The organism is Comamonas sp. w2-DMI, assembly GCF_040187735.1.
Classification (GTDB): Bacteria; Pseudomonadota; Gammaproteobacteria; order Burkholderiales; family Burkholderiaceae_C; genus Comamonas; species Comamonas terrae.
Genome location: NZ_JBANEL010000022.1, coordinates 1 through 56,238 on the forward strand (window position 1 = coordinate 1; position 56,238 = coordinate 56,238).

Consider the following 56,238-nt stretch of genomic DNA (forward strand, 5'->3'; position numbering starts at 1 on the left):
ACTTTGCGCCGATGATAGTGCGGGTTCCCGTGTGAAAGTAGGTCATCGTCAGGCTCTTACAGCGAAAACCCCGCAGTCCCCAAGGCTGCGGGGTTTTTTATTGCTGGGTTGAATATTCGCGAGCAGGAAAAGGATCAGGCATGCAATTGCAGGAGATGTTGTATACCCAGGGTTTTGGCATCCGCCGCGTGTGTTCGGGTCTGGTGCAGCAGGGTTGGGTGCAGCTGTGGAACGCACAAAGCAACGCATGGGAGCAGGTGCTCGATTCGACGCTGGAGATCGACACCGAAGGGCTGCGCTTCAAGGTACAGGGTGTGGAATGGGAATACCACGAACTTGGCTATGTACTGCTCCACAAGCCTGCAGGCACCGAGTGCTCCCAGAAGCCATCGGCCCATCCGAGCATTTACACCCTGCTGCCAGCGCCTTTGCGCCAGCGGCCCAACAAAGGGGCCATCCAGGGTGTGCAGGCAGTGGGCCGCCTGGATCAGGACACCACGGGCCTGCTCTTGCTCAGCGATGATGGCCAGTTCATCCACCGCATGTCCTCGCCGAAAAAGCATGTGTCCAAGGTGTACCGCGTGACCTGCAAGCATCCGGTGGACGACAAGCAGGTGCAGCGCCTGCTCGACGGCGTGGTGCTGGACGATGATCCCAAGCCGGTCAAGGCTGCAGCCTGCGAGCAGGTGGACAGCCATGTGCTGGACCTGACCTTGACCGAAGGCAAGTACCACCAGGTCAAGCGCATGCTGGCCGCCGTGGGCAACCGCGTGGAAGGCCTGCACCGCTGGAAGATGGGCGGTCTGGTCTTGCCCGTGGATCTGGCGCCGGGCCAGTGGCGTTGGCTGACGCCAGAAGAGCTGGCATTGCTCAAGCCCGGGAAATAAGAAAAGCCTCCTGAGGGAGGCTTTTTGCCGTGGCCGCTTTCTGCCATGGAAGGCGGTTCAGTCCTCGATGGATGCGCTCCAGCGGTCTCCCCAGGGATCGCGCATGCGCTCCATGTCGCGGCGGTCCCGCTTGGTGGGGCGGCCGGTATGCTGGGCGGCCAGGGCCGCGGCCGGCTCGGGGGCCAGGCGCCTTTGTTCGGCCAGCTGTTCGCGGTTGAGCCTGCTTTGTGCCGTTTCCTCATACAGCGTCTGCGCCACGGGAGCGGGCCCGCGCATGCCGCTCAGGCCGCGCACGATCACTTCCTTGGGAATGTTGCCCTGCTTGAGGGCAATCGTGTCGCCCGGATGTATTTCGCGGGCGGCCTTGGCATGGCTGCCATTGACCGTGACCCGGCCTCTGCCGATTTCCTCCACGGCCAGGCTGCGCGTCTTGTAAAAGCGCGCGCACCACAGCCACTTGTCCAGACGCATGGATTCCAGTTCGCTCATATGCGTATTTTGCGAGGCTTTGGTGGCTCAAGCCAAGTCGTCGGGCGCTGCTGCCTCACTGGTTTTTTCGACTGGAAACATCGGTAACCGTACCAGGGCCTGCAGGCCGCGGACCTGGCCGTCCACATCATGCAGATTGCTCAGAGCGATGCGGCCGCCCAGCGTCTGGACGATTTCCTGGCAGATGGCCAGCCCCAGACCCGAGCCGCTGCGCGCATTGCCGGCCGAAAAGGGCTGGAACAGGCGCTGAGCCAGCTCCTGGTCGATGCCGCTGCCGCTGTCGCGGATGCTCAGCATGGCATCCGGGCCCTGCGCCTGGACATGGATTTGCAGCTGGCCGCGCGGCGGCGTGTGGCGGATGGCGTTGTGCAGCAGGTTGCGCGTGAGTTCGCGCAGCATCCATTCGTGCGCGGGAACGGGGCATGGACGGGTGTCTATGGCGAAATCCATATCGTGCTCGGCGATCAGGGGCGACAGCTCCAGGGCGATGTCGCGCACGATCTCATCCAGCAACACCGGCGGCGTGGGCTGGGGTGCATTGCTGTCTTCCTGGCGCAGCTGCTCCACCTTGGCAAGGGCCAGCATCTGGTTGGCAACGCGCGTGGCGCGGTCGACCGTGGTGCCGATTTCCTCGAGTGCCTGCATGGGCGGGATGTCGCCGCGCTGGGCGGACTGCACCTGGGCCTTGAGTACCGCCAGCGGCGTGCGCAACTGGTGGGAGGCGTCGCGCACGAAGCGTTTCTGGTTGTCGAGCAGCCGCCGCAGCCGGCCCATGAGCTGGTTGGTGGCATCCAGCAGCGGCTGCACTTCACGGGGCGCCTGCGAGGCATCCAGGGGGCTCAGGTCGCCCTGGGAGCGCGCATGCAGGCTTTGGCTGAGCTGGCGCACAGGCTGTGTGGCGCGCTGGACCACGATGACGACGATGAGTGCCACCACCATGACCAGCAGGGCCTGGCGGATCAGGGTATCGCGCAGGATCTGCAGGGCCAGGGTCTCGCGCAGCTCCAGTGTCTCGGCCACCTGGATCACCGCCATGCCGCGGCCGCTGGAGCTGGCCACGGGCTGCAGCAGCACGGCCACGCGCACCGGATGGCCGCGGAACGTGTCGTTGTAGAAATCGACCAGCGCCGCATAGGGCGGGCGCTGCGGTATGTGGCCGTGCCACATGGGCAGTTCGTCGAAGCCCGAAATCAGCTCGCCGTCGAGCGTGGAGACGCGGTAGAACATGCGGCTCTGATTGTCGGCCTCGAAAGTCTCCAGCGCCGAATAGGGAACAATGGCCCGCAGCCTGGCGTTCTCGTCGTAGCCGGTGACGTCGATCTCCTCGCTGATGCTCTTGGCCGAAGCCAGCAGCGTGCGGTCGTAGGCCGTATGCAGCGTAGCCAATGTCTGCTGGTACAGGCTCCAGGCGTTGAGGGCGATCAGCAGGATGACCGGCAGCAGAATGCCCGTGAGCAGCAGCCGCCGCAGCGACCAGGGCGTGCGTCTGCGCCGCCCTGCCGAAGAGGCGTCGCCCGGGTCGCCCAGCCTTGTCATGCCGCGCTTTCCGTCTTGAGCAGGTAGCCCAGGCCGCGCAGCGTGACCAGCTGCAGGCCGGTGCCGGAGAGCTTTTTGCGCAGCCGGTAGGCCACCACTTCGATGGCTTCGTACTGCACGTCGACTTCGCCGGGAAAGACCAGGCTGAACAGCCTTTCCTTGGCGACCGCATGTCCGGGACGGGCCAGCAGCGCATGCATCATGGCCAGCTCGCGCGGAGTCAGCTCCATGATCTCGTTGTTCAGATACAGCGCACCGCTTTCCTTTTCGTAGCGCAGTGCGCCCATCTCCACGGCCTCCGAGGCCGGTTTGGGTGTGAAACTGTCATGGCTGCGCCGCAGCAGGGCGCGCAGCCGCGCCTCCAGTTCGTCCAGATCGAAGGGCTTGGCCAGATAGTCGTCGGCGCCGGCGTTCAGGCCCAGCACGCGGTCGCCCACGGTGCCGCGCGCCGTCAGCACCAGCACGGGGGTGCGCAGGCCCTGGGCGCGCACGCGCTCCAGCACCTGCAGGCCGTCCAGGCCGGGCAGGCTCAGGTCCAGCACCACGGCATCGGGCTCGCGCGTCAGCCAGTGGGCCAGGGCGCTGGGGCCGTCGGCGGCCACTTCCACATTCAGGCCGCGGCGCATCAGCGTGCGCTGCAGCGTGGTGCGCATGGCAGAGTCGTCTTCAACAAGCAGCAATTGCATGGCGCGCACGTTAGCACCGACTGATGCCGGCGTTCTCCGCGGGCCGGCATGCCCCCGTGAATCTAGGGAATGCCCTAGGTGTTTGGACAGCTGTTTGACAGGCAGGACCTTCATCATCGCCCCACCCATTACAAAAGGAGCAAACCATGCGTCGTGATACCTTTTTGAAGTCGCTGGCCGCCTTGGCGGCAGTTGGCAGCCTGCCGCTGTCGGCCCAGGCCGCGGCAGCCATCAAGATGATGCTGCCGGCCAACCCGGGCGGTGGCTGGGACACCACGGGCCGTGCCCTGGGCAAGGCCCTGCAGGATGCCGGCGTGGCGTCCTCGGTGACCTACGACAACAAGGGCGGCGCAGCCGGCGCGATCGGCCTGGCGCAGTTTGTGAACAGCAGCAAGGGCGATCCCAATGCCATGATGGTCATGGGTGCCGTGATGGTGGGCGGCATCATCACCGGCAAGCCGCCCGTGAACCTGAGCCAGGCCACGCCGCTGGCGCGCCTGACCAGCGAATACAACGTCTTCGTGCTGCCTGCCAATTCGCCCTACAAGAACATGGCCGAGGTGGTCGCCCAGCTCAAGAAGGACCCGGGCTCCATCAAATGGGGCGGCGGCTCGCGCGGCTCCACCGAACACATTGCGGCAGCCATGATCGCGCGTGAAGTCGGCGTGGACCCCGCCAAGATCAACTACGTGGCCTTCCGAGGGGGCGGCGAGGCGATCTCCGCCATCCTGGGCGGCAACGTGACCGTGGGCGGCAGCGGCTATTCGGAGTTTGCCGAGTACATCGCCAGCGGCAAGATGAAGCCCATCGGCGTCACCTCGGGCCAGCGCCTCAAGGGCCTGGACACGCCCACGCTCAAGGAGCAGGGCATCAACGTGGAAATCGGCAACTGGCGCGGCGTCTACGGCGCGCCCGGCATCAGCAAGGCCCAGCGTGACGAGCTGATCGCCATGATCGAAAAGGCCACCAAGAGCAAGGCCTGGGCCGAAGCCATGCAGAAGAACGACTGGACGGCCGCCTGGCTGGCCGGCGACGCCTTCGCCAAGTTCGTGGACGACGAGTTCGCAAGCCTGCGCGCCACCATGGTCAAGTCCGGCATGGTGTGATGAAGGCAGGCAGCCGGGCGCCCTGTCCGGCTGCTTTCGGCGAAGAAGGCGTCATGCCTGGGGCCATGCCTTGCCAGCCTTGGCTTGACCGTTTTTTTAGCCTCCGGTGCCATTGCAGGCACTCCGCCCCGAGTGCCGGCACCCCAATACATGCAATCTCATGTCTGAAACCTTCCAAAAACTGGCCGAGGCCGCAGAGACCGCCCAGGTTTCGGCCTATGCCGATCCGGACGAGCCCCAAAGCCCCAACGTGCCTTCCGCGATGGCGCAGACCATTGTGGGCGCCGGCGTGCTGCTGGTGGCCATAGGCCTGGCCGTGGGTGCGCTGCAGATTCCGGGCGACTCCGGCTACGGCGGCGTCGGCCCCAACTTCCTGCCCTGGCTGTGCGCCGCGGTGCTGGGCTTGTGCGGCACCATGCTGATCTGGGAAGCCCGCACCGGCGGCTTTCGCCATGCGGCCGATCCCGGCGGTCAGCCCAAGGCCGACATCCTGCCCTTTGTCTGGGTGTCCGCGGGCCTGCTGGTCAATGCCGCGCTGATCGCCAAGCTGGGCTTCATCTTCAGCTGCGCGCTGTGCTATGTGCTGGCCGTCCAGGGCCTGCGCCGCGCGGCCGGCCAGAGCCAGGCCGGTGCCATCGGCACCTGGGCCAAGGACGTCGTGACGGGCCTGCTGATCTCGGCTCCCGTGTTCTGGATGTTCACGCAATTCCTGGCGATCAACCTGCCGGGCCTGACTGAAACAGGGTGGCTGTAATGGATATCTTCAACGCACTTCTGGCCGGCTTTGCCACGGCCATCACCCCCGTCAACCTGCTGTGGGCGCTGGTGGGCTGCGCGCTGGGCACGGCCGTGGGCGTGCTGCCCGGCATCGGCCCCGCAGTGGCCGTGGCCATGCTGCTGCCGATCACTGCCAAGGTGGACGTGACGGCGTCCATGATCTTCTTCTCCGGCATCTACTACGGCGCCATGTATGGCGGCTCGACCACCTCCATCCTGCTCAACACCCCCGGCGAAACCGCCAGCATGGTGACGGCCATGGAGGGCAACAAGATGGCCAAGAGCGGCCGCGCCGGCGCGGCGCTGGCGACGGCGGCCATCGGCTCCTTCGTGGCCGGCACCTTCGCCACCGTGGTCGTGACGCTGTTCGCTCCCTACGTGGCCGACTTCGCCGTGAAGCTGGGCCCGCCTGAGTACTTCATGCTCATGGTGCTGGCCTTCACCACGGTGAGCGCGGTGCTGGGCCAGAGCTCGCTGCGCGGCATGACAGCGCTGTTCGTGGGCCTGGCCGCCGGCTGCGTGGGCATGGACCAGATCTCCGGCGCGGCCCGCTACACGGGCAACCAGATGGAGCTGCTGGACGGCATCGACATCGTGCTGGTGGCCGTGGGCCTGTTCGCCGTGGCCGAGGTGCTGTACGCCGCCCTCTATGAAGGCAAGGTGGAGGAGTCGCAGAACAAGCTGACCCGCGTCCACATGACCCGTCGCGACTGGAAGCGCTCCTGGCCCGCCTGGATCCGCGGCACCGTCATCGGCACGCCGTTCGGCTGCATTCCCGCCGGCGGCACCGAGATTCCGACCTTCCTGAGCTACGCGACCGAAAAGAAGCTGGCCAAGGGCGAGGACAAGGCCGAATTCGGCAAGCAGGGCGCCATCGAAGGCGTGGCCGGCCCCGAGTCCGCCAACAACGCCACGGTGACGGCGGCCCTGATCCCGCTGCTGACGCTGGGCATTCCCACCAGCAACACCACGGCCGTGCTGCTGGGCGCGTTCCAGAACTACGGCATCAACCCCGGCCCGCAGCTGTTCACCAGCTCCGCGGCCCTGGTATGGGCGCTGATCGCCTCGCTGTACATCGGCAACGTCATGCTGCTGGTGCTCAACCTGCCCATGGTGGGCCTGTGGGTCAAGCTGCTGAAGATTCCCCGTCCCCAGCTGTACGCCGGCATTCTGATCTTCGCCACCGTGGGGGCCTACGGCATGCGCCAGAGCGCGTTCGACCTGTTCCTGCTCTACGGCATCGGCGTGCTGGGCGTGATCATGCGCCGCTTCGACTTCCCCACCGCCCCCGTGGTGGTCGGCATGATCCTCGGCCCCCTGGCCGAAGCGCAGATGCGCAACGCGGTCTCCATCGGCGAAGGCAGCTGGTGGATCTTCCTGCAGCGCCCCATGTCGCTGACGCTGATCGTCATCGTGCTGGCCGTGCTCATCGTGCCGCGCGTGATCAAGCGCATGGCCGATGCCCGGCAGGCGCGCCTGGAGGGCGCGGCCGCCTGAGGCAATCCTTTGCTAGCCTACTGCGGATGAGCCACGCATGGCATCTGCGGGCACTCACACCCTCTGTCCAAAAGACAGAGGGTTTTTTTATGGGCCGCCCCGGGGCAGAACGTCTCCTGGACCATGCTGCACGGAGCGTGCAAGTGCCGGTGGAGCTTTCCGGCGGTCATCCTCTTGGGGTGAAATGGAATATCCCCCAGAATGCCTTGGAGTGCTTTATGTCAAAGCGCCAGTAGCTCTCTTTATCGGAGCGCCTCCCACCATGGCCCCACCCCTGCAAACCACCGAGACTCCATCCGCCGCCCAGGGCGCGGCCCTGCCGCTGGACGCCGAAGGCATCTACGCGCTGGCCGCGCGCTCCATGTTCCAGCTGTTCTCGTCCATCAGCCAGGGCATGTTCCTGGTCGACCAGACCGGGCGCATCGTCTGGGTCAACGAGGGCTACGAGCGCTTTCTGCCGCGGCTGGGCGTGGCATCGGTCCACGACTTCCTGGGCCACAAGGTCGAGGAGGTGATTCCCAACACCCAGATGCGCCGCGTGCTGGAAACCGGCCAGCCCGTGCTCATCGACCTGTTGACCAACCGGGCCGGCACCTTTGTCGTGAGCCGGTTGCCGCTGCATGACGGCGACGGCGTGCTGATCGGCGCCATCGGCATCGTGCTGTTCGACCAGCCCGAAACCACGCTGCAGCCGCTGATCAGCAAGTTCGCGCTGCTGCAGCGCGACCTGGATGAGGCCAAGCGGGAGCTGGCTGCCCAGCGCACCCGCAGCCTGCGTGCCTCGGTCGATGGCGCCCGGCGCGCCAAGTACAGCTTTGCCAGCTTCGTGGGCAGCAGCCCGGCGGCCGTGGAGGTCAAGCGCCAGGCGCGCCGCGCGGCCCAGTCCATGAGCCCTGTGCTGCTGCTGGGCGAGACCGGTACGGGCAAGGAGCTGCTGGCCCATGCCATCCACAGCGCCTCGGCCCGCGCCGGCGGCCCCTTCGTGAGCGTCAACATCGCCGCCATTCCCGAAGCGCTGCTGGAAGCCGAGTTCTTTGGCGTGGCGCCCGGCGCCTATACGGGTGCCGAGCGCAAGCCGCGCGACGGCAAGTTCAAGCTGGCCGACGGCGGCACGCTGTTCCTCGACGAGATCGGCGACATGCCGCCAAGCCTGCAGGCCAAGCTGCTGCGCGCTCTGCAGGAAAGCGAGATCGAGCCGCTGGGTTCCAACCAGATCGTGCGCTTCGATGTGCGCGTGGTGGCCGCCACCTCGCGCGATTTGCCGCAGATGGTGCGCGACGGGCTGTTCCGCGAAGACCTGTTCTACCGCCTGCATGTGCTGCCCATCCGCGTGCCGCCGCTGCGCGAGCGCCGCAGCGACATTCCGGCGCTGGTCGAAGTGCTGGGCGAGGACCTGGCGCTGCGCAGCGACATGCCCATGCCCGAACTGGGCGCCAGGGCACTGGAGCTGCTGGCCGCCCAGGAATGGCGCGGCAATATCCGCGAGCTGCGCAACGTGCTGGAGCAGGCCGCCATGCAATGCGACGACAGCCTGATCGGCCCCGAAGTGCTGCTGCAGGTGCTCAAATCCTCAGGGCTGGAGCCGGCCGACCTGTCGGCGCATGCGCGCTCCGCGCAAGCCGGTGCTTCAGGCGAAAAGGCGAGTGCGGATCGCCGGCTGCTGCGCCCGCTGGCCGAACAGATTGCCGAACTGGAGGGCCAGGCCATCCGCGCGGCGCTGGAGGTACACGCCGGCAACAAGCTGGCCACGGCCAAGGCGCTGGGCATTTCACGCGCCACTCTGTATGACCGCATGGCGGCGCTGAATCTGTAGGCTTTGTCTGTAATTCAGGCATTTGTCTGAAGTTCAGGCAATTCGATGTCTGAATTTCGGGCATCCAATGGGTGACCAAGCCGGCGTCGCAAGACATGGATGCCTTGGCATGAACCCTGCTAGACAATGCGCAGGCAGGCAAAGACCTGTACGAGATCTGAAGAACGAACCGGAGACAAACCCATGCTCAAGCACCCCCAGCGGCGCACCCTGATCCAGTTGGCTGCGCTGGCCGCGATGGCCATGACAGCGGCCGCCATGGCGCCCGCGGCGTTCGCGCAGTCCGAAATCCGCATTGCCCACGTCTACAGCAAGACCGGCCCTCTGGAAGCCTATGGCAAGCAGACCCAGGCCGGCCTGATGATGGGCCTGGGATATGCGACCGGCGGCACCATGACGGTGGCGGGCAGGAAGCTGGTGGTGATCGAGAAGGACGATCAGGGCAAGCCCGATCTGGGCAAGAGCCAGCTGGCCACCGCGTATTCGGACGACAAGGCTGATCTGGCCGTGGGCCCCAGCGCCTCGGGCGTGGCGCTGGCCATGCTGCCCGTGGCCGAGGAATACAAGAAGATCCTGATCGTGGAGCCCGCCGTGGCCGACTCGATCACGGGCGACAAGTGGAACAAGTACATCTTCCGCACGGGCCGCAATTCCAGCCAGGATGCGATCGGCAATGCCGTGGCCATCGACAAGCCCGGCGTGACCATTGCCACGCTGGCTCAGGACAATGCCTTCGGCCGCGACGGCGTCAAGGCTTTCAAGGAAGCCATCAAGAAGGGCAAGCTGGTGCACGAGGAGTACCTGCCCGCGGCCACGACCGACTTCACGGCCGGCGCCCAGCGCCTGATCGACAAGCTCAAGGACCAGCCGGGCAGGAAGATCATCTGGATCGTCTGGGCAGGCGCCGGCAATCCTTTCAAGATCGCCGACATGGACCTCAAGCGCTACGGCATCGAGATCGCCACGGGCGGCAACATCCTGCCTGCCATGGCCGCCTACAAGAACCTGCCGGGCATGGAAGGCGCGACCTATTACTACTACGGCATTCCCAAGAATCCGGTCAACGAGGCGCTGGTGTCCATGAACTACAAGCAGTTCAAGGCGCCGCCGGACTTCTTCACGGCGGGCGGCTTCTCGGCCGCCATGGCCATCGTCACGGCGCTCAAGAAGACCAATGGCGACACCAAGGCCAATGCGCTGATCAAGGCCATGGAAGGCATGAGCTTCGACACGCCCAAGGGACCGATGACCTTCCGCAAGCAGGACCACCAGGCCATGCAGAGCATGTACCACTTCAGGATCAAGAACGACCCGGCCTTTGCCTGGGGCGTGCCCGAGCTGGTGCGCGAGATCAAGCCTGAAGAAATGAACGTTCCCGTCCGGAACGGACGGTAACCACCCCCTGAGTCGCTTCGCGCCTTCCCCCTCTCTCTTCGGGAGGGGGACAACACCTTCGCTGCGGGGCGGCCCTTGCTCGGTGTTTCTCGCATGGGTCACGCCCATTTTTGAGACTGTTCACTTTTTGATAGCTGCATGCGCTTTTGTGTAGGGCGCTAGGGGCTGATTTTCCTATTTCTCATGCTGACCACTGACAAGCTCACCATTCGCTTTGGCGGCCATGTGGCGGTCAACGGCGTGACCTGCTCCTTCGAGCCGGGCACGCTGACGGCCATCGTCGGCCCCAACGGCGCGGGCAAGACCACCTACTTCAATCTGATCTCGGGGCAGTTGCGGGCCACGGAGGGCCGGGTGTCGCTGCAGGGCCGCGACCTCACGGGCCTGCCGCCTTCGGCGCGCACGCGCGCCGGCCTGGGGCGGGCCTTCCAGCTCACGAATCTGTTCCCGGCCCTGTCGGTGCTGGAGAACGTGCGCCTGGCCGTGCAGGCCACGCGCCAGGGTGCGCACCGGCGCGGCATGAACCTCTGGAGCATCTGGAGCGACCACGGCATGCTGCTGGCGCGTGCGCAGCAGATCCTGGAGCAGGTGGCGCTGTGGGCGCGGCGCGACGAACCGGTCTCGGCCCTGCCGCACGGCGACCAGCGCAAGCTCGAGGTGGCGCTGCTCATGGCGCTGGAGCCGCAGGTCTATATGTTCGACGAGCCCACGGCGGGCATGAGCCATGACGAGGCGCCGGTGATCCTCGACCTGATCCGCGAACTCAAGAAGGACCGCAGCAAGACCATTTTGCTGGTGGAGCACAAGATGGACGTGGTGCGCGAACTGGCCGACCGCATCATCGTGCTGACCAACGGCACGCTGGTGGCCGATGGGCTGCCGGCCGAGGTGATCGCTTCGCCCGTCGTGCAGCAAGCCTATCTGGGCAATGTCGCAGGCGCCGCCAAGGAGGCCGCATGAGCAACGCTTTGCTTGAACTCCAGGGCGTCCACACCCACATCGGCGCCTATCACATCCTCCACGGCGTGGATTTGGCCGTGCCGCGCGGCGAGGTCACCATGCTGCTGGGCCGCAATGGCGCGGGCAAGACCACCACGCTGCGCACCATCATGGGCCTGTGGCAGGCCAGCCAGGGCCGCATCCGTTTCGGCCAGCAGGACATCACGCGCCTGGCCACGCCGGCGATTGCCCGGCTCAACATCGCCTATGTGCCCGAGAACATGGGCATCTTCGCCGACCTCACGGTCAAGGAAAACCTGTTGCTGGCCGCACGCTCGGCCTCGAACGCCGCACGCATGGACCGCCGGCGCCTGGACTGGATCTGCGAGCTGTTCCCTGCCGTGCAGAAGTTCTGGGACCACCCGGCCGGCAAGCTCAGCGGCGGGCAAAAGCAGATGGTGGCCGTGGCGCGCGCCATCGTCGAGCCGCGCGACCTGCTCATCGTGGACGAGCCCAGCAAGGGGCTGGCTCCGGCCATCATCAACAACATGATCGACGCCTTTGCCCGGCTCAAGGCCAGCGGCGTGAGCATTTTGCTGGTGGAGCAGAACATCGACTTCGCCCGGCGCCTGGGCGACGGCGTGGCCGTGATGGACAACGGCCGCGTCGTGCATGCGGGCCGCATGGCCGATCTCGCGGCCGACGAGGAACTGCAGCAGTCGCTGCTGGGGCTGGCGCTATGAGGTCACAAAAATCAAAGCAAAAAGCAGCTCAAGCGCTTGCTGGTCAAGCGCTGGCAGCTATGGATATGAAAGTTGGCGCCGAGGTGAGGACATGATGCGCAAGGACCGCGATTACAAGCCGCTGCTGCTGGTGCCGATGCTGGCGCTGGCCACCCTGCCGCTGGTGGGATCGCCCAGCACCTGGCTCACGCTGACGGTGGCGGGCCTGGCCATGGGCATGATCATTTTCATCATCGCTTCGGGCCTGACGCTGGTGTTCGGCCTCATGGACGTGCTCAACTTCGGCCATGGCGTGTTCATTGCGCTGGGCGCCTTCGTCGCCACCAGCGTGCTCGGCGCCATGGGCGACTGGACGGGTTCGGCGCAGCTGTGGCGCAACCTGGTGGCCGTGCTGCCGGCCATGGTGGTGGCCATGCTGGTGGCGGGCGCCCTGGGCCTGGCCTTCGAGCGCTTCATCGTGCGGCCCGTCTACGGCCAGCACCTCAAGCAGATTCTCATCACCATGGGCGGCATGATCATCGGCGAGGAGTTGATCAAGGTCATCTGGGGGCCGCAGCAGATTCCGCTGCCGCTGCCCGAGGCCATGAAGGGCGCCTGGTTGCTGGGCGACGCGGCCGTGGAGAAATACCGGGTCTTTGCCGTGCTGGTGGGCGCCGCCGTGTTCGCGGTGCTGGCCTGGACGCTGGCACGCACCAAGATCGGCCTGCTGATCCGCGCCGGCGTGCAGGACCGCGAAATGGTCGAATCCCTGGGCTACCGCGTGCGCCGCCTGTTCGTGGCCGTGTTCGTCGCGGGCTCGGCCCTGGCCGGCCTGGGCGGCGTGATGTGGGGCCTGTACCAGCAGAACGTGGTGGCGCAGATGGGCGCCCAGGTCAATGTGCTGATCTTCATCGTCATCATCATCGGCGGCCTGGGCAGCACGGGCGGTGCGCTGATCGGTGCGCTGCTCGTCGGGCTGATGGCCAACTACACGGGCTTTCTGGTGCCCAAGGTGGCGCTGTTTTCCAATATCGCGCTCATGGTGGCCGTCTTGCTGTGGCGTCCCCAAGGCATCTATCCGGTCGCCAACCGCTGAGGGAGAACAGAATGCTCAACCGTTTGCTCTCCGGCGACCTGCCGCGCAGCCGCGTGCTGGCCGTGATGCTGCTGGCCATCTTCGCGGGCCTGGCCCTGGCGCCGTTTCTCTTTCCCGGCGTCAAGGCGCTCAATGTGGCGGCCAAGGTGCTGATCTTCGTGGTGCTGGTGGCCAGCTTCGACCTGCTGCTCGGCTATACCGGCATCGTGAGCTTTGCCCACACCATGTTTTTCGGCATAGGCGCCTATGGCGTGGCCATTGCCTCCACGCGCCTGGGCGCGGGCTGGGGCGCGCTGGCCGCGGGGCTGGGCGGCGCGCTCGCGGTCTCGCTGCTGCTGTCGCTGGCCGTGGGCCTGTTTTCGCTGCGCGTGCGGGCCATCTTCTTCGCCATGATCACGCTGGCCGTGGCCGCGGCCTTTCAGACCCTGGCCTCGCAGTTGTCGGACTGGACCGGGGGCGAGGACGGCCTGACCTTCAGAATGCCCGAATGGCTGTCGCCCAGCTTCGAGCCTTTCGAGAACGAGATCTTCGGCGTGACCATCGACGGCAAGATCCTCAGCTACTACCTGCTGTTCGTTCTCGCCGTGGCCCTGGTGCTGATGCTGCTGCGCATCGTCAATTCGCCGTTCGGCCGCGTGCTGCAGGCGATCCGCGAGAACGAATTCCGTGCCGAGGCCATCGGCTACCGCGTGGTGGTCTACCGCACCACCTCCAGTGTGCTGTCGGCCCTGTTCGCCTGCGTGGCGGGTGCCATGCTGGCCGTCTGGCTGCGCTACAACGGGCCCGATACCTCGCTCTCGTTCGAAATCATGATGGACTGCCTGCTCATCGTGGTGATCGGCGGCATGGGCACCGTCTACGGCGCGGTGGTCGGCTCGGTCGTGTTCCTGATCGCCCAGAGCTATCTGCAGGACCTGCTGCGCCTGGCCAGCGAGGCCGCCAGCAGCCTGCCCTGGCTGGCCGCGCTGCTCTCGCCCGACCGCTGGCTGCTGTGGCTGGGCCTGCTGTTCGTGCTGTCGGTCTACTACTTCCCGACCGGCGTGGTGGGCCGGCTGCGCGCGGCAGCGGCGCGCAAGGCCTGATCCCGAAGTTTCCATTCTTTCCCCGGCATCCCTTCTCTGACTGCTTTCACCACGACAGGAGACATGGTCCATGAAGAAGAACCCTGTGATTGCCTTGCCGCCCCTTCCCCTGGGGGCTCTTGCCGCGCTGGCGGCCGCCGTGCTGGCCGCCTGCGGGGGGAGCGACGGCGGAGAACGCAATGCGAAGCCCGGCTACCTGGGCGAGGTGCGGCAGCAGAGCTATGACGGCAGCAGCGACGACCTGCTGACTGCGGGCCTGGGCAGGAGCGGCCTGGCCGCCGCCACGGCGCCGGGCTTTGCCGATGCGCTCAGGCCCACGGCGGCCGAACTGCGCCGCCTGGCCATCCACACCAATTACCGCGCCATGCTGGACATGACGGCGGCGGGCGGCTACGGCACGTTCTACGGCCCCAATGTGGATGCGCAGGGCCGGGTGACGGCTGGCGAAGGCAAGATCGCCGGCACCGAGTACATCGCGTTCTCGGACGACGGCACGGGCCGCAAGAACGTCACGCTCATGGTGCAGGTGCCGGACAGCTTTGATCCCAAGAAGGCCTGCATCGTCACCGCCACGGCTTCTGGCTCGCGCGGCGTGTACGGCGCCATCTCCACGGGCGAATGGGGGCTCAAGCGCGGCTGCGCGGTGGCCTATTCCGACAAGGGCACGGGCGCCGCGCCGCACGACCTCATGGGCGACACCGTGCCGCTGATCGACGGCACGCGCAGCACGGCTGCCGCAGCGGGCAAGCAGGCGGCATTCAATGCGGGGCTCACGGCTGGCGAACTGGCCGCCTTCAACACCGCCACGCCCAACCGCCTTGCGTTCAAGCATGCGCACTCGGGCCAGAACCCAGAGAAGGACTGGGGCCGTACCACGCTGCAGGCCGTGGAGTTCGCCTACTACGTGCTCAACGAGCGCTATGGGGACCGCAACGTGCTGGGCGAGCGCCTGAAGACGCTCAAGCCCGGCAACACCATCGTCATCGCATCGAGCATCTCCAACGGCGGCGGCGCGGCGATTGCCGCGGCCGAGCAGGACACGCAGGGCCTCATCGACGGCGTGGCCGTGTCCGAGCCCGCGGTGGAGCTACCCGCCAGCCCCGGCGTGACCGTGCAGCGCGGCAGCGCGGCGCTGCCCGTGGTGGGCAAGACGCTGGTGGATTTCACGACCTATGCCAACCTCTACCAACCCTGCGCTTCGCTGGCGGCATCGGTCAGCGGCTCGCCCTATGCGGCGGCGTTCGCCGCGGGATTTGCGAGTGCTGCGCTGCCGATTGCGCCCAACCGCTGCGCGGCGCTCAGGACCGCCGGTTTGCTGAGCGCCACGACCACGGCGGCCCAGGCCGAGGAAGCCTTGCAGAAGCTGCGCGACTATGGCTGGGAGCCCGAGTCCGGCGAGCTGCATGCCTCGCTGGCCGCCTTCGAGGTGGTGCCCGCCGTGTCGGTCACTTTTGCCAATTCGCTCTCGCGCGCCAGCGTGAAGGACAGCCTCTGCGGCTACAGCTATGCGGCAGCAAGCGCTTCCGGCGCCGTGACGCCGCTGGCGCCAGAGGCGCTGGCCAGCATGTTCTCCACGGGCAACGGCGTTCCGCCATCGAGCGGCGTGCAGCTCATCAACAACAACGGCAAGTTCGGCGCCGCGCGCGACTTCCTCTCCGTCTCGGTGAACTCGGGCGTGGCGGACTGGAATACGCCGGGCGCGTTGTGCCTGCGCAATCTGGTCACCGGCAGCGATGCCGCCGCCAGGGCGCTGCAGGCCGGTGTCGACGAGACGCGGCGCAACGGCAATCTGCGCGGCAAGCCGGCCATCATCGTCCACGGCCGCGCGGATGCGCTGCTGCCCGTGAACCACACGACGCGGCCTTATGTGGCGCTCAACCGGAAAGTGGAGGGGGCCGCCAGCAAGCTCAGCTATGTGGAGGTCACGAATGCCCAGCACTTCGACAGCTTCATCGGACTGCCCGCCGTGCTGCCGGGCTACGACACGCGCTACATCCCGCTGCATGTCTACCTGAACCGCGCGCTCGATGCCATGTACGACCATCTGGCCAACGGCAAGGCGCTTCCGCCCAGCCAGGTGGTGCGTACCGTGCCGCGCGGCGGCATGCCGGGGCAGGCACCGGCCTTGCAGCCGGCCAACCTGCCGGCGATAGCCGGCACGCCGGCGGCGGCCGACAGGATAGAGGTCGGTGCCGGCGCCATCCGCGTGCCGGATTGAGCTGCACGAGCGGCCGGCCGCCGTGGCCGGCTGGATGAAAAATCTGATAGCTGAAAGCGCTTGATGCAAAAGCGTTTGAAGCCTTTTTATACCTGACACTGCCATGCCTGACCCTTGCACTTCCGCAGCTCCCACACCGCTTTCCAGCTATGCGAACTGCGCCAGCTACGAGATCCACTACATGGACTGGCAGCCGGCCGGCGAGCCCGTGGCCACGGTGATCGCCTGGCACGGCCTGGCCCGCACGGGCCGCGACATGGATGCGCTGGCGCAGTTCCTGGCCGGCCAGGGCTATCGCGTGATCTGCCCCGACACGCTGGGCCGGGGCCTGAGCCAGTGGAGCCGGGCGCCGCAAGAGGAATACAACCTGCGCTTTTACGCGCGGCTGGCGCGCGAGCTGATGGATGCGCTGGGGCTGGAGCAGGTGCACTGGGTGGGCACCTCCATGGGCGGTGCCATCGGCACGGTCTGCGCCTCGGGCCTGTTCGAGCCAGCGCTCAGGCAGCGCATCCTCACGCTCACGCTCAACGACAACGCGCCCGAGCTGGCCGATGCAGCGCTGGCGCGCATCAGGGCCTACGCGGGCCAGCCGCCGGTTTTTGCCACCGTGGCCGAACTGGAGGCTTTTTTCCGCACGGCCTACAAACCCTATGGCTGGCTCAGCGAGGCCGAGTGGCGCAAGCTCACCGAGACCAGCACGCGCCGCACCGACGACGGCCGCGTGACACCGCACTACGACCCGGCCATGATCCAGCAGTTCACCGCGCACGACAACGACTACCTGATCTGGGAGCACTACGATGCGCTGGCGCTGCCCGTGCTGCTGCTGCGCGGCGTGGATTCGGACCTGGTGCTCAGGCCCGTGGCCGAGCGCATGCAGCAGCGCGGGCCCGGCGCCCAGGGGCTGCTGACCTGGCTGGAGATCGAAGGCTGCGGCCATGCGCCGGCCCTGAATGTGCCGGCGCACTTCGACGCCGTGCTGGGGCACTTGCGTCAGTGATCGTGGTGCAGGTAGGCGGCCTGCCGGGGCAGCCGCATGCTGACGAAGAAGGCCAGCACCATCATGGCCGTCACATACCAGAAGAAAGCATGCTCGTGGCCCAGGGTCTTGAGCCCCAGCGCCACGTATTCGGCCGATCCGCCGAAGATCGCGTTGGCAATCGCGTAGGCCAGGCCCACACCCAGGGCCCGCACTTCGGGCGGGAACATCTCGGCCTTCACAATGCCGGACACCGAGGTATAGAAGCTCACGATCAGCATGCCTGCGGTGATCAGCAAAAAGGCCGGCAACGGGCTTTGCACATGCTGGAGCGCCGTCAGGATGGGGACGGTGAACAGGGCGCCCAGGCCACCGAACAGCATCATGTTGGTGCGCCGGCCGATGCGGTCCGACAGCATGCCGAACAGCGGCTGCACGCACATGAAGACCAGCAGCGCAAAGGTCATCACGTGGCTGGCGGTCTTGATGGGCAGATGCACCGTGTTGACCAGGTACTTCTGCATATAGGTCGAGAAGGTGTAGAAGATCAGCGAGCCGCCGGCCGTGTATCCCAGGACCGTGAGGAACGCAGCCTTGTGGTTGCGCAGCAGGCCGCCGATGGTGCCGGCCTCGGCGGTTTTCCTGGCGGCCTCGGTCTGCGTCTCGTGCAGCGTGCGGCGCAGCAGCAACGCGACCACGGCCGCGACGGCGCCGCAGACGAACGGAATGCGCCAGCCCCAGGCCTTGAGTTCGGCCTCCGTCAACAGGGCCTCGAGAATGACGATGACCAGCACGGCCAGCAGCTGCCCCCCGATCAGGGTCACGTACTGGAACGAGGAGAAAAAGCCGCGCTGGCCGCGCAGCGCGACCTCGCTCATGTAGGTGGCCGTGGTGCCGTATTCGCCGCCCACGGACAGGCCCTGGAACAGCCGGCATATCAGCAGCAGGAACGGTGCCCAGGCGCCGATCTGGTCGTAGGTGGGCAGGGCGGCAATCACCAGGGAGCCTGCGCACATCATGGTCACCGAGATCAGCAGCGAGGTCTTGCGGCCCAGCCGGTCGCCGATGCGGCCGAACAGCCAGCCGCCGATGGGCCGCATCAGAAAGCCCGCCGCGAACACGCCCGCGGTGTTGAGCAGCTGGGCCGTGGGATCGGACTTCGGAAAGAACGAAGGCGCGAAATACAGCGCGGCGAATGCGTAGACATAGAAGTCGAACCACTCGACCAGATTGCCCGACGAGGCCGCCATGATGGCGAAGACCCGGTGCCGCTTTTCCTCGGGCGTATAGCTGCGCGGTGCTGCAGCGTCCTGCGCTGCAGGGGTGGACGTGCGGTGGTATGACTCTTGCATGGACTGCCTTTCCTGTCAGAACGTGCGGACGCTCTCCACGCAGCCGCCGGGGTTCGGGCTGCGGTGGGGCAGCCGCACACAGGCAAGAAGCCTTGCGGGCGACTTCGCACACCATCCCGCTCCGTAAAGCCGCTGCCGCGGCGCCAGGGGACGCCGATACGTTCCAAATGCGTGTATGCGCTGCGGGCCTGGCTGGCCAAACCGGCGGCCGGTCAGGACCCTGACCGGTTCATATTGCACCTGCGCCGCCTGCCGCGGCTGTCGGTCGATTGCCTGTCAGCGCATCGGAGCTGCAAGGACTTTTCCGGCGCGATTCAACCCTGGCGCAGCAGGGGTGCGGCGGCGGCGCTAGCATGGCGCGCATGCGGCGACGGTGGCTGCAGTCAGCCTGGAGTTGAGGCCATGGGTTTTCTGGTGGATCTGATTCGGGAATACGGCCTGGGCATCGTGTTCCTCAATGTGTTCGTGGAACAGCTGGGGGCGCCGGTGCCGGCCTATCCCGTGCTGGTAGTCACGGGCGCGCTCGAAGGTGCAAGCGGTGCGCGTCTGGGCTGGCTCACAGCCCTGGCCGTGGCCGCGGCGCTGCTGGCCGACGTGATCTGGTACCAGGCGGGCAAGGCCTATGGCCATCGCGTGCTGGGCCGCATCTGCCGCATTTCGCTGTCGCCCGATGCCTGCATCCGCCAGACCGAGTCGGTCTACGGCCGCTGGGGCGCCAAGTCGCTGCTGGTGGCCAAGTTCGTGCCGGGCTTTGCCTCCATCGCCAGCGCGCTGGCCGGCGTGGTCGGCACGCCGCTGCGTACCTTCGTGCTGTTCGACATGCTGGGCGCGCTGATCTGGGTAGGCTCGGCCGTCTTCCTGGGATCGCTGTTCGCCTCGACCGTGGAGAGCCTGCTCGATGTGCTCACGGCCCTGGGCAAATGGGGCCTGCTGCTTCTGCTCGTGGCCTTTGCCGTCTTCGTGGCGCGCAAATGGTGGCAGCGCCACCGCGTGATCCGCTCGCTCAAGATGCCGCGCATGTCGGTGGCCGAGCTGGCCGGCCTGCATGCCCAGGGCGTGCGCCCCACGGTGATCGACGTGCGCGAGTCCATCCTCTACGACCGTGGCCACATTCCCGGCGCCCGGCCCTGGCAGCGCAGCCAGGAAGAGGGCCGGGTTGCCTACGAGGCGCTGCTGCCGCGCGAGCAGCATGCGCATGGGATGGTGGTCTATTGCGACTGCCCGAATGAAATCTCGGCGGCGCGCGTGGCCAGGCAGCTAATGCGCGCCGGCTTCACCAATGTCCGTCCCCTGGTGGGCGGATTGTCGGCCTGGGAGGCCGCCGGCTTCGATGTGGAAAAGGCCGGCAACGAGGCCGAGCCCGCGCCGGAGGCGGCTGCGGCCTCCGGGATTTCCGAGACCATGACGCCGTCCTGACCGGCGGCCTGGCAAAGGCTTTCTGGTTTATTTGCCCGCGGGCATGGAGCAGTGCCCGCCCTGGGCCGCCTGGCCCGAACCCGCTGCGATCAGCGGCGCCTCGAAGCGCAGATCCACGGGCGGCGACTGCCAGAAGTCCCAGGCCAGGAAAAGAACCAGCACGGCCCAGAAGACGGGGCGCAAAGTATTTTGTTGTGTCATCCGAATCTCCGGGGGCTCAGAACCCAAAATGGCGGCGGATGCGCAGGCCGAAAATCGTGCCCATGAAGGCCATGGGCACCCAGATCCAGCCGTGGACGGAGCCCGTGGAAATGCCCGAGAACATGGCACCCACGTTGCAGCCGAAGGCCAGGCGCGAGCTGTAGCCCAGCACCAGGCCGGCCGCCAGCGCCACTGCCCACTGCGTGCCGGTCAGCGCCTTGGCGGCGGCGGGCTTGCCCGCGGCAATCCACAGCGCGCCGCCCAGGATGCCGATGTTGGTGATGCTGGTCACATCCAGCAGCACGGTTTCGTGCAGGCGCGCGGCATTGCCGGGCTGGCTCCAGAACCAGTTGCCGGCCAGGTCCACGGCGCCCGTGGCGTTGGCCACCTTGGCGGCCCAGAGGCCGAAGCCGTAGACCACGCCCCAGGGCTGGCCCGCGATGACGAGGTTGAGCGTGGCGAAGACGGCCAGCAGCACGGCGCCGACCAGCCATTTGCGTACCAGCAGCGGCCTGGGTGCGCGGCCCAGTGCCGCATTGGCGCGCCTGGCATACCAGGCCACGCCCACTGCCACCACGGCCAGCGCCGCCAGCGTGGCACCCAGGGCCGGTGCCCAGCCCCATTCGGTTACCAGGCCCACGGGCGTGGTATGGCCCAGGTCCAGCCACCATCCCAGGTGCAGGCTGCCCAGAAAGCTGCCGATCGAAAACATGGGCAGGATGGCCGTGTTCATGGGAATGCCCATGCCGGCCTTGTACAGCGTGCCGCTGCCGCAGCCGTCGGCTATCTGCATGCACAGGCCGAAGACAAATGCGCCGACCAGCAGGCTGATGCTGGGTGGACCCAGCGCCGCGGTCAGTTCGGGAAAGTGGCCCAGCAGCGGCATGGCCATGGCGGCGGCCAGGGCCAGCAGCAGCAACTGGCCGAAGATGCCGCTGGCGTCCTTTTCCTCGACCAGCATGCGCCAGCCGGTGGTGAAGCCGAAGCGCTGGCCGGCCAGCACGGCGCCCAGGCCGATGCCGACGAGGAACAGCGCAGCCTGGCGCACCGAGACGCTCCAGAGCAGCCAGCCAAAGAAAACGGCCAGTACGGCCGAAATGGGAAGTCGTTTCATGTTTGGGGTATCACATTGAAGGCGTCCTCCCCCTTCAAGGGGAAGGCGCGCAGCGCCTCAGGGGTTATTTGAAGTTTTTGTCCCACCACTTTTGTGCGTCGTAGGCGAGGGACTGGGCGCGGCCCGGTTGGTTGGCCATGCGCGGTGCCTCCTTGGACTGGGTCCAGTCCACCATGGAGCCTGCATAGAGCTTGACATTGGGCAGGCCGGCCATCTCCGACAGGCCGAACCAGTCGGTGGCCGCCCAGTGGCCGGTGTTGCAGAAGGCCACCGTGTCCTGGCCCTGCTGGCGCTGGAGCTTGCCGGCGATTTCCCTGGCCTTGGCGGCATCCACGAATTGCGAGGTGCCGGGCACGAACCACTGGTTGAAATCGAGCTGCTGGGCGCCGGGCAGCGTGCCCGAGAGCTTGGCGGCAGGCGCGCGCACCTTGCCCTGGTAGAAGGCGTCGGGGCGCGAATCGACCAGGGCCGCATTCGACAGGTCCAGGTGCCGGCCCACATCCTGGCGCGTGGCCAGCCACTGGGCATCGAACGTGGGTGCGTAGCTGCTGGGCGCGACCTTCACGGCCGCCTGACTCACCGGCTTGCCGGCCGATTCCCAGGCCTTCATGCCGCCGTTGACGATGGACAGCTCTTTCAGGCCCAGGCTCTTGAGCGTCCAGTACACGCGCGCCATGGCGCCGAAGTCCGTGGCATCGGCGCCGCTGGAGACCACCACGGCATGGGTGGCAGGCGTCAGGCCCAGCGACTGGACCAGCGCGACCAGCTTGGCCTGGTCGGGCAGCTCGCCGGGATTGCTGGCCGGGCCGCGCCATTTGCCGTAGGGCGCATTGACGGCCTGGGCGATATGACCGGCCTCGAAGGCCTTGGAGTCGCGGATGTCGATCACGCGGGTGTCGGCCTGCTGCAGCAGCGGCTGCAGCTGCTCGGGCGTGAGCAGGGGCTGGGCGGCCAGCGCCCAGGTACTGGTGGAAAGGCCCAGGCCCATGGCCAGTGCGTAAGTGAGAGAGGCGTTTTTCATGGCAGGAGTCGGCAGAACCGGTCTTCGGCAGGCGTGGCTACGCCCAAGGCCTCTATTGTCCGGCTTTGGGCGGACCGGCCCAAGCAGGGAGAATTTGCCTGCTTGTCGCTTGTGGTAATGCGCGAGATGTGCGGCAGACGGCTGCTGCCTGTGCCTGGGTCCGGGCCTTATCGCGCTTTAGCGGTGGATGGCCAAGCGCTGCATGCCATCAGGTCAAAGCTCGTGCACCAGCAGCGAAAAACGGTGCAGCGATGCATAGCCTTGCCCACGCCGGGTGCATTCGCGCAGCAGGCCCTCGTGCGCAAAGCCGGCTGTTGCCAGAAGCCGCATCGAGGCCAGGTTCTCGGGCTCCACATAGGCCACGACGCTGTGCAGCTTCAGCTTTTCAAAAGCCCTGGGCAGCCACTGGCGCAATGCCTGCCGCATCAGGCCCTTGCCCCAATGGCGGGGCAGCAGCCAGTAGCCCAGCTCGGCACTGTCGCCGTCATCGTCACGGTCATAGATGCCTATGGCGCCCAGCACCTGCTCTTGCGCGCAGGTGGCCTGCCACCAGCCTGTGCCTTGCGCAGCCTGCTCCTGGTACCAGGCCAGCTGTTCGCGGGCTATGGCCTGGGCATCGGTCTGCTCTGTCTCCAGGCCGTAAAACTGCGTGACCCTGGCATCGCCCATGGCCTGGGCCACCACGGGCAGATCGGCGGCGCGGAAATCACGGAACTGCAGGCAATGGCCGATGCGCATACAGCCGACCAGGCTTATTGAGCGGCGCCGGCCGATTGGGACCGCCGGCTGCGTTCCTGCAACTGGGCCGCATCCTCGCGCTGCGTGGGCCATCCCTGCAGATGCTGCTGGGCAATCCGGCTCAGGGCCGTGATCCAGGGCGCATCGTCGTTGAGGCAGGCGATGTATTCGAACTGCTGGCCGCCTGCATGCAGGAAGGCCTCACGCGCTTCCTGGTTGATTTCCTCCAGGGTTTCCAGGCAGTCGCTGGTGAAGCCCGGGCACACCACGTCCACGCGCCTGGTGCCCTGCTGGGCCAGGGCGATCAGCGAAGGCTCGGTATAGGGCTCCAGCCATTTGGCCTTGCCGAAGCGGGACTGGAAGGTCACGAGATACTGGTTGTCGCCGAGCCGCAGCCGCTGGGCCAGCAGCCGCGCCGTCTTGTGCGATTCGCAGTGGTAGGGGTCGCCCAGGCGCAGCGTGCGCTCGGGCACGCCGTGAAAGCTCATGACCAGCTTCTCGCCGCGGCCGTTGTCGCGCCAGTGCGCCTCGACGCGCTGGGCCAGCGCCTCGATATAGCCTGCATCGTCGTGATAGCGGTTCACGAAGCGCAGCTCGGGGATGTGGCGCTGGGTTCTGGCCCAGTCGTAGACCGCGTCGAACACGCTGGCCGTGGTGGTCCCCGAATACTGGGGGTACAGCGGCAGGATCAGGATGCGGTTCGCGCCTTCGGCCTTGAGGGCATCGAGCTGGGACGCTATCGAAGGCTTGCCGTAGCGCATGGCATGGCGCACCAGCACATTGTGGCCGGCCTCGCCCAGCCAGCCGCGCAGCAGCGTGGCCTGGCGCTGGGTCCAGTGCAGCAGCGGCGAGCCGTCCTTCTCGTGCCAGACGGTGGCGTACTTGGCCGCCGACCTGGCCGGCCGCGTGCGCAGGATGATGCCGTGCAGAATCGGCCACCAGGCCAGTCTGGGAATCTCCACCACCCGGTCGTCGCCGAGGAATTCGGCCAGATAGGGCCGCACGGCCGCGGCCGTGGGCGCCTCGGGCGTGCCCAGGTTGCACAGCAGCACCGCGGTGCGGGCAGATTGGTCGTGGCGGAAGCCGGGTTCGGGCGCAAAGCGTGAAGACATGGCTGCGATTGTGGCAGCTTGGGATAGGCGCAGTCGTCTGGAGGCGATCGCCGGGCGGCTATTCTTGGCGCATGCAACCCCAAATGACAACCGATATGGCCGTGGAAACCTTGCGGCAGCTGCGACGCAGCGGGCGGATACGGGCCATCAGCCTGGACCTCGATGACACGCTGTGGCCCATCTGGCCGACGATTGCCAAGGCCGAAGCCGTTTTGCTGGACTGGCTGGCGGAGCATGCACCGGGCACGGCCGCGCATCTCGGCGACACGGCCAGGGTGCGGGCCCTGCGGCATGAGATCGTGGCGCTGCGCCCCGACCTGCGTGCCGACCTCAGCGGCCTGCGCCGCGAATCCATACGCCTGGCCTTGACGCGTGCCGGCGACGACCCGGCGCTGGCCGAGCCTGCGTTCGACGAATTCTTTGCCGCCCGCCAGCGTGTGGAGCTGTTCGACGATGCGCTGCCTGCCCTGCAATTCCTGTCGCAGCGCTGGCCGGTGGTGGCTTTGTCCAACGGCAACGCCAATGTGCATGTGGTCGGGATCGGCCAGCACTTTCGCGCCTCCCTGTCGGCCAGCGACGCGGGCATGGCCAAGCCCGACGTGCGTTTTTTCCATGCCGCGGCCGAAGCGGCCGGCGTGGCGCCCGAGCACGTGCTGCATATTGGCGACGACGCGGCTCTGGATGCGCTGGGCGCCATGGATGCGGGTATGCACGCGGTCTGGCTCAACCGCGGCGGGGTAGCATGGCCGCACGAGGGGCGCGAGCCCCATATCACGGTGGCCAGCCTTTCGCAGTTGTGCCAGGGGCTGGCTGACAGTTGATCGCAAGATCGCCAGCCTAGCCCTTGCACAGCCTATGCCCGCCTGTCTGACCACCCGCCTTTTCACTCCTCCGCCCCTGGCTCCCGTGCACGCAATCGGCTGGAGCCGTTCCTTCTTCTGGCTGAAACAGGCCTTGCGGGACATGGCAAGGGCGCCGTGGATCAGCATGGCGCATGGAGGGGGCTTGGCCCTGATCGGCTGGGCCATACTGGCGCTGGGGCACAATCGCTTCTGGCTGATGGCCGGCGCGCTGTCGGGTTTCCTGGTGGTGGGGCCCGTGGTGGCGACCAGCCTGTATGCACTCAGCCGGGCGCAGGAGCGCGGCGAGAGGGCTGATGCCTCGCTGGTCCGCAGAACCTGGATGCAGTGGCAAAGCGGCCGCGCCACGGCGCAGGCCGGCTACTGGTGCATGGTGCGCTTCGGCCTGCTGCTGGCGCTGGCGGCCACTGGCTGGGTTGCCGTATCGGCTTCGCTGATCGTGGTCATGTCGCCCGTGCCTGTGGCAACGCCGGCGGACTTCCTGGCGCATGTAGTGCTGGCGCAGGATGGCGGACTGTTCCTGGAATGGATGGCGCTGGGCAGTTTTCTGGCCGCGCCCATTTTTGCGTCCAGTGTGGTGGCCATGCCGCTGATGCTGGACCGGCGCGTGAGCATGCGCCAGGCCGTGCTGACCAGCTGGTTGGCGGTGATTGCCAATCCGGGGCCTCTGGCCCTGTGGGCGGCGTTGATTGTTTTGTTAACCTTGCTGGGCCTCGGCAGCTATTTGCTGGGGCTGGTGGTTGTGATGCCTTTGCTGGGGCATGCGAGCTGGCATGCCTATCGTGATCTGGTGGATGCATCGGCCTTTCCCGCGCGGGATGCCGATGACCGGGCCCTTGCCCCGGGCGGCCGGTGAGAGGGCGGGCGGCAGCGGACCGAAGCCGCTGCCCGTTCAGGCAAGCACCCGGCCCGCAGGGTATGCGTAGGATGGCTTGCCGTGATATTCGGGTTCACAGAAGAACAAATTGCCCATTTCTTCCTCACCTATGGCGTGGGGGCCTTCATCATCTTCATGGTGTTCATCATCCTGCAGCTGGCGCGCCAGTCCAAGGCAGGGAAGTTCGGCACCTTCGTGATCTTCCTGGGCCTGGGCGTGGGCTTTGTCGGCTACCTGGCCAAGATCATTATTCAATGGTGGATAGAAAGCCACTGACCCGCGGCCCTTGGCGCGGCCTCCCTCAGAGACATCGAGCAAGGACCGCCCGCAGCGAAGATGAAGTCCCCCATCAGGGGAAGCTGCATAGCCGCTCAGGGGGTTAACCAGGTTTCACCTGGGCCCGCTGGAGCACCTTCTGCCAGCGGGTCTGCTCGGTGGCGATGAATTGCGCGAACTGCTCGGGCGTGCTGCCGATGGGCTCGGCCGCGTCGCCCTGCAGGCGCTTGAGCGCATCGGGCGCCTTGACGGCCCTGGCGCATTCGGCGGCCAGCTTGTCCACATGCGGGCGCGGCAGCGACGAGGGGGCGAGCATGCCGTACCACTGGGTCATCTCGAAACCGGGAAAGCCCTGTTCGGCCACCGTCGGCACATCGGGCAGCTGGGGCAGGCGCTTGGCCGAGCCGGTGGCGATGCAGCGTACCTTGCCGGCCTTGATGAAGGGCAGCAGCGCCGCCGCGCCGACCGATGCCGCGTCGAGGCGGCCCGAGAGCAGGTCCGTCATCATCGGGCCGGTGCCGCGATAGGGTACGTGCAGCATGAAGATGTCGGCCGTCATCTTCAGGTATTCGAAAGCCAGATGGCCCGCGCTGCCGTTGCCGGCCGAGCCGTAGCTGAGCTTGGCCGGGTTCTTCTTGGCGTAGGCCACGAGTTCGGCGATGTTCTTGACCGGAAGGTCCGGATGCACCACGTACAGGCTGGGAATCTTGGCCAGCAGGCTGACGGGCACGAAGTCCTTCTTGGGGTCGTAGGGCAGCTTGTCGAAGATGTAGGGGTTGACCGCCAGCGTGCCGATATGGCCCAGGATGACGGTGGACTGGTCGTCGGCCCGCGCCACTTCCTGCATGGCGATATTGCCGGCGGCGCCGGGCTTGTTGTCCACGAACACGTTCTGGCCCAGGGTCTTGGACAGCTCCGCAGCCGTGGAGCGCGCCACGATTTCCGAGCTGCCGCCCGGTGCGAATGGCACGACGAAGCGGATGGGGCGGGTGGGCCAGGCGGCGTCGGCGGCCTGTGCGCGCGTGCCGATCAGGCTGCCGCAGGCCAGGGCGCCGGCTCCGGCAAGCAGGTGCCGGCGGGAAAGGGATAGCAGCGCGCTGGTCGGCACGTCGAATGTCTTGGCCATGGAGTCTCCGGTTGTTTTCTGATGGGTATGGCAGGTCTGCGCATGGTGCGCAGCCTGGCTGTCAATTGGCTGTCAAATGGCCTGCTGACGGGCCGATGCCACATCAGGTTTTCCCGGGGCTGCCCGGCGGCGTCTGTGTGCCGGCTAGCTGCCGCGCAGCCTGGATGCCGCTGCGCACCGCGCCTTCCAGCGTGGCCGGATAGGGGCCGTCGACATAGTCGCCGCAGGCCCACAGGCCGTGGCCCAGCTCCATGCCGGGGCGCTGCAGGCCGGGCGTGCAGGCAAAGGTGGCGCGCTTTTCGACGACGGTCCGGACAGGCCGGATGTCCTGCCAGCCCAGCTGTTCGCGCGCCTGCTGCAGCACCTGCTGCTGCAGTGTCGCGCGCTCCGTGCGGCAGTCGCTGACGACAAAGGCCATCAGGCCTGGCCGGGCCGGATCATGCGCCTGCGCAGGCATCAGGTGGCGGCGGTCGAAAACGAACTGCGCAGGCTGCCCGGGGCCGGGGCGCAGGGCCAGCCAGGGCAGCCCGGAAGGCAGCCGTTGGCCGGTATGGGCATAGACGGTGGCAATGGCCGTGTGTTCCAGCGCCTGCGCGGCCTGCGCCCAGCGCCGGTAACGCAGGCCTTCGCGTGCGGGCAGGCGCTCGTCCCCGGCGGCGGTCAGCGCCAGCCGGGCCGCTTCCTGCGGGGGGCAGGCCAGCAGCACGGCATCGAAGTGCGCGGGTTCGGCAAGTGCCGTGGATTGCACCGGCGCGTGCACCGCCCACTGCCGGCCCGGCGGAGCCAGCTGCTGCACGCGGCGGCCCGTATGCACGGAATGGCCGATCGCCTGCAGCCATCGTGCGGCGGGCTCCGGGAACAGCGCACCGAGGCTGACGCGCGGCACCAGGAAGTTCGAGCCGCCGCTGCCGGCAAACAGGGCGTCCTGCAGCACGCGCAGGAACACGCTGCCGCTGGCCCGGGCCGTGGGCAGGTTGAGGGCCGAGACGCACAGCGGCTCCATGAATTCGTCGAGCAGGCGCTGCGGCAGGCCGTGGCAAAGCTCGGCCACGGTGGCTGTCGGTGCGCAGCGAAATCCCTGCACGCGCCAGCGCAGCGCGCGCGCCAGAAGGGCCAGGCGTTCGCGCAGCGTCCAGCCGCGGGCGCCGGCAATGCCGAAAAGCGCATCCAGCGGCGCGGGCAGAGGGGGGAAGGCCAGGCCGCTGCCGTCGGCATGGCGCATGGCCAGGGGGTGGCGCAGCAGGCCCTCCGTTTCGGAGATGCCGACCGATCGCATCAGGCGCAGGCATTCGGCATAGGCGCCTATCAGAATGTGCTGGCCGTTGTCGGCCTCGAGGGCACCAGGCAGCTCCAGCGTGCGGGCGCGCCCGCCCAGATGGCGGCCGGCTTCGAAGACGCAGGGATCATGGCCGTCCTGTGCCAGCTGCACGGCGGCGGCCATGCCGGCCCAGCCGGCGCCGACGATGGCGACTTTCATGAAGCAGGTGCGTGCATGCGCTCTCTACATCCGGCCCAGCGCCTGCATTTTCCAGGCCAGCCAGAGCTTGCGCATGGGCGGCAGGCTGATGCGCTGGTGCAGCACCTGGAAATTCTCCGCCTCGATCTCGCGCAGCAGCGTGCGGTAGATGCTGGCCATCATCAGGCCGGGCTTCTGGGTGCGGCGGTCGGCGCCGGGCAGCAGGGCCAGGGCCTTGTCGTACAGGCCATGGGCGCGCTCGGCCTGGAAGCGCATCAGCGCCGTGAAGCGCTCCGAATATTCGCGCTTGTTGATTTCGTGCGCCTTCACGTCGAACTGCTGCAGCTCGCTGATGGGCAGGTAGATGCGGCCGCGCAGCGCGTCCTCGCCCACGTCGCGGATGATGTTGGTCAGCTGCAGCGCCTGGCCCAGCGTGTGGGCGTAGGCGGTGGTGCGCTCGTCCTGCTGGCCGAAGATGCGGGCCGCGACCTCGCCCACGATGCCAGCCACCAGGTGGCAGTAGCGCTGCAGGCCGGCAAAGTCCAGGTAGCGGGTCTGCTCCAGGTCCATCTGGCAGCCTTCGATGACGGCCTGCAGGTGGCGCTCCTCGATGCCGTAGGTGGCGGCATGCGGCATCAGCGCCTTCATGACCGGGTGCGTGGGCTGGCCTGCAAAGGCCTGGTGCACTTCGTTGCGCCACCAGGCCAGCTTGGTGGCGGCCACGCCGGGATCGGAGACTTCGTCCACCACATCGTCCACTTCGCGGCAGAACGCATAAAAGGCCGTGATGGCGGCGCGGCGCTCCTTGGGCAGGAAGAGGAAGGCGTAGTAGAAGCTGCTGCCCGAGGCGGCGGCCTTGTCTTGGACGTACTGATCCGGATTCATAGGGGTGGCATTGTCCCATGCCGGCCCGCGCTCGGCGCCGGCACGGGGCTATTGAATACGATAGCTGCCAGCGCCTGCAGCTACTTCATTTCAAAGGCATTTCGTACTGCATATCAATGGGCAAGGGTGCAGACAGCTATGCTTTTCATATCTGCCGGACAAGATGCCCTGCTCAGTTCCGGGGCTTCATCCGCCAGGCTCGCCACAGCATGCGCGGCAGATCGCCTTTGCGCAGCTGCACGCGCCGGTAGAGGTTGGCGCCCTGCAGGCGGTCGAGCTTGTCCAGAATGGCCAACCCGCCTTGCACTACCAGGCGCAGTTCCCAGCCGGCCCGGCCGGGCAGCCGGTGCACCAGGGGCGCGCCCTGCCGCATCAGGGCGCGGGCCCGGGCAGCCAGCGCGGCCAGCAGTGCCCGCACGGGCGCGGTCAGCGCGGCGCGCTCGGGGCGCAGGTCCGCGCGGGCCAGGCCGTGGGCGTGCAGGTCGGCATCCGTCACGTAGTGGCGGCCGCGCGGCAGGTCTTCGCTGAGGTCCTGCCAGAAGTTGATCAGCTGCAGCGCCGTGCAGATCACGTCGCTTTGCGCCAGCGCCTGCGCGTCGTGCACGCCGTACAGGTGCAGCAGCAGGCGGCCTATCGGGTTGGCCGAGCGGCGGCAGTAGTCCAGCAACTGCTCCGTGTCGGCATAGGCGGCCTGGCTGGCGGTCATGCGCACGTCTTGCTCGAAGGCGTCCAGCAGGTCGTCGAGCAGGTCCATGGGCAGGGCATGGGCCCGGACCTGCGCGGCCAGCGGCGCAAGGACCTGGGGCCAGGCCGTGCGGGTCAGCATTTCGTCCTGCCGGGGCGTGCCCAGCTGCCGCAGGTCCGCGCGCAGGCGCTGCAGCGCGGCCAGGCGCTCGGCATGCGGCGCATCGCCTTCGTCGGCCAGATCGTCGGCCGTGCGCGCGAAGTGATAGATGGCCGCGATGGGCGGACGCAGCGCAGGAGGGCACAGCCAGGAGGCGACGGGAAAGTTCTCGTAATGCGTGACGGCCGCCGGCCGGGCGGATGCCGCAGCAGACGAGGTCGCGGAAGGGGCGGGAGGATCGCGTTGGACGTTCACGCCCGCTATTGTGGCGGTCATTGGCGAACGCTCGTGCACAATCTGCGCCATGGCTTCAACCAACCCTCTCATTTTCCGCCTGCCCCTCGCGAAGAAGGGCCTGCGCTCCCGCGTTCTGCATGCTGGCGCCCTGTCTGCAGTGGCCGCCGCCGTGCTGCTGTCGGCCTGCTCCAGCAAGGAGGCTGCGCCCGAGCCGGTGCGCTCGGTCAAGCTGCTCACGGTGGGCGAAGGGCAGATCCAGTCGCAGCTCGAATATTCGGGCGATGTGCGCGCCCGCGTGGAGTCGCGCCTGGGCTTTCGTGTCGCGGGCAAGATCGTCAAGCGCGAGGTGGAGCTGGGCCAGCATGTGAAGGCCGGCCAGGTGCTGGCGCGCCTGGATGCGCGCGACTACCAGCTCAGCGCCGATGCGGCGCGCGCCCAGGTGGCCTCGGCCACCACGCAGCGCGATCTGGCGGCGGCCGATGTCAAGCGCTTTGGCGCGCTGCGCGCCCAGAACTTCATCAGCGCGGCCGAGATGGAGCGCCGCGAAGCCAGCCTCAAGGCCGCCCAGGCCACGCTGGACCAGGCCAAGGCCCAGCTGGCCGCCCAGTCCAACCAGGAAAACTACACGCTGCTGGTGGCCGATGCGGACGGCATCGTCACCAGCGTCAATGCCGAGCCCGGCCAGGTGGTGGCTGCGGGCACGCCGGTCATGGGCATTGCCCAGGACGGCGCGCGCGATGCCGTGTTCAGCGTGCCCGAGGACAAGCGCGCGGCCGTCCGGATCGGCCAGGGCGTGCGCATCACGCCCTGGGCCGGCGAACAGCCGCCGCTGGAGGGCCAGGTGCGCGAGGTGGCTGCCAGTGCCGATCCGGCCACGCGCACCTACCAGGTCAAGGTGGCGCTGCCGGGGCAGGCGGCCTTGCCGCTGGGTGCGACCATCCGCGCCCAGCCGCAGGGCATGAATGCTGCCGGCCAGGCGGCCATCAAGCTGCCGACCACGGCCTTGCGCCAAGAAGGGGGCGGCGGCCAGGGCACGGCGGTATGGGTGTTCGATGCGGCCAGCAGCACCGTCAGGCTGCAGCCCGTGCAGATTGCCACGGCCGACGGCAACGAGGCCGTGATCGCGTCGGGCCTGGCGCCCGGCATGCAGGTGGTGGCGACCGGCGTGCATGTGCTCACGCCGGGGCAGAAGGTCACGGTCTACCGCGACAAATATGCAAAGAATTCTGCGCAAACCAAGGAAGGGCATGCGCCTGATGCTCCTGAAACCGTAGGGGCTGGCGGGGCGAAGGCCGCGGAGGGCAGCCGGTGAGCGCGCCGCGCAAGGCTGCGCCGGGGGCGCATTTCAATCTTTCGCGCTGGGCGCTGGACCATGTGGCGCTGACGCGCTATTTCATGGTCGTGATCATGGTGCTGGGCTTTGCGGCTTATTTCCAGCTGGGGCAGGACGAGGATCCGCCGTTCACTTTCCGCGCCATGGTGATCCGCTCCTACTGGCCGGGCGCCACGGCCGAGCAGATGGCCCAGCAGGTGACGGACAAGATAGAGCGCACGCTGCAGGAAGTGCCGTACGCGGACAAGATCAGCAGCTACTCCAAGCCCGGAGAGTCGCAGGTCATCTTCCAGCTCAAGGACAACTCCCCGCCGGGGCAGGTGCCGCAGCTGTGGTACACGGTGCGCAAGAAGGTGGGCGACATGCGCTACACCTTGCCGCAAGGCGTGCAGGGGCCGTTCTTCAACGACGATTTCGGCGACGTCTATGGCGTGATCTACGCGCTGCAGGCCGACGGCTTCAGCTATGCGGAGCTCAAGACCATGGCCGACGACGTGCGCCAGCGCCTGCTGCGCGTGCCCGACGTGGCCAAGGTGGACCTGTTCGGCGTGCAGGACGAGAAGGTGTACGTGGAGATCTCGCCCCAGCGCATGTCGCAGCTGGGGCTGAACCTCAACCAGGTGCTGGACCAGCTCAACCAGCAGAACGCCGTGGCCAGCGCGGGTGTGGTCCAGGCCCCGCAGGACACGCTGCAGCTGCGGGTGAATGGCCAGTTCGCCGACATGGAGCAGCTGCGCGCCATGCCGATACGCGGCCCCTCGGGCAGCATGCTGCGGCTGGGCGATATCGCCACCATCGTGCGCGGCTATGCCGATCCGGCCAATGTGAAGGTGCGCTTCCAGGGGCAGAACGCCATCGCGCTGGGCGTTTCCATGATCAAGGGCGGGGACATCATCCGCCTGGGCAAGGCCCTGCATGAGGCTTCGGCCCAGATCGGCAAGAGCCTGCCGGCCGGCGTGACGCTGACCAATATGCAGGACCAGCCCAAGGCCGTGGCCGATTCCGTGGGCGAGTTCGTGCACGTGCTGATCGAGGCCGTGGTCGTGGTGCTGGCCGTCAGCTTCATCAGCCTGGGCTTTCACAAGCGCGAAGGGCGGCAGCCCTGGTACAGGCGCTGGTACATCGATCCGCGCCCGGGCCTGGTGGTGGGCATCACGATTCCGCTGGTGCTGGCGGCCACCTTCCTGGCCATGTGGTACTGGAGCATCGGCCTGCACAAGGTCTCGCTGGGCTCGCTCATCATCGCCCTGGGCCTGCTGGTGGACGATGCCATCATTTCCGTGGAGATGATGGTGCGCAAGATGGAAGAGGGCTACGAGAAATACCGCGCGGCCACCTTTGCCTACGAGATCACGGCCAAGCCCATGCTGACCGGCACGCTGATCACGGCCGCCGGCTTTCTGCCCATCGGCATGGCCAAGTCCATGACGGGCGAGTACACCTTTGCCATCTTCGCGGTGACGGTGATCGCGCTGGTGCTCAGCTGGTTCGCCTCGGTGTACTTCGTGCCCTATCTGGGCCTGCTGCTGCTCAAGCGCCCGCCCCATGCGGCCACCCTGCCGCCCGAGGTGGCGTCGGGCGAGGTCCGGGCCGAGGACGCCGGCATCAACACAGCGGCCGGCGAGCATGAAGTGTTCGACAGCCCGTTCTACAACCGCTTCCGCCGCATGGTGGACTGGTGCGTGCAGCACCGCTGGCTCACCATCGCCGCCACGGTACTGGTGTTCGTGCTGGGGCTGGCGGGCATGGGCAAGGTGCAGCAGCAGTTCTTCCCGGACTCCAGCCGTCCCGAGGTGCTGGTGGACATCTGGTTCCCCGAAGGCACGGCGCTGCAGGCCAACGAGGCGGTGACGCGCCGCGTGGAGGAGCGCTTCATGCGGCTGGACGGCGTGGAATCGGTCAGCGAATGGATTGGCTCGGGTGTGCCGCGTTTCTATCTGCCGCTGGACCAGGTGTTTCCGCAGAACAATGTCTCGCAGTTCATCCTGGTCGCCAAGAGCCTGCCCGAGCGCGAGATGCTGCGCAAGCTGCTGCCGGCGCTCATGGCCGAAGAGTTCCCCGAGGTGCGCGCCCGCGTCAAGCTGCTGCCCAACGGGCCGCCGGTGCCGTATCCGGTGCAGTTCCGGGTGATGGGCAGCGACCCCGCCAAGCTGCGCACCTATGCGGACGAGGTCAAGAAGGTCATGATGGAAAACGCCGACATGCGCGGCGTCAACGACAACTGGAACGAGTCCATCAAGGTGGTGCGCCTGCAGATCGACCAGGACAAGGCCCGCGCCCTGGGCGTGACCAGCAAGTCCATCGCCGATGCGACCAGCATGAATTTCAGCGGCACCACCGTGGGCCAGTACCGCGAGGGCGACAAGCTGATCGACATCGTCATGCGGCCGCCCGGGAACGAGCGCGACATGATTTCCGACATCGCCAACACCTATGTCACCACGGGCACGGGCCAGTCCATTCCGCTCACGCAGATCGCCAAGCCCGCCATGGCCTGGGAGCCCGGCGTGATGTGGCGCGAAAAGCGCGACTTCGCCATCACCGTGCAGGGCGACGTGCGCGAAGGCTTGCAGGGCGCCACCGTCACCAACGAACTGCTGCCGAGGCTGCGCGAGATCGAGTCCGCATGGCATGCGGCCGGCGACACGGGCTACCGCATCGAGGTGGCCGGCGCGGTGGAGGAAAGCTCCAAGGGATCGGGCGCCATCGTGGCCGGCGTGCCGGTGCTGCTGTTCATTGTCTTCACGCTGCTCATGCTGCAGCTGCGCAGCGTGAGCCGCTCGCTGCTGGTGTTCATCACCGGGCCGCTGGGCATTCCCGGCGTGGCGGCAGCCCTGCTGCTGCTGGGGCGCCCGTTCGGCTTCGTGGCCCTGCTGGGTGTGGTGGCACTGATGGGCATGATCCAGCGCAACTCTGTGATCCTCATCGACCAGATCGAAGCCGGCCGGGCCCAGGGCCTGGCGGCCTGGGATGCGATCGTCGAGGCGGCCGTGCACCGCCTGCGCCCCATCGTGCTCACGGCCGCGGCCGCCGTGCTGGCCATGATCCCGCTGTCGCGCAGCGTGTTCTGGGCCCCATGGCCGTGGCCATCATGGGCGGTCTGATCGTCGCCACCGCGCTGACGCTGCTGGCGCTGCCGGCCATGTATGCCGCAGTCTTTCGCATCAAGCGCGAGAATGCCTAGAGGCAGATTGGCCAGAGAGGTAAAAAATTGCGGCTAGAATCTGCATCTTGACCGCAGTAGACGCTTTTTTGCGCTCTCTGCTGGACCGCGCGGGTGGCGAAATTGGTAGACGCACCAGGTTTAGGTCCTGACGGTGGCAACACCGTGCCGGTTCGAGTCCGGCTCCGCGCACCAAGAAATTCCCGCCACGGCGACCCAGCCCGTATCCCCTGAAAGATACGGGCTTTTTTCATGCCTGGCCATGCACGGTTCCGGCGCGTGAAGGGGCAAGGCATTGCCAGCATTCCCTGGCCCCTTGCGGGCAAACCCGGTTGCGGGCTCGGGATAGGGGCGGTTGGCGCCTCGTTATAATGGTCGGCTTCGCCTGTATCCATTCACGACCGCCTGGCGCCAGACGCCACAGCCGCCGGATGCAGGCTCCGGAAAATCCAAGGTGCCGCAGTTCGCAAGATTCTTTGTCTGTGCGCACCGTGACTTTGCGCAATTACGGTGCGGGTTGCAGCAGCAGCCTGCACGGTCCACATCCCTCATAGGAAAAATCATGGCCGTTAACGTCGAAACTCTTGAAAAGCTCGAGCGCAAGATCACGCTGAGCGTGCCCCTGTCCTCCATCCAGTCCGAAGTCGATGCCCGCCTCAAGAAGGTGGCCCGCACCGTGAAGATGGACGGCTTCCGTCCCGGCAAGGTGCCCATGAGCGTGGTGGCTCAGCGCTACGGCTATTCCGTCCAGTACGAAGTGCTGAACGACAAGGTGGGTGAAGCGTTTGCCGCCGCCGTGAACGAAGCCAACCTGCGCGTGGCCGGCCAGCCCAAGATCACCGAGAAGGAAGGCGCGCCCGAGGGCGAAGCCCAGTTCGACGCCGTGTTCGAAGTGATGCCCGAAGTCAAGATCGGCGACCTGGCAACGGCCGAAGTCGAGAAGCTGACCGCCGAAGTGGACGATGCCGCCATCGACAAGACCGTGGACATCCTGCGCAAGCAGCGCCGCACTTTCACCGAGCGTGCTGCAGCCGAGGCTGCCGTGGACGGCGACCGCGTGACCGTGGACTTCGAAGGCAAGATCGACGGCGAGCCCTTTGCCGGCGGCAAGGCCGAAGATTTCCAGTTTCTGGTCGGCGAAGGCCAGATGCTCAAGGAATTCGAAGACGCCGTGCGCGGCATGAAGGCTGGCGAATCCAAGACCTTCCCCCTGGCTTTCCCCGCTGACTACCACGGCAAGGACGTGGCCGGCAAGACCGCCGACTTCCTGGTGACGGTCAAGAAGGTCGAAGCGCCCCAGCTGCCCGAAGTCAACGAAGAGTTCGTCAAGACCCTGGGCGTGGAAGGCGGCTCTGTAGAAGCCCTGCGCGAAGACATCAAGAAGAACCTGGAGCGCGAAGTCAAGTTCCGCGTCCAGGGCCGCAACAAGCAGGCCGTGATGGATGCCCTGGTGTCCAAGGCCGAGCTGGAACTGCCCAAGGCTTCGGTTCAGGCAGAAGTGGCCCGCCTGCTGGAAGGCGCCCGTGCCGAACTGCAGCAGCGCGGCATCAAGGACGCCGCCCAGGCCGAGATCCCCGAAGACATCTTCCTGCCTCAAGCCGAGCGCCGCGTGCGCCTGGGCTTGGTCGTGGCCGAGCTGGTCAAGACCAACAACCTGCAGGCCACGCCCGAGCAGATCAAGGCCCATGTGGAAGAGCTGGCCTCCAGCTATGAAAAGCCCGAGGACGTGGTGCGCTGGTACTTCGGCGACCGCAACCGCCTGGCCGAGGTGGAAGCCGTCGTGATCGAAAACAACGTGACCGACTTCGTGCTGGGCAAGGCCAAGGTGACCGACAAGGCCGTGTCCTTCGACGAACTGATGGGCCAGGCCTGATAGCTTGGACCCTGTCGTGCCTGCCGCCTGGCGGCAGGTGAACAAGACATGACGGGCGGGGCTTGTGCTTTTACGCGCAAGCCCCATTTTCTTTTGGAACGTGTTTACGATCTTGTCGCTGCTGCGTTGGGATGCAATCGGGGTGAGAGCGAAGAAACCGCCCGGTTTCACCCCGATCCTTAGGAGTAGCGCCTTTGCGGGTGGTCTGCGGTGTTGCGAATCTTGCCAATAGCGAGCTAGTGGCTGCGAGCCACGCCTGGCATCCCCTCCCGCGAAGTTGCTGGCGCAGCGTCGAGAAGATCGTGAATACGTTCTGGATTGCGGCTACAGTAGGCGCATAGCACTGGAGAAGATATGAGCGCATTGGAAACGTTGGATCTGGGCATGGTGCCCATGGTCATTGAACAGTCGGGTCGCGGCGAGCGCTCCTACGACATTTACTCGCGCCTGCTCAAGGAGCGCGTGATTTTCCTGGTCGGGGAAGTGAACGACCAGACGGCCAACCTGGTGGTTGCCCAGCTGCTGTTCCTCGAAAGCGAAAATCCCGACAAGGATATTTCCTTCTACATCAACTCCCCCGGCGGCAGCGTGTCGGCGGGCATGGCGATCTTCGACACCATGAACTTCATCAAGCCGGACGTCTCGACGCTGTGCACGGGCATGGCTGCCAGCATGGGCGCCTTCCTGCTGGCTGCCGGCGCCAAGGGCAAGCGCTATGCGCTGCCCAATGCCCAGGTCATGATCCACCAGCCGCTGGGCGGTGCGCGTGGCCAGGCCACCGAGATCGAGATCCACGCCCGCGAGATCCTCAAGACGCGCGAGCGCCTGAACAAGATCCTGGCCGAGCGCACAGGCCAGCCCCTGGAGAAGATCCGGCACGATACCGAGCGCGACTATTTCCTGTCGGCAGAGGAGGCCAAGGACTACGGTCTGGTTGACCAGGTCATCAGCAAGCGTGCCTGAGCAGGGCCGGCCGCCAGGCCGGCTCTGTCCTGGCCGTGAATACGCTCTATGACCCTGATGCGGTCAATGGCGGCGTTTGCCCTTGAAGGGAAACGCCGCTTTGTCTTTGGTTATCATCTTTTTTCGTTTTTTTGCAACGAGGCACTGCCCCCATGGCCGATAAAAAAGGCTCTTCCACCGAAAAGAATCTGTATTGCACCTTCTGTGGCAAAAGCCAGCATGAGGTCAAGAAGCTGATTGCAGGTCCATCCGTTTTCATCTGCGACGAATGCATTGACTTGTGCAATGAGATCATTCGCGACGAACAGCCGGCCGCAGATGCCAAGGAAGGCCGCAGCGATCTGCCCACGCCTGCCGAAATCAAGACCAATCTCGATAACTACGTGATCGGCCAGGAGCAGGCCAAGCGCACGCTGGCCGTGGCGGTCTACAACCACTACAAGCGCCTGCGCTACAAGGACAAGGCTGGCAAGGACGAAGTGGAGCTGGCAAAGAGCAATATCCTGCTGATCGGCCCCACGGGCTCGGGCAAGACGCTGCTGGCCCAGACGCTGGCACGCCAGCTCAACGTGCCCTTTGTGATGGCCGATGCGACCACGCTGACCGAAGCCGGCTATGTGGGCGAGGACGTCGAGAACATCATCCAGAAGCTGCTGCAAAGCTGCGAGTACGACGTGGAGCGCGCGCAGCGCGGCATCGTCTACATCGACGAGATCGACAAGATTTCGCGCAAGTCCGACAACCCCAGCATCACGCGCGACGTCTCGGGCGAAGGCGTGCAGCAGGCCCTGCTCAAGCTCATCGAAGGCACCATGGCCAGCGTGCCGCCCCAGGGCGGACGCAAGCACCCGAACCAGGACTTCCTGCAGATCGACACGACCAACATCCTGTTCATCTGCGGTGGTGCATTCGCGGGCCTGGAAAAGGTGATCGAGAACCGTACCGAGGCCTCGGGCATCGGTTTCGGCGCTGCGGTCAAAAGCAAGAAGCAGCGTTCGATCTCGGAAGTGTTCCAGGAAATCGAGCCCGAAGACCTGATCAAGTTCGGCATCATTCCCGAGCTGGTGGGCCGCATGCCCGTGGTGACGGCGCTTGCCGAACTGGGCGAGGACGCGCTGGTGCAGATCCTGACCGAACCCAAGAATGCGCTGGTCAAGCAGTACAGCAAGCTGCTGGCCATGGAAGGCGTGGAGCTGGAAATCCGCCCCGCGGCCCTCAAGGCGATTGCCCGCAAGGCGCTGGCGCGCAAGACCGGCGCTCGCGGCCTGCGCTCCATCCTGGAGCAATCCCTGATTGGTACCATGTTCGAGCTGCCCAATGCGGAGAACGTGGAAAAAGTCGTGGTGGAGGAAGCCACCATCGAGGACGGCAAGGCCCCGCTGCTGGTTTACCGGGAAGCTGCAAAAAAAGCCTGATGGAGCACAGGCAATGTGGCGCCGGACGCAAGAGGCGGCCGGCATCGTGCCTTACGGGCCTTCCAAGGCCCATATCCCTGAGGCGGGAAAAACAATTTCTGTCTCAGGGTTGAAATACACCGGTAGGCGGACCATCTTCCGCAAAGAAACCGAGGATACCTATGTCTGGACAAACCCCTTTGCCTTCCACACCGCTAGACCTGCCACTGCTGCCGCTGCGCGATGTGGTGGTGTTCCCGCACATGGTGATTCCGCTGTTCGTGGGTCGCGCCAAGAGCATCAAGGCTTTGGAGCTGGCCATGGAAGGGGATCGCCGCATCATGCTGGTGGCGCAGAAGACCGCTTCCAAGGATGAGCCGGCCGCCGAAGACATGTTCGATGTGGGGTGCGTCTCCACCATCCTGCAGATGCTCAAGCTGCCCGACGGCACCGTGAAGGTGCTGGTGGAAGGCCAGCAGCGTGCCCTGGTCAAGAACGTGAACGACGAGGAGTCGCACTTCACCTCGTCCGTGGTGCCTGTGGAGCCTGACGAAGAGGCCAGCAAGCCCAGCGAGATCGAAGCCCTGCGCCGCGCCGTGACGCAGCAGTTCGACCAGTACGTCAAGCTCAACAAGAAGATTCCGCAGGAAATCCTGACCTCGATCGCCAGCATCGACGATGCCGGACGACTGGCGGACACGATTGCCGCGCACCTGCCGCTCAAGCTCGAGAACAAGCAGGCCGTGCTCGACTTGGTGGACATCAAGGAGCGCCTCGAGAACCTGTTCGAGCAGCTCGACCGCGAGGTGGATATCCTCAACGTCGACAAGCGCATCCGCGGCCGCGTCAAGCGCCAGATGGAAAAGAATCAGCGCGACTTCTATCTGAACGAGCAGGTCAAGGCCATCCAGAAGGAACTGGGCGAAGGCGAGGACGGGGCCGACATCGAGGAGATCGAAAAGAAGATCAAGTCGGCCCGCATGCCGGCCGAGGCGCGCAAGAAGGCCGAAGCCGAGCTCAAGAAGCTCAAGCTGATGTCGCCCATGTCGGCCGAGGCCACGGTGGTGCGCAACTACATCGACGTGCTCACCGGCCTGCCCTGGAGCAAGAAGACCAAGATCAAGCACGACTTGGCCAATGCCGAGGCTGTGCTCAACGAGGACCACTTCGGTCTGGAAAAGGTCAAGGACCGCATTCTCGAATATCTTGCCGTGCAGCAGCGCGTGGACAAGGTCAAGGCGCCGATCCTGTGCCTGGTCGGTCCTCCGGGCGTGGGCAAGACCTCGCTGGGCCAGTCCATCGCCAAGGCCACCGGTCGCAAGTACGTGCGCATGGCGCTGGGCGGCATGCGCGACGAGGCCGAGATCCGCGGCCACCGCCGCACCTATATCGGTGCCATGCCGGGCAAGGTGCTGCAGAGCCTGGAGAAGGTCGGCACCCGCAACCCGCTGTTCCTGCTCGACGAGATCGACAAGCTGGGCATGGATTTTCGCGGCGACCCGTCCAGTGCATTGCTGGAGGTGCTGGATCCCGAGCAGAACCATACCTTCGGCGACCACTACGTCGAGGTGGACTTCGACCTGTCCGACGTGATGTTCGTGGCCACGTCGAACTCGATGAATATTCCTTCGGCCCTGCTGGACCGCATGGAAGTGATCCGCCTCTCGGGCTACACCGAAGACGAGAAGGCCAATATCGCGATGCGCTATCTGCTGCCCAAGCAGATCACCAATAACGGCGTGCGCGACGGCGAGCTGGAAGTCACCGAGTCGGCCATCCGCGACATCGTGCGCTACTACACGCGCGAAGCCGGCGTGCGTTCTCTGGAGCGCGAACTCTCCAAGATCTGCCGCAAGGTGGTCAAGGGTCTGCAGCTGGGCAAGCTCCAGCCCAAGGTCGTGGTTTCCGCCGAGAACCTCAACGAATACCTGGGGGTGCGCAAGTACAACTATGGCCATGCCGAACGCAACAACCAGGTCGGTCAGGTCGTGGGCCTGGCCTGGACCGAGGTGGGTGGCGATCTGCTGACCATCGAAGCCGCCACCATGCCCGGCAAGGGTGTGATCACGCGCACCGGTTCGCTGGGCGACGTGATGAAGGAGTCGGTGGAGGCCGCCCGTACCGTGGTGCGCAGCCGTGCGCGTCTGCTGGGCATCAAGGACGAGGCCTTCGAGAAGAAGGACATCCACGTGCACGTGCCCGATGGCGCGACGCCCAAGGACGGCCCGAGCGCCGGTGCCGCCATGACGACGGCCTTCGTTTCCGCTCTGACGGGCATTCCCGTGCGAGCCGATGTGGCCATGACGGGCGAGATCACCCTGCGTGGCGAAGTGACGGCCATCGGCGGCCTCAAGGAAAAGCTGCTGGCGGCCCTGCGTGGCGGCATCAAGACCGTGCTGATCCCCGAGGAAAACGTCAAGGACCTGCAGGAGATTCCGGACAACGTGAAGAGCGGCCTGGAGATCGTGCCCGTCAAGTGGATCGATCAGGTACTCAAGGTGGCGCTGGAGCATGTGCCAGAGCCCCTGGCCGAGGAACCGGTAGCAGCCGTTGCGGCCACCGATGCCAAGCCGTCCGAAACTGCGGTCAAGCATTGAGTTTGAAAAAATTGTGGCGTTTTTCCTGAACCCTTCAAGAACTGCGCTACAATTCATTCCATCGCAGCAAACAACGTTGTACAATGTTGGGCTTCGGTAGATAAGCGGGAATAGCTCAGTTGGTAGAGCGCAACCTTGCCAAGGTTGAGGTCGACGGTTCGAGACCGTTTTCCCGCTCCAGATTTTCAGAATCTGCCGCAAGGCGGATTCGATTCAGGTGGCGGTGGTCGCTTGAAAATGCGGGAATAGCTCAGTTGGTAGAGCGCAACCTTGCCAAGGTTGAGGTCGACGGTTCGAGACCGTTTTCCCGCTCCAGGTTTTAGTGATCTTGGCGCGATAGCAAAGCGGTTATGCCCCGGATTGCAAATCCGGTTAGACCAGTTCGACTCTGGTTCGCGCCTCCAGATTTTTTGCGGGAATAGCTCAGTTGGTAGAGCGCAACCTTGCCAAGGTTGAGGTCGACGGTTCGAGACCGTTTTCCCGCTCCAAGTTATGATCTACAGACTTCCACTGACGTCTGTAAGTCGTTGAAAAGAGGGGCTTCGGCCCCTTTTTTCATTCCAGCGAGTGCCACGGAAATCCACCTACAGCCAGCGTTTTTGAGGCGCCAATTGAGGCACAAGAATGCGGGTGGGTCGGCTACCGGATAGTTGCTGGGGCTGAGCGGGGACCAAGACGAGCATAGGGCCTAAGTCATAACTTAGGAGCCTCGAAATGGCACTCTCTGATCTGACCGTCCGGCAGGCAAAGACCACCGGCAAGCGCTACACCATCTCCGACAACGACTGCTTGGGTCTGTTGGTCTCTGCCGCAGGCGGCAAGTCGTGGCTATTCCGCTACTACTGGCTGGGCAAGCAGAAGCGCATGTCCTTGGGCGGGTATCCCGCCCTCAGCCTGCGCGAGGCCCGCGTCGAGCGGGACAAGGCCCAGGCCCTACTCGCCAGGGGGATCGATCCCCAGGTCGAGCGCGACCGGAGGCGTCACGCGGCCAAACTGGCAGGTGAGCATACCTTCAAGAACGTCTTCGATGCCTGGGTAGAGCATCGCCGCAAAGAACTCAAGGAAGGGCGCCAAAGTACGATGTCGCAGATCCTGCGCATCTTCAACAAGGACGTGCTGCCCACCTTGGGAAAGATGTCGATCTACGACATTCGCCGACCTCAACTTCTGGGCGTCCTGGCGGCGATCGAGAAGCGCAAGGCGTTCACGACCGCCGAGAAGGTTCGTACCTGGTTCAACCAGTTGTTCCGCTATGCCCTGGTCATCGCCGAGGGGCTGGAGGTCAACCCGGCCGCCGACCTGGACGTGGTTGCCGAGCCCAAGCCCCCGGTGACCCACAACCCCTACCTGCACCTACCCGAGCTGCCCGAGTTCCTTCAGAAGCTCCGGCTTTACAACCCCCGGGGCTGGCAGACCCAGCTTGGCGTCCGGCTGCTGTTCCTGACTGGGGTGCGCACGGGCGAGCTGCGGCTGGCCGAGCCTGAGCAATTCGATCTCGACCGCGGCTTGTGGATCATCCCGCCGCAGGTCGTTAAGCAGCTCCAGGACGAAATGCGCAAGGCCGGCAAGCGGCCGCAGGACGTGCCACCTTATATCGTGCCTCTGTCGCTGCAGGCCATCGAGATCGTGCGTTATCTCCTGGGTGTGATGCGGCCGGCGCAGAAATACCTGCTGTCGCATCGGAGCGAACTCAAGAAGCGCATCAGCGAGAACACCCTCAACAAGGCCGTGCAGCTCATGGGGTATGAAGGACGCCTGACCGGCCACGGTATCCGCGGCACCATCTCGACAGCACTCAACGAGATCGGGTACCCGAAGATTTGGGTGGACGCGCAGCTTTCGCACTCAGATCCGAACAAGGTGAGTTCGGCCTACAACCACGCCAAGTACGTGGAGCCGCGCCGCCGGATGATGCAGGACTGGGCTGATCGCCTCGATTTGCTCGAACAGGGCGAATTGGAAGCCGCGAGCGCGCACCTGACCATCCGTATCGATGGGGTGCCGGCGATGGCAGAAGTGGAGGAAGCGGTGGGCGCGGTTCCCTCGGTGGCCGAGCCCGCTATCCCTGGTGTGCCGCCAGTAGTGGCCACACCGATCGTCGTGACCCCGAACAACGGTGGAGGCACGTTCCGACGACTGTCGCAGGTGCCGCCACCCCCTATGCATGCCCCGGAGCCGGAAGTGTCCGCCATCCAGCGCGAGCGCGCGGAAATGCTGGCCATCTACGAGTCGCCGAACAATCTGCCGGTCCCGCTGTTCGGCAAGCTGGCCGGGAAGTCCAAGGACCAGATCAACCGCGAGTTGAAAGCGGGCAAGCTACTGTCCATCAGCCTGGGCAACCGGGGGCAGCGGGTTCCCGATTGGCAGTTGCTGCCGCTCAAGCACAGGCTGGCCCAGGCGCTCATGAACCAGTGCCCGCACGCGGATTCGTGGGACCTGTACCGCATGCTGACCCAGCCGAACCCCGACCTGGGTGATCGCGCGGCCATTGATGCGGTCACGCCGAGCAACGTGCCCGCGATCATCCGGGTCATCATGGGCGACTACCAGCAGCATGCGGACATGCCCGAGGCCGTTGCACCGCGCCCCGTCCCCGAGGATGTGCGTCAGAGCATTCGTCGGCTGGTGGATAGCGCAGTGGTGCTTGAGGGAGTCTAGGCCTCGCGCTTCAACCTATGGCCGGGGCGAGATGACCCCGGTCAGCGAGGCACCCGTTGCGCAGTGTCTGTCTTGGCAACTTCCAGTGCTCTACGCTCGAACCGCTCGAAAACGGAGTCTGTCTGAGCGTGGGGGCGCTGCAGGTATGTCACGATCTCATAGGGGCCATCGGCAAGCGGTCGCATGGCGATCCCCCATTCATGACTGTGCTCGATGCGCGACCGGGCTGAGACCCCGACACCGTAGCCGGCCGCAACCCATAGCGCCACCATCTCGAATGAGGTCACCCGCTGGACGTTCTGCTGGTCCAGCGGCATGAGGGAGGCCAGCTTCTCATCCAGCAGAGGGCAATCCTCGGCTTGCCAGCGATAGATGGGGTAGTCCTGGAGGTCGGCGATGGTGATCTTTGCTTGGTCAAGCAAGTGGAACCGCGTTGGCATGGCAACGACCATGTTCTCGATCCACAACGGTTGGGTCTTGAGGGCCGGGTCGCTGGAGCCATGAAGCGACATCCCTGCGTCGTAGCGGCCGTCACGAAGTCCCTCAAGCAGAACGTCACCTGCAACCTCAAAAAACGTGAGGGCGACGTCTGGCTCTTCCGCGCGCTGTCGCGCGAGAAGCGCAGAAAGGTGTGGTGACGGTACGCCCGGTGCTACTGCAAGCCTAATACAAGGGGGCGGGCTGGTGGCGTCGCGCATATGGGCCCCCAAAAGGAAAGTTGATCAAGAAAACGAATCGACATGATACCAATGAGTTAAATATAACGTGGTTAAATTATGGTGACTGCCCGACGCTTCTGCCAATGCAGAAGCGTAGTGTTCAACGAGGCCGTCCCCCAGGCACAACCAGATATGAAGCCGAGCCAGCCCTGGCTTTCGGCAAGGCTGTGCGCGCGTTTCGTATGGATCAAGGTATTGCTCAGGAGGAACTGGCTGCGTTGGCCGGCATTGAGCGTTCGCACATGGGCAAGATCGAGCGTGGAGAACACTTGCCATCATTGGCCATGATTCTGAAAGTGGCTACGGCACTCAAAATGAGCGGCACCGAGCTAATGGCCGCAACGGAAAGCAACCTTCATGCTGGCACTAAAGCGTAAGCCGATGCTGAGCCTGGGATGATTTCTATCCGTCTGCCTGAGCGCGTAGGCGGGTAATGAAACGCTCCAGCACAGGGCACAAGATGTCACCGTGGGGCCGAAGCAGGTAGGTGGTAATCACGGCCGAGTCCACAGCCAGAGGACGAGCGACTACATCTGCACGTCGGCTGACTGCAAGCCTAGCTGCCGTGGTGAAGCCGAGCCCGTATCCAGCGCCGACCAAGGTAAGCATCATGTCCAGCGAGGATGCGTGCTCGATGACGTTCGGTTCTCGCTCCAATGGCCGCAGCAGTCGTGTCAGTTCGCGGCAATAGCCTTCGCACACCTGCGGATCACACAGCACGAGCGGGTAAGAGGCAAGTTCGGGAAGTGGCACCGCCTTGTGCGCGAGCAACGGATGGCGTGCGGGCACCGCCAGTAGCAGCGGGTCATGCCATATCGGCTCTACAGAAATATCTTCACCGACCTCTGCAGTGTGGGCAAACCCGATTGTGAAGTCACCTGATCGCAGCCCGCGCAACTGCTCTGCCAAAGGGACTTCTGCCAGTCGAATCTCAATCTCGGGTTCCTCCTCGCGACAGTGAGCCAGAAATACAGATAGGCGCTGGTCAACAGTGCCATCCGATACGGCGATGCGTAAACTGCCATGCAATCCTGCCGCGATAGCCTTGACGTTCTCTCGTGCCTGCTCCAGAGTGGAAAACACTCTTCGCACGTCCTGAAGGAAAGCCGCCCCGGCTGCGGTGAGGCGCGTTCCTCTCCGATCCCTGTCGAAAAGGACTGCCCCCAACTCATCCTCAAGTTCCTTGATAGTTCGGGACAGTGGTGGCTGTTCGATGTGCAGGCGCTGGGCCGCCCTGGTGAAGTGGAGTTCCTCCGCCAAGGCCAGAAAGCAGCGAAGATGGCGTAATTCCATTAGCCGTTCTTCCTCCCGAAATACAGTAGGTTCCTGTAGTGGTTCTGCTGCTTCGATGCCCTTGCCATAGATTCTCCAAATATCAGAGTTTCAAGAAGAGCCGAAACGCTGGGTTGCTGCTTCCATCCAAGACGGAATCCACGCACGCGGCCGTCTGCGATCGCGTGCGCGAAGCATTAGGCGTACACGGGGAAGCGGCGGCACAGCGTCACGACCTTGTCGCGCACCTGCTGCGTGACCTCGTCGCCTGTGCCGTTTTCCAGCCCGTCGAGCACATCGCATAGCCACCCGGCAAGCTCCTCACACTCAGGAACACCGAAACCGCGAGTAGTCACTGCGGGAGTGCCGATGCGCACGCCCGAGGTCACGAAAGGCGAGCGCGGGTCGTTGGGAACCGAGTTCTTGTTTGCCGTCATGTAGGCATTGCTCAGGGCCGCATCCGCATCCTTGCCGGTGTAGGGCTTGTCGGACAGGTCGATCAACATCAGGTGGTTGTCGGTGCCGCCCGACACGATCTTGTAGCCGCGCTGCTGGAGCACCGCAGCCATGGCTCGGGCGTTGGTCACGACCTGCTTCTGGTAGGTTTTGAACGCAGGAGACAACGCTTCCTTGAACGCCACCGCCTTCGCGGCGATGACGTGCATCAGCGGGCCGCCCTGGATGCCAGGGAACACGGCGGAGTTGAGCTTCTTGTAGAAGTCCTCGCTCTGTCCTTTGGCCAGGATGAGGCCGCCGCGCGGCCCGCGCAGCGTCTTGTGGGTGGTGCTGGTCACCACATGGGCATGGGGCAGCGGATTCGGGTACTCGCCTGCGGCCACCAGGCCGGCCACATGCGCCATGTCCACCCAGAAGATCGCGCCAACTTTGTCGGCGATGGCACGCATGCGTGCCCAGTCCTTGTGCCGCGAATACGCCGAGAAGCCACCGATCAGCATCTTGGGCCGGGTCTCCAGCGCGATGCGCTCCATTTCGTCGTAGTCGATGAGGCCCGTTTCGGGGTCCAGACCATAGGGCACGATCTTGTAGTGCCGGCCGGAGAAATTGGAAGGATTCCCGTGGGTCAGGTGTCCGCCCTGAGCCAGGTTCATCCCCATCACGGTATCGCCCGGGTTGGTCAGCGACAGGTACACCGCAGCGTTGGCCTGCGCACCGGCGTGAGGCTGTACGTTGGCATAGTCGCAGTCGAATAGTTGCTTTGCCCGCTCGATCGCCAGCCTTTCGGCGACGTCCACATTCTCGCAACCACTGTAGTAGCGCTTGTCGGGATAGCCTTCGGCGTATTTGTTGGTGAACACCGAATCCTGAATCGCCATCACCAACGGGCTGGCGTAGTTCTCCGAGGCGATCAGCTCGACGTGGTCTTCCTGGCGTCGTTCTTCGTTCTGGACGGCTTGATCCAGTTCAGGATCGAATTGGGCGAGAGTCAGGGATGAGTCATACATGGCAATACTCCTATGGTTTGGCGTTCTTGGCTTTAGGGCTGGACGTCTGCTCGGGAACGTCCAGTTCCAGTTGTCTGCGGACAGAGCGGATCAGGTCGCTGGCGGCCGCCAAGGCATCCGCCGCCGGCTTGCCTTCCAGGCTTTCGATCAGCCAGGAGCCGATCACGACGGCATCGGCGACCTGGGCGATCTGGCGTGCGGTGTGGGCATCACGGATACCGAAGCCGACACCGACAGGAATCCGCACGTGCTGGCGAATCCGCGCCAGCGTTGCCTTGACCTGGTCGATGTCCAGGGTCTTGGCTCCCGTGACACCCTTGATGGACACGCAATACACATAGCCGCTCGCACGTTCGGCGACTTGCCGAATGCGCCGCTCGGTCGAGGTTTGTGCCAACAGGAAAATCAAGTCGATGCCGTGCTGGCGCAGTTGTGCGCTAAGGTCGCCCGCCACTTCCGGCGGGTAATCCACCACAAGCACGCCATCGACACCTGCGGCAGCGGCATCTGCGGCGAAGGCGCCTGGTTGGCGGATCTGGTCGTAGCGTTCGATGGGATTGGCGTATCCCATCAGGACCACAGGCGTGGTGGTATCGGACTGGCGGAACTGCCGCACCTGTTCAAGCACCTGCGGCATCCCGACGCCCTGTTGCAAGGCGCGTTCGGAGGCTGCCTGGATCGTTGGGCCATCCGCAGACGGGTCGGAGAACGGCACGCCCAGTTCGATGACGTCGGCGCCGGCCTCGACCAGCACGTGCATCAACGCGGGGGTGATGTCCGCATAGGGATAGCCGGCCGTGGCATAGGGAATGAGGGCCTTGCGTCCCTCCCGCTGCAGACGCTTGAAGGTGGCCTGGAGCCTGCTCATCGTTTGTCTCTCCCGGTTTGGGCCATCACCGTGTCCATGTCCTTGTCACCGCGTCCTGACAGGTTCACCAGGATGACCTGCTCCTTCGGCAGCGTTGCCGCGAGCTTGACTGCGTGGGCAACGGCGTGGCTGGCCTCCAGCGCGGGAATGATTCCCTCCACACGGCTCAGCAGGTGGAAGGCATGCAGGGCTTCATCGTCGGTGGCACCGACGTATTCGACGCGGCCGATCTCATGGAGCCAGGCATGTTCCGGCCCGACACCGGGGTAGTCGAGGCCGGCGCTGATGCTGTGGGTGTGTTGCACCTGTCCGTGATCGTCCTGCAGAACGAGGGACCGGCTGCCGTGCAGCACGCCTGCGCTGCCGCGCTGGATCGACGCGGCGTGCTGGCCGGTCTCCAAACCGAGGCCCGCCGCTTCGACACCGACCAGGCGCACGGCCTCGTGCTCGATGTAGGGGTGAAAAATGCCGATGGCGTTGCTGCCGCCGCCGACGCAGGCGACCACCACGTCAGGGTGTTCCTTCGCCATGCCAAGGCGCTTGAACAGCGCCGGCATCTGCAACAGGCACTCCTTGCCGATCACCGTCTGGAAATCCCGCACCATCGTCGGGTACGGGTGCATGCCAGCCACCGAGCCAATCAGGTAGAAGGTGTCATCGACGTTGGTGACCCAATCGCGGATCGCGTCGTTCATGGCGTCCTTCAGAGTGCGGCTGCCACTCTCGACCGGCACCACGGTCGCGCCCAGCAGCTCCATGCGCTGGACGTTGGGGCTTTGCCGGCGGATATCCTCACTGCCCATGTAGATCACGCATTCCAGGCCATAGCGCGCGCAGATCGTTGCAGTGGCAACACCGTGCTGGCCCGCACCTGTCTCGGCGATGATGCGTCGCTTGCCCATGCGCTGGGCGAGCATGGCTTGCCCGATGACGTTGTTGATCTTGTGCGCGCCGGTGTGGTTGAGGTCTTCCCGTTTGAGAAAGATGCGCGCACCGCCCGTTTGCTCACTGAGACGCCGGGCGAAGTACACCGGAGAGGGACGGCCAACGTAGTCAGCCAGTTCCTCCTGAAACCCGACGACAAAATGAGGGTCATCGCGGTAGAACAGATAGGCCTGCTGCAGTTCTTCCACCGCTTGAGCCAGCGTCTCGCTGATGAAGCTCCCCCCGTAGCGGCCGAAGAATCCGTCGGCGTCCGGTTGGTTGTAGATCGACTCAGTTTTCATGATGTCGCCTCCATGTGTCCGGTCATCGCAGCCGTGCCCGCACACGTGGTCGCTTCTGGCGACAGGAGAGCCGCAACGCGCGCGACGATGTCGTCAATCTGCGCTTCGTCGCAGATCAGGGCAGGCAGCAGCCGGATGGTGGAGTTCCGGGTCACCGTGATAAGCAGGCGCTGCTCGTTCAAGGCACGGCCGACCAGCTCTTTGCAGTCCCGGTTCAGTTCGATTCCCACCATCAGGCCCAGGCCCCGGATCGTGACAACCTCGGGGTGGCCGGCCAGCGCGTCACGCAGACCGGAAAGCAAGCGATCTCCCAGGGTCGCGGCCCGCTTGGGCAAGTCGTCCCGCGCCATGATGTCGAGTACAGTGCAACCCACGCGGCAGGCCAGCGGATTGCCGCCGAAGGTCGTGCCGTGCTGGCCGGGCGACAGCAGGTCGGCCACTTCTCCGCGTGCCAGGCAGGCGCCGATGGGAAAGCCATTGCCCAGTGCTTTGGCCACCGTCATGACGTCGGGGACAATGCCGGTGTGCTGGTGCGCGAACCACGCGCCGGTGCGGCCCATGCCGCACTGGATTTCATCGAGCATGAGTAGCCACCCCTGCTGATCGCACAGCGTGCGCAAGGCCCGCAGGTACGCCGCGTCGGCAACGCGAATGCCGCCTTCGCCCTGCACGGGTTCGATCAGTACCGCCACGATGTCGGACGACTGCTCGGCCATCCGGCGCACCGCGTCGATATCGTTGAAGGGCACGCGCAGAAACCCGGGCAGCAACGGCTCGAAGCCCTGCTGTTTGGCTGGGTTGTCGGTCGCGGTGAGCGTGGCGATGGTGCGGCCATGGAAGGCGTTCTCCATCACCAGGATCTGCGGCTGGGCCACTTGCTTGTGGTGGCCGTACAGCCGTGCCAGCTTCAACGCAGCTTCGTTCGCTTCCGCACCGGAATTGCAGAAGAAACCCTTCTCCATCCCCGTCAGTGCGCACAGACGCTCGCCCAGTTGCTCCTGCCAGTCAATGCGAAACACGTTGGAGGTGTGCAGCAGCGTGCCCGCCTGCTCGGCGATGACCTGGGCGATTTCCGTGTTCGCATGCCCGAGGCTGGTCACGGCGACGCCGGCAATGGCATCCAGGTATTCGACGCCCTGCTGGTCCCAGAGGCGCGCGCCGCTCCCCCGCGTGAAGGAGACGGGTTGGCGGGCATAGGCCCGCATCAAGTAGGAGGGGTTGGTCATGATCGTTCCTTGGGCTCGGCGAAAGCGCACGTCAGGTGCCCGAAGTCCGCCGTGATGTCGTGGATGAAGATTTCCTCTGGCTCCGGCTCGAAAGACCATCGCGGGAGCACAAGCTCCTTGGCTTGTGCCAGCTCGGTAATACGCAAGGCGCGAACGACATGCTCACAGGCCATTGCAGCGGCGGCTTCCAACGCCACTCCGTTTAGCCAGTGCCCGCTCAAGCAGGCGCTGAACAGGTCGCCCGTACCGGCCAGTGCAACAGCGACACGCGGATGCCTGATCAAATGCACTTGCCGTTCGGTCACCACGACGATCCACATCTCATCCGGCGTCCAGGCATCTGGAACTGCGCTGGTCACGGCGACCCATTCGGTACGCCCGGTAAGCAAAGACCTTGCTGCGGACACCACGCCCTTGAGGTCGTCCGCAGGCATGCCCGTCAGGCAGGCCAGTTCAAAAGCGTTGGGCGTCAAACCGTTTGCCAGTGCGGTGAACCCGCCTCTGTAAACGTCAGCGATCCCGTCGGCGCTGTAGATCCCATGCTCCTGATCGCCGATCACCGGGTCGATGACAACGCGCAGGTGGGGCCGATTCGCGAGCAAGGTCTCGATCCAGGCACGCAGCGCTACCGCCTGGCCGGCGTTTCCGAGATACCCCACTTGGACGGCACGCAGCGCATTCAACGCACCACGCGCGCTCAAGTCCTGCAAGTAGCCGTCGAACCACTCGACAGGGAGTGCGCCGCCGTGGATCGAGGGATAGCTCGGGATGTTGCTCAGTACCACGGTCGGCACGGCAGCCACGGTCAGGCCAAGGGCTTCCAGCGTGGGCACGGCAGCATTGTTTCCAACGCGCCCATAGACCACCTGCGATTGCACTGAAACAACGTCGATCTTGAGCGGCTGTCTGTCCTCGGAAAATGACGCTGCCCTCATGGCCGGCCTCGTTGGGGATCTGGTTCAACCGCATCAAGCCAACGAGAGAGCACCGCGGAAGCCGCTGCCGGCAACTGGGCCTGCAGCGCATGGGCTCGGGCGCGAAGTCCGAGCACGTCGATCCCCGATTGCGCGAGTTCACAGCTATGGCCGACCAGCCAGCGTTCGATCCGCCGCGCATCGGCTTCCAGATGGAACTGAAGCCCGAGGACATGATGCCCAAGGGCAAATGCCTGGTTGGAGCAGACGTCCGTAGCCGCCAGGCGCACTGCACCCGTCGGGATGTCGAACTGGTCGCCGTGCCAGTGCAGCACAGGTACATCGCCGAGCGCTCCCAGCGGGGAGTCCTGTCCTTCCGCTGTCAGGTTCAAGGGGGCATAGCCGATTTCCTTGATGCCCATTGGGGCGACATGAGCGCCCAGTGCGCGGGCGATCAACTGCGCCCCCAGGCAAATACCCAACAGCGCTTTCCGGCTCTCCAGCCGCTTGTGTAACAAGTTCAACTCGTCGGCGATGAACGGGTAAAGCGCCTCATCGAAGGCACCGATCGGGCCGCCGAGCACGACCAGCAAATCCGGGGTCACGACATCGAGCGTGCGCAGGTCATCGACCGCGGCATCCACATAGCGGATGGCGTAGCCCCGGGCTTCAAGCAAGGGCTCCAGCGTACCCAGGTCCTCGAAGCAGACGTGGCGAATGGCGATGGCGGTCTTCATGACGGCGGTTCCTCAGCGGTTGAACCCGCAGGCCAGTAGTGGCTGTCAGGGGTACTGCGGGCACCAAAAATGGCCTGGCCGACGCGCACGACGGTGGCGCCTTCCTCGATGGCGATCTCGAAGTCACCGGACATGCCCATGGACAGTTCTTCCAGCCCAATGCCCGCTGGTGCGCATTCGCGCAACTGATCGCGCAGGTTTCGCAGCAGGACGAAGCACTGCCGCACCCGCTCGGCTTCGCTGGAGAACAACGCCAGCGTCATCAAGCCCCGCACACGCAAGGCTGTGAATGCCGGCAGTTCTTTGACGAACGACAACACCTCTTGCGGCTGCAACCCGTACTTGCTGGCCTCGCCGGAGGTATTGACCTGAACGAAGACGTCCAGCGAACGCCCTTCGGCCTGCAGGCGGCGGTCCAACGCTTCAGCGACACGCAGGCTGTCGAGCGCCTGGAACTCCGTCGCAAAGGCGGCTACCAGTTTGGCCTTGTTGGTCTGCAGGTGGCCGATGACCGACCACTGAAGATCCGCCAGGTCTGCCATGGCAGTCCACTTGCGGTGGGCTTCCTGCACCTTGTTCTCGCCGAGCTGGCGGCAACCGGCGGCGTAGGCCAAGCGGATGTGCGCCTCATCAAAGGTCTTGCTGACAGGCAGCAGACGCACATTCGCCGGGTCGCGGCCGGCGCGGCGGGAGGCTGCGTCGATGCGTTCGCGCACCTTCACCAGATTCCGGCGGAAGTCCTCGACTGTGGTTGCCTGCGGGTACAGGCCGTGCTGGTCGTGACTGGTCTGCGTGACAGCCGAGGCTTGCATCAGTTGGCCGCTCCTTTGCTCGCTGCCGGTACAGCAGTGGGGGCCGCCTCGATCTGCGGCTTGGGACGCGACCACCGACCATTGAGCACGGCGTAGGCCACCAGGCCGATCAGCAGACCCCAGAAGGCACCGCCAATGCCCAGCATCTTGATGTTGGCCGCAGCGGCCAGGAAGGTGATCAGCGAGGCTTCCCGGGTCTTGGCATCGGCCATGGCGCTGGCCAGGCTGCCGCCGATGGTGCCCAGCAGTGCGAGGCCCGCCAGTGTGGTGATGAACGTCGCCGGGAACGCCATGAAGACGGCAGCCAGCGTCACGCCGAACACGCCGACGAGGATGTAGAACACGCCCGCTGCGATACCGGCGATCCAGCGTTTGGACGGATCTTCATGTGCCTCGCGCCCCGTGCAGATGGCCGCCGTGATCGCCGCGACGTTGAAGGCGTGCGAGCCGAACGGCGCCATCAGGAGCGAGCCCAGCCCGGTGATCGTCACGATGGGGTTGGCACTGGTCTTGAACCCATCATTGCGCAGCACCAGCATGCCGGGCATGTATTGGCCGGTCAGGGTGATGAGAAATAGCGGCAACGCCACGCTCAGCAAGGCGTTGAGCGAGAACGATGGCATGGTGAAAACCGGGGCCGCGAACTTCAGCGCCAGGCCGGACAGATCGACACGGTCCTGGATCAGCAGGAAAGCCAGTCCCAGCACCAAGATGCCAACCACCGCATAACGTGCCGTGAACCGTTTCAACACGACGTAGGCGACGATCAGCAGGCCTGCCAGTAGCGGATCGACGCTCATGCCGCCGAAGGCACCAATTCCGAACTGCAGCAGGATGCCCGCCAGCAGCCCGGCGGCCACACCGGGCGGAATCAGCCGGATGACCTTCTCGAAGTAGCCCGACAGGCCGAGCAGAACGAAAGCCGCAGCGGAAATCAGGTACGCACCGACCGCCTCCGCATAGGGCGTGGTGGCCAGTGCCGTGACCAGGAACGCCGCCGCCGGTGTGGACCAGGCCGTGATGATCGGCTCGCGGGCGATCCAGCTCAGCATGATCCCCGTCACCCCAACACCGATCGAAATCGACCACACCCACGAGGCCGTCAGCTCCGGGCTGAGGCCAGCCACTTTGGCGGCCTGGAACACCAGAATGAAGGTGCCGCCGTAATTGACGATGACCGAAATCAGGCCGGCGACGACAGGGTGGGTGAGATCGCTCAGCCGTATGGATGAAGGTGGGGGTGCGGATGACATGGTTTTTTCATAACTCCTGCGGACTCGGTTCCAAGAACCTTTATTGGGAGTTATGTTTTAACCTGAAAATGGCCTGTTGCGCCCCTCCACTTTTTTCGTGTCGTACATACCAATTGGCAATTGCCCAGGATCAACCCAGGCTTGTCCACCACGTGCGCGCTGAGCGGTCAGGAGTGTTTGGCCGCAGCGCGAATCACGTTTGTGGCGGGATACCGACACATTACGGCGTTGCTGTGTTGGTCACCTCAAACGCGACTGCGGGTAGATTGCAGCGATTGGCATGCCTCGGAGTGCCGCAGAAAAAATGGAAAACGACCTGCGCGTGAATAGGCTCCGCTGTACCAGTTACCACTGGAATCTGTAGCAGCTAGTCAAGTGAGTTCGCGCAGTGCCAAAAGCGCACCCGCACTGAACAGCAGCCAGATCAGCAAGCGTCTGAACTGCTGGTCAGAAAGCCTGCGAAAAACGGCAATGCCAATCTGAGACGAAACAATCGTGGCGGGTAACGCAATAGCCATCAGGATCAATGTCTCTCGCGTGTAATACCCCTGCCAGGCAAAAATCCCGACCGCGATCCCGAGGATCGCCACGTTGTAAGGACGCAGTACCGCGCTCGTCTCCCCTTTGGTCCAGGGTTGCATGGCGCACCACATGGTCGGTAACGCGCCCGAAAGCGAAGCCGCTCCCCCAAGGAAGCCACCGCAGAAGCCAACCAGAGCGTCTGTCTTGGGCATGGGTCGCTCCAGATGAGGCAGTGATCGGCGAAATGCGAAGAAAGCCCCATAGAGCAGCATGAAACCGGCGATCACCAATTTCAGCAGTGGCGCGCTGATGAATTCCAGAGTTGCGGCGCCGAGCGGTATGCCAATCAGAGCGGGCAACAGAAAGCGCGGGAGGCGCCGGGTGCCGCTTCCCAACTCGCCTCGGATAAGCCAGAGGCTTTGAACACCACTGACCACGGACATGGCTGCCACGATGGAGACGGCCTGCCAAGGCGGCATGACCTGCAGCCATATGCCGAGGGACAGCA

The 56,238-nt window shown here is 65.3% G+C and carries 47 protein-coding genes, 5 tRNA genes and 1 pseudogene (1 of these 53 only partly in view); 29 read left to right on the forward strand and 24 right to left on the reverse strand.

What is annotated here, in order from left to right; all coding sequences use genetic code 11:
- The first annotated feature begins 140 nt into the window (after window positions 1-140).
- Window positions 141-887: a 16S rRNA pseudouridine(516) synthase gene (locus V8Z74_RS19835; RefSeq protein ID WP_349710876.1), complete on the forward strand. Its 747-nt coding sequence runs from the start codon at window positions 141-143 to the stop codon at window positions 885-887.
- A 57-nt stretch (window positions 888-944) separates the two neighbouring features.
- Here V8Z74_RS19835 and V8Z74_RS19840 read toward each other — a convergent pair whose 3' ends face one another.
- The 3 genes from V8Z74_RS19840 to V8Z74_RS19850 are packed head-to-tail and all read right to left on the reverse strand — an operon-like array spanning window position 945 to window position 3,598.
- Complete coding sequence (locus tag V8Z74_RS19840) at window positions 945-1,376, reverse strand: RNA-binding S4 domain-containing protein (RefSeq protein WP_349710877.1); 432 nt, start codon at window positions 1,374-1,376, stop codon at window positions 945-947.
- Window positions 1,377-1,403: 27 nt separating this feature from the next.
- Window positions 1,404-2,912 carry a sensor histidine kinase gene (locus V8Z74_RS19845; protein WP_349710878.1) on the reverse strand — a complete coding sequence of 503 codons (1,509 nt, stop codon included), beginning with the start codon at window positions 2,910-2,912 and terminating at the stop codon, window positions 1,404-1,406.
- Window positions 2,909-3,598 carry a response regulator gene (locus tag V8Z74_RS19850; RefSeq protein WP_066483636.1) on the reverse strand — a complete coding sequence of 230 codons (690 nt, stop codon included), beginning with the start codon at window positions 3,596-3,598 and terminating at the stop codon, window positions 2,909-2,911. The genes V8Z74_RS19845 and V8Z74_RS19850 overlap by 4 nt, the downstream gene beginning before the upstream one ends.
- A 146-nt stretch (window positions 3,599-3,744) precedes the next feature.
- Here V8Z74_RS19850 and V8Z74_RS19855 point away from each other — a divergent pair, with 146 nt between their 5' ends.
- The 11 genes from V8Z74_RS19855 to V8Z74_RS19905 all read left to right on the forward strand — a co-directional run bounded on the left by V8Z74_RS19855 (window position 3,745) and on the right by V8Z74_RS19905 (window position 17,243).
- Entirely contained in the window at window positions 3,745-4,704 is a 960-nt protein-coding gene (locus V8Z74_RS19855) for a Bug family tripartite tricarboxylate transporter substrate binding protein (RefSeq protein WP_066483637.1), read from the forward strand.
- Window positions 4,705-4,864: 160 nt separating this feature from the next.
- Window positions 4,865-5,458 (forward strand): tripartite tricarboxylate transporter TctB family protein, encoded by a 594-nt coding sequence (locus V8Z74_RS19860; RefSeq protein WP_066483641.1) that lies wholly within the window; start codon window positions 4,865-4,867, stop codon window positions 5,456-5,458.
- Window positions 5,458-6,978 (forward strand): tripartite tricarboxylate transporter permease, encoded by a 1,521-nt coding sequence (locus V8Z74_RS19865; protein WP_349710879.1) that lies wholly within the window; start codon window positions 5,458-5,460, stop codon window positions 6,976-6,978. Before V8Z74_RS19860 ends, V8Z74_RS19865 begins: the two co-directional genes overlap by 1 nt.
- 262 nt (window positions 6,979-7,240) lie before the next feature.
- Window positions 7,241-8,791: a sigma-54 interaction domain-containing protein gene (locus tag V8Z74_RS19870; protein WP_349710880.1), complete on the forward strand. Its 1,551-nt coding sequence runs from the start codon at window positions 7,241-7,243 to the stop codon at window positions 8,789-8,791.
- Between the two features lie 183 nt (window positions 8,792-8,974).
- Window positions 8,975-10,186 (forward strand): substrate-binding domain-containing protein, encoded by a 1,212-nt coding sequence (locus V8Z74_RS19875; RefSeq protein WP_349710881.1) that lies wholly within the window; start codon window positions 8,975-8,977, stop codon window positions 10,184-10,186.
- A 183-nt stretch (window positions 10,187-10,369) separates the two neighbouring features.
- Entirely contained in the window at window positions 10,370-11,146 is a 777-nt protein-coding gene (locus tag V8Z74_RS19880) for an ABC transporter ATP-binding protein (RefSeq protein ID WP_349710882.1), read from the forward strand.
- Window positions 11,143-11,868, forward strand: coding sequence for an ABC transporter ATP-binding protein (locus tag V8Z74_RS19885; protein ID WP_349710883.1), 726 nt, complete (start codon window positions 11,143-11,145; stop codon window positions 11,866-11,868). Before V8Z74_RS19880 ends, V8Z74_RS19885 begins: the two co-directional genes overlap by 4 nt.
- A 91-nt stretch (window positions 11,869-11,959) precedes the next feature.
- The gene (locus V8Z74_RS19890) at window positions 11,960-12,943 is read left to right on the forward strand and encodes a branched-chain amino acid ABC transporter permease (protein WP_066483651.1); all 984 of its coding nucleotides are present in this window, start codon (window positions 11,960-11,962) and stop codon (window positions 12,941-12,943) included.
- Window positions 12,944-12,954: 11 nt separating this feature from the next.
- Window positions 12,955-14,025, forward strand: coding sequence for a branched-chain amino acid ABC transporter permease (locus tag V8Z74_RS19895; RefSeq protein WP_349710884.1), 1,071 nt, complete (start codon window positions 12,955-12,957; stop codon window positions 14,023-14,025).
- 70 nt (window positions 14,026-14,095) lie between these two features.
- Window positions 14,096-16,243 carry a D-(-)-3-hydroxybutyrate oligomer hydrolase gene (locus V8Z74_RS19900; RefSeq protein ID WP_349710885.1) on the forward strand — a complete coding sequence of 716 codons (2,148 nt, stop codon included), beginning with the start codon at window positions 14,096-14,098 and terminating at the stop codon, window positions 16,241-16,243.
- 103 nt (window positions 16,244-16,346) lie between these two features.
- On the forward strand, window positions 16,347-17,243 hold the full coding sequence (locus tag V8Z74_RS19905; protein WP_349710886.1) for an alpha/beta fold hydrolase: 897 nt from the start codon (window positions 16,347-16,349) through the stop codon (window positions 17,241-17,243).
- Here V8Z74_RS19905 and V8Z74_RS19910 read toward each other — a convergent pair.
- Window positions 17,237-18,574, reverse strand: coding sequence for an MFS family transporter (locus tag V8Z74_RS19910; protein WP_349710887.1), 1,338 nt, complete (start codon window positions 18,572-18,574; stop codon window positions 17,237-17,239). The genes V8Z74_RS19905 and V8Z74_RS19910 overlap by 7 nt on opposite strands.
- 402 nt (window positions 18,575-18,976) lie before the next feature.
- Here V8Z74_RS19910 and V8Z74_RS19915 point away from each other — a divergent pair, with 402 nt between their 5' ends.
- Complete coding sequence (locus tag V8Z74_RS19915) at window positions 18,977-19,990, forward strand: rhodanese-like domain-containing protein (RefSeq protein ID WP_349710888.1); 1,014 nt, start codon at window positions 18,977-18,979, stop codon at window positions 19,988-19,990.
- Between the two features lie 27 nt (window positions 19,991-20,017).
- On the opposite strand, the gene V8Z74_RS19920 is transcribed toward V8Z74_RS19915, so the two are convergent.
- From V8Z74_RS19920 to hemH, 5 genes are all read right to left on the reverse strand, one after another.
- Complete coding sequence (locus tag V8Z74_RS19920) at window positions 20,018-20,191, reverse strand: hypothetical protein (protein WP_349710889.1); 174 nt, start codon at window positions 20,189-20,191, stop codon at window positions 20,018-20,020.
- 16 nt (window positions 20,192-20,207) lie between these two features.
- Window positions 20,208-21,305 (reverse strand): YeeE/YedE thiosulfate transporter family protein, encoded by a 1,098-nt coding sequence (locus V8Z74_RS19925; RefSeq protein WP_349710890.1) that lies wholly within the window; start codon window positions 21,303-21,305, stop codon window positions 20,208-20,210.
- 64 nt (window positions 21,306-21,369) lie between these two features.
- Window positions 21,370-22,326 (reverse strand): sulfurtransferase, encoded by a 957-nt coding sequence (locus tag V8Z74_RS19930; RefSeq protein ID WP_349710891.1) that lies wholly within the window; start codon window positions 22,324-22,326, stop codon window positions 21,370-21,372.
- Between the two features lie 213 nt (window positions 22,327-22,539).
- Entirely contained in the window at window positions 22,540-23,064 is a 525-nt protein-coding gene (locus tag V8Z74_RS19935; RefSeq protein WP_349710892.1) for a GNAT family N-acetyltransferase, read from the reverse strand.
- Between the two features lie 14 nt (window positions 23,065-23,078).
- Window positions 23,079-24,176 carry a ferrochelatase gene (hemH, locus tag V8Z74_RS19940; protein ID WP_349710893.1) on the reverse strand — a complete coding sequence of 366 codons (1,098 nt, stop codon included), beginning with the start codon at window positions 24,174-24,176 and terminating at the stop codon, window positions 23,079-23,081.
- A 71-nt stretch (window positions 24,177-24,247) separates the two neighbouring features.
- Between hemH and V8Z74_RS19945 the strand changes: the two genes are divergently transcribed.
- From V8Z74_RS19945 to V8Z74_RS19955, 3 genes are all read left to right on the forward strand, one after another.
- A complete protein-coding gene (locus V8Z74_RS19945) occupies window positions 24,248-24,997 on the forward strand; it encodes an HAD family hydrolase (protein WP_349710894.1) in 750 nt (249 codons plus the stop codon).
- Between the two features lie 34 nt (window positions 24,998-25,031).
- The gene (locus V8Z74_RS19950; RefSeq protein ID WP_349710895.1) at window positions 25,032-25,892 is read left to right on the forward strand and encodes a DUF2189 domain-containing protein; all 861 of its coding nucleotides are present in this window, start codon (window positions 25,032-25,034) and stop codon (window positions 25,890-25,892) included.
- Between the two features lie 81 nt (window positions 25,893-25,973).
- Window positions 25,974-26,189 (forward strand): DUF2788 domain-containing protein, encoded by a 216-nt coding sequence (locus V8Z74_RS19955; RefSeq protein WP_066483674.1) that lies wholly within the window; start codon window positions 25,974-25,976, stop codon window positions 26,187-26,189.
- Window positions 26,190-26,292: 103 nt separating this feature from the next.
- Here V8Z74_RS19955 and V8Z74_RS19960 read toward each other — a convergent pair whose 3' ends face one another.
- From V8Z74_RS19960 to hpnC, 4 genes are all read right to left on the reverse strand, one after another.
- Window positions 26,293-27,315: a Bug family tripartite tricarboxylate transporter substrate binding protein gene (locus V8Z74_RS19960; protein WP_066483676.1), complete on the reverse strand. Its 1,023-nt coding sequence runs from the start codon at window positions 27,313-27,315 to the stop codon at window positions 26,293-26,295.
- Window positions 27,316-27,418: 103 nt separating this feature from the next.
- Window positions 27,419-28,792: a hydroxysqualene dehydroxylase HpnE gene (hpnE, locus tag V8Z74_RS19965; protein WP_349710896.1), complete on the reverse strand. Its 1,374-nt coding sequence runs from the start codon at window positions 28,790-28,792 to the stop codon at window positions 27,419-27,421.
- Between the two features lie 24 nt (window positions 28,793-28,816).
- The gene (gene hpnD / locus V8Z74_RS19970; RefSeq protein ID WP_066483679.1) at window positions 28,817-29,656 is read right to left on the reverse strand and encodes a presqualene diphosphate synthase HpnD; all 840 of its coding nucleotides are present in this window, start codon (window positions 29,654-29,656) and stop codon (window positions 28,817-28,819) included.
- 172 nt (window positions 29,657-29,828) lie between these two features.
- Window positions 29,829-30,776 carry a squalene synthase HpnC gene (hpnC, locus tag V8Z74_RS19975; RefSeq protein WP_349710897.1) on the reverse strand — a complete coding sequence of 316 codons (948 nt, stop codon included), beginning with the start codon at window positions 30,774-30,776 and terminating at the stop codon, window positions 29,829-29,831.
- Between the two features lie 28 nt (window positions 30,777-30,804).
- Between hpnC and V8Z74_RS19980 the strand changes: the two genes are divergently transcribed.
- The 12 genes and pseudogenes from V8Z74_RS19980 (at window position 30,805) to V8Z74_RS20035 (ending at window position 44,718) form a co-directional block, all read left to right on the forward strand.
- Window positions 30,805-32,049, forward strand: coding sequence for an efflux RND transporter periplasmic adaptor subunit (locus V8Z74_RS19980; protein ID WP_502879586.1), 1,245 nt, complete (start codon window positions 30,805-30,807; stop codon window positions 32,047-32,049).
- A pseudogene (locus V8Z74_RS19985) lies at window positions 32,046-35,254 on the forward strand (efflux RND transporter permease subunit). Before V8Z74_RS19980 ends, V8Z74_RS19985 begins: the two are co-directional and overlap by 4 nt.
- 87 nt (window positions 35,255-35,341) lie before the next feature.
- Window positions 35,342-35,428: transfer RNA gene (locus V8Z74_RS19990), tRNA-Leu, on the forward strand.
- A 367-nt stretch (window positions 35,429-35,795) separates the two neighbouring features.
- The gene (tig, locus tag V8Z74_RS19995) at window positions 35,796-37,106 is read left to right on the forward strand and encodes a trigger factor (RefSeq protein WP_349710898.1); all 1,311 of its coding nucleotides are present in this window, start codon (window positions 35,796-35,798) and stop codon (window positions 37,104-37,106) included.
- 354 nt (window positions 37,107-37,460) lie between these two features.
- Window positions 37,461-38,069, forward strand: coding sequence for an ATP-dependent Clp endopeptidase proteolytic subunit ClpP (clpP, locus tag V8Z74_RS20000; RefSeq protein ID WP_349710899.1), 609 nt, complete (start codon window positions 37,461-37,463; stop codon window positions 38,067-38,069).
- A 152-nt stretch (window positions 38,070-38,221) separates the two neighbouring features.
- The gene (clpX, locus tag V8Z74_RS20005) at window positions 38,222-39,484 is read left to right on the forward strand and encodes an ATP-dependent Clp protease ATP-binding subunit ClpX (protein ID WP_066483690.1); all 1,263 of its coding nucleotides are present in this window, start codon (window positions 38,222-38,224) and stop codon (window positions 39,482-39,484) included.
- A gap of 161 nt (window positions 39,485-39,645) precedes the next feature.
- A complete protein-coding gene (lon, locus tag V8Z74_RS20010; protein ID WP_349710900.1) occupies window positions 39,646-42,060 on the forward strand; it encodes an endopeptidase La in 2,415 nt (804 codons plus the stop codon).
- A gap of 104 nt (window positions 42,061-42,164) precedes the next feature.
- Window positions 42,165-42,240 (forward strand) — tRNA-Gly (locus V8Z74_RS20015).
- A 59-nt stretch (window positions 42,241-42,299) separates the two neighbouring features.
- Window positions 42,300-42,375, forward strand: a tRNA-Gly gene (locus V8Z74_RS20020).
- A 15-nt stretch (window positions 42,376-42,390) separates the two neighbouring features.
- A tRNA-Cys gene (locus tag V8Z74_RS20025) sits at window positions 42,391-42,464 on the forward strand.
- An 8-nt stretch (window positions 42,465-42,472) separates the two neighbouring features.
- Window positions 42,473-42,548: transfer RNA gene (locus V8Z74_RS20030), tRNA-Gly, on the forward strand.
- A 226-nt stretch (window positions 42,549-42,774) separates the two neighbouring features.
- Window positions 42,775-44,718 carry a tyrosine-type recombinase/integrase gene (locus V8Z74_RS20035; RefSeq protein WP_349710901.1) on the forward strand — a complete coding sequence of 648 codons (1,944 nt, stop codon included), beginning with the start codon at window positions 42,775-42,777 and terminating at the stop codon, window positions 44,716-44,718.
- A 41-nt stretch (window positions 44,719-44,759) separates the two neighbouring features.
- On the opposite strand, the gene V8Z74_RS20040 is transcribed toward V8Z74_RS20035, so the two are convergent.
- The gene (locus V8Z74_RS20040) at window positions 44,760-45,416 is read right to left on the reverse strand and encodes a substrate-binding domain-containing protein (protein ID WP_087535347.1); all 657 of its coding nucleotides are present in this window, start codon (window positions 45,414-45,416) and stop codon (window positions 44,760-44,762) included.
- A gap of 104 nt (window positions 45,417-45,520) precedes the next feature.
- Between V8Z74_RS20040 and V8Z74_RS20045 the strand changes: the two genes are divergently transcribed.
- A complete protein-coding gene (locus tag V8Z74_RS20045) occupies window positions 45,521-45,814 on the forward strand; it encodes a helix-turn-helix domain-containing protein (RefSeq protein WP_087535346.1) in 294 nt (97 codons plus the stop codon).
- Window positions 45,815-45,839: 25 nt separating this feature from the next.
- On the opposite strand, the gene V8Z74_RS20050 is transcribed toward V8Z74_RS20045, so the two are convergent.
- The 10 genes from V8Z74_RS20050 to V8Z74_RS20095 form a co-directional block, all read right to left on the reverse strand.
- Entirely contained in the window at window positions 45,840-46,730 is an 891-nt protein-coding gene (locus V8Z74_RS20050; RefSeq protein ID WP_087535345.1) for a LysR family transcriptional regulator, read from the reverse strand.
- Between the two features lie 176 nt (window positions 46,731-46,906).
- Complete coding sequence (gene glyA, locus V8Z74_RS20055; RefSeq protein WP_087535344.1) at window positions 46,907-48,172, reverse strand: serine hydroxymethyltransferase; 1,266 nt, start codon at window positions 48,170-48,172, stop codon at window positions 46,907-46,909.
- A gap of 10 nt (window positions 48,173-48,182) precedes the next feature.
- A complete protein-coding gene (gene trpA, locus V8Z74_RS20060; RefSeq protein ID WP_087535343.1) occupies window positions 48,183-49,040 on the reverse strand; it encodes a tryptophan synthase subunit alpha in 858 nt (285 codons plus the stop codon).
- Complete coding sequence (gene trpB / locus V8Z74_RS20065; RefSeq protein ID WP_087535342.1) at window positions 49,037-50,266, reverse strand: tryptophan synthase subunit beta; 1,230 nt, start codon at window positions 50,264-50,266, stop codon at window positions 49,037-49,039. Before trpB ends, trpA begins: the two co-directional genes overlap by 4 nt.
- Window positions 50,263-51,492, reverse strand: a complete 1,230-nt coding sequence (locus tag V8Z74_RS20070) for an aspartate aminotransferase family protein (RefSeq protein ID WP_176393459.1) — start codon at window positions 51,490-51,492, stop codon at window positions 50,263-50,265. Before V8Z74_RS20070 ends, trpB begins: the two co-directional genes overlap by 4 nt.
- Window positions 51,489-52,427, reverse strand: coding sequence for a pyridoxine/pyridoxal/pyridoxamine kinase (gene pdxK / locus V8Z74_RS20075; RefSeq protein ID WP_349710902.1), 939 nt, complete (start codon window positions 52,425-52,427; stop codon window positions 51,489-51,491). The genes V8Z74_RS20070 and pdxK overlap by 4 nt, the downstream gene beginning before the upstream one ends.
- A complete protein-coding gene (locus tag V8Z74_RS20080; RefSeq protein WP_349710903.1) occupies window positions 52,424-53,143 on the reverse strand; it encodes a glutamine amidotransferase in 720 nt (239 codons plus the stop codon). Before V8Z74_RS20080 ends, pdxK begins: the two co-directional genes overlap by 4 nt.
- Window positions 53,140-53,955 (reverse strand): YggS family pyridoxal phosphate-dependent enzyme, encoded by an 816-nt coding sequence (locus V8Z74_RS20085; RefSeq protein WP_349710904.1) that lies wholly within the window; start codon window positions 53,953-53,955, stop codon window positions 53,140-53,142. Before V8Z74_RS20085 ends, V8Z74_RS20080 begins: the two co-directional genes overlap by 4 nt.
- Entirely contained in the window at window positions 53,955-55,208 is a 1,254-nt protein-coding gene (locus tag V8Z74_RS20090; protein WP_349710905.1) for a benzoate/H(+) symporter BenE family transporter, read from the reverse strand. Before V8Z74_RS20090 ends, V8Z74_RS20085 begins: the two co-directional genes overlap by 1 nt.
- Before the next feature lie 371 nt (window positions 55,209-55,579).
- Window positions 55,580-56,238: the 3' portion of a sulfite exporter TauE/SafE family protein gene (locus tag V8Z74_RS20095; RefSeq protein WP_349710906.1), read on the reverse strand. Its footprint extends 85 nt past the window's final position; the window shows 659 of its 744 coding nt (coding positions 86-744); the start codon falls outside the window, past its right edge; its stop codon occupies window positions 55,580-55,582.

What these genes read in the sequence shown, in the direction of transcription:
- V8Z74_RS19835 (WP_349710876.1), top strand. Translation starts at nt 141, where the DNA reads ATGCAATTGCAGGAGATGTTGTATACCCAGGGTTTTGGCATCCGCCGC.
- V8Z74_RS19840 (WP_349710877.1), bottom strand. Translation starts at nt 1,376, where the DNA reads ATGAGCGAACTGGAATCCATGCGTCTGGACAAGTGGCTGTGGTGCGCG.
- V8Z74_RS19845 (WP_349710878.1), bottom strand. Translation starts at nt 2,912, where the DNA reads ATGACAAGGCTGGGCGACCCGGGCGACGCCTCTTCGGCAGGGCGGCGC.
- V8Z74_RS19850 (WP_066483636.1), bottom strand. Translation starts at nt 3,598, where the DNA reads ATGCAATTGCTGCTTGTTGAAGACGACTCTGCCATGCGCACCACGCTG.
- V8Z74_RS19855 (WP_066483637.1), top strand. Translation starts at nt 3,745, where the DNA reads ATGCGTCGTGATACCTTTTTGAAGTCGCTGGCCGCCTTGGCGGCAGTT.
- V8Z74_RS19860 (WP_066483641.1), top strand. Translation starts at nt 4,865, where the DNA reads ATGTCTGAAACCTTCCAAAAACTGGCCGAGGCCGCAGAGACCGCCCAG.
- V8Z74_RS19865 (WP_349710879.1), top strand. Translation starts at nt 5,458, where the DNA reads ATGGATATCTTCAACGCACTTCTGGCCGGCTTTGCCACGGCCATCACC.
- V8Z74_RS19870 (WP_349710880.1), top strand. Translation starts at nt 7,241, where the DNA reads ATGGCCCCACCCCTGCAAACCACCGAGACTCCATCCGCCGCCCAGGGC.
- V8Z74_RS19875 (WP_349710881.1), top strand. Translation starts at nt 8,975, where the DNA reads ATGCTCAAGCACCCCCAGCGGCGCACCCTGATCCAGTTGGCTGCGCTG.
- V8Z74_RS19880 (WP_349710882.1), top strand. Translation starts at nt 10,370, where the DNA reads ATGCTGACCACTGACAAGCTCACCATTCGCTTTGGCGGCCATGTGGCG.
- V8Z74_RS19885 (WP_349710883.1), top strand. Translation starts at nt 11,143, where the DNA reads ATGAGCAACGCTTTGCTTGAACTCCAGGGCGTCCACACCCACATCGGC.
- V8Z74_RS19890 (WP_066483651.1), top strand. Translation starts at nt 11,960, where the DNA reads ATGATGCGCAAGGACCGCGATTACAAGCCGCTGCTGCTGGTGCCGATG.
- V8Z74_RS19895 (WP_349710884.1), top strand. Translation starts at nt 12,955, where the DNA reads ATGCTCAACCGTTTGCTCTCCGGCGACCTGCCGCGCAGCCGCGTGCTG.
- V8Z74_RS19900 (WP_349710885.1), top strand. Translation starts at nt 14,096, where the DNA reads ATGAAGAAGAACCCTGTGATTGCCTTGCCGCCCCTTCCCCTGGGGGCT.
- V8Z74_RS19905 (WP_349710886.1), top strand. Translation starts at nt 16,347, where the DNA reads ATGCCTGACCCTTGCACTTCCGCAGCTCCCACACCGCTTTCCAGCTAT.
- V8Z74_RS19910 (WP_349710887.1), bottom strand. Translation starts at nt 18,574, where the DNA reads ATGCAAGAGTCATACCACCGCACGTCCACCCCTGCAGCGCAGGACGCT.
- V8Z74_RS19915 (WP_349710888.1), top strand. Translation starts at nt 18,977, where the DNA reads ATGGGTTTTCTGGTGGATCTGATTCGGGAATACGGCCTGGGCATCGTG.
- V8Z74_RS19920 (WP_349710889.1), bottom strand. Translation starts at nt 20,191, where the DNA reads ATGACACAACAAAATACTTTGCGCCCCGTCTTCTGGGCCGTGCTGGTT.
- V8Z74_RS19925 (WP_349710890.1), bottom strand. Translation starts at nt 21,305, where the DNA reads ATGAAACGACTTCCCATTTCGGCCGTACTGGCCGTTTTCTTTGGCTGG.
- V8Z74_RS19930 (WP_349710891.1), bottom strand. Translation starts at nt 22,326, where the DNA reads ATGAAAAACGCCTCTCTCACTTACGCACTGGCCATGGGCCTGGGCCTT.
- V8Z74_RS19935 (WP_349710892.1), bottom strand. Translation starts at nt 23,064, where the DNA reads ATGCGCATCGGCCATTGCCTGCAGTTCCGTGATTTCCGCGCCGCCGAT.
- hemH (WP_349710893.1), bottom strand. Translation starts at nt 24,176, where the DNA reads ATGTCTTCACGCTTTGCGCCCGAACCCGGCTTCCGCCACGACCAATCT.
- V8Z74_RS19945 (WP_349710894.1), top strand. Translation starts at nt 24,248, where the DNA reads ATGCAACCCCAAATGACAACCGATATGGCCGTGGAAACCTTGCGGCAG.
- V8Z74_RS19950 (WP_349710895.1), top strand. Translation starts at nt 25,032, where the DNA reads ATGCCCGCCTGTCTGACCACCCGCCTTTTCACTCCTCCGCCCCTGGCT.
- V8Z74_RS19960 (WP_066483676.1), bottom strand. Translation starts at nt 27,315, where the DNA reads ATGGCCAAGACATTCGACGTGCCGACCAGCGCGCTGCTATCCCTTTCC.
- hpnE (WP_349710896.1), bottom strand. Translation starts at nt 28,792, where the DNA reads ATGAAAGTCGCCATCGTCGGCGCCGGCTGGGCCGGCATGGCCGCCGCC.
- hpnD (WP_066483679.1), bottom strand. Translation starts at nt 29,656, where the DNA reads ATGAATCCGGATCAGTACGTCCAAGACAAGGCCGCCGCCTCGGGCAGC.
- hpnC (WP_349710897.1), bottom strand. Translation starts at nt 30,776, where the DNA reads ATGACCGCCACAATAGCGGGCGTGAACGTCCAACGCGATCCTCCCGCC.
- V8Z74_RS19980 (WP_502879586.1), top strand. Translation starts at nt 30,805, where the DNA reads ATGGCTTCAACCAACCCTCTCATTTTCCGCCTGCCCCTCGCGAAGAAG.
- tig (WP_349710898.1), top strand. Translation starts at nt 35,796, where the DNA reads ATGGCCGTTAACGTCGAAACTCTTGAAAAGCTCGAGCGCAAGATCACG.
- clpP (WP_349710899.1), top strand. Translation starts at nt 37,461, where the DNA reads ATGAGCGCATTGGAAACGTTGGATCTGGGCATGGTGCCCATGGTCATT.
- clpX (WP_066483690.1), top strand. Translation starts at nt 38,222, where the DNA reads ATGGCCGATAAAAAAGGCTCTTCCACCGAAAAGAATCTGTATTGCACC.
- lon (WP_349710900.1), top strand. Translation starts at nt 39,646, where the DNA reads ATGTCTGGACAAACCCCTTTGCCTTCCACACCGCTAGACCTGCCACTG.
- V8Z74_RS20035 (WP_349710901.1), top strand. Translation starts at nt 42,775, where the DNA reads ATGGCACTCTCTGATCTGACCGTCCGGCAGGCAAAGACCACCGGCAAG.
- V8Z74_RS20040 (WP_087535347.1), bottom strand. Translation starts at nt 45,416, where the DNA reads ATGCGCGACGCCACCAGCCCGCCCCCTTGTATTAGGCTTGCAGTAGCA.
- V8Z74_RS20045 (WP_087535346.1), top strand. Translation starts at nt 45,521, where the DNA reads ATGCAGAAGCGTAGTGTTCAACGAGGCCGTCCCCCAGGCACAACCAGA.
- V8Z74_RS20050 (WP_087535345.1), bottom strand. Translation starts at nt 46,730, where the DNA reads ATGGAATTACGCCATCTTCGCTGCTTTCTGGCCTTGGCGGAGGAACTC.
- glyA (WP_087535344.1), bottom strand. Translation starts at nt 48,172, where the DNA reads ATGTATGACTCATCCCTGACTCTCGCCCAATTCGATCCTGAACTGGAT.
- trpA (WP_087535343.1), bottom strand. Translation starts at nt 49,040, where the DNA reads ATGAGCAGGCTCCAGGCCACCTTCAAGCGTCTGCAGCGGGAGGGACGC.
- trpB (WP_087535342.1), bottom strand. Translation starts at nt 50,266, where the DNA reads ATGAAAACTGAGTCGATCTACAACCAACCGGACGCCGACGGATTCTTC.
- V8Z74_RS20070 (WP_176393459.1), bottom strand. Translation starts at nt 51,492, where the DNA reads ATGACCAACCCCTCCTACTTGATGCGGGCCTATGCCCGCCAACCCGTC.
- pdxK (WP_349710902.1), bottom strand. Translation starts at nt 52,427, where the DNA reads ATGAGGGCAGCGTCATTTTCCGAGGACAGACAGCCGCTCAAGATCGAC.
- V8Z74_RS20080 (WP_349710903.1), bottom strand. Translation starts at nt 53,143, where the DNA reads ATGAAGACCGCCATCGCCATTCGCCACGTCTGCTTCGAGGACCTGGGT.
- V8Z74_RS20085 (WP_349710904.1), bottom strand. Translation starts at nt 53,955, where the DNA reads ATGCAAGCCTCGGCTGTCACGCAGACCAGTCACGACCAGCACGGCCTG.
- V8Z74_RS20090 (WP_349710905.1), bottom strand. Translation starts at nt 55,208, where the DNA reads ATGTCATCCGCACCCCCACCTTCATCCATACGGCTGAGCGATCTCACC.